The 57,671-nt window shown below is 44.1% G+C and carries 66 protein-coding genes (2 of these 66 cut by a window edge); 4 read left to right on the top strand and 62 right to left on the bottom strand.

What is annotated here, in order from left to right:
• The 52 genes from argR to sigK all read right to left on the bottom strand — a co-directional run.
• Positions 1–304: the 5' portion of an arginine repressor gene (gene argR, locus E4K68_RS00625; RefSeq protein WP_135376822.1), read on the bottom strand. 149 nt of this gene lie to the left of the window's left edge; the window shows 304 of its 453 coding nt (coding positions 1–304); the start codon lies at positions 302–304; its stop codon lies off the left edge, out of view.
• 50 nt (positions 305–354) lie between these two features.
• On the bottom strand, positions 355–1,173 hold the full coding sequence (locus tag E4K68_RS00620) for an NAD(+)/NADH kinase (protein ID WP_135376821.1): 819 nt from the start codon (positions 1,171–1,173) through the stop codon (positions 355–357).
• Positions 1,174–1,176: 3 nt separating this feature from the next.
• A complete protein-coding gene (locus tag E4K68_RS00615; RefSeq protein WP_135376820.1) occupies positions 1,177–1,986 on the bottom strand; it encodes a TlyA family RNA methyltransferase in 810 nt (269 codons plus the stop codon).
• 34 nt (positions 1,987–2,020) lie between these two features.
• A complete protein-coding gene (gene dxs / locus E4K68_RS00610; RefSeq protein WP_135376819.1) occupies positions 2,021–3,907 on the bottom strand; it encodes a 1-deoxy-D-xylulose-5-phosphate synthase in 1,887 nt (628 codons plus the stop codon).
• Positions 3,882–4,505, bottom strand: coding sequence for a hypothetical protein (locus tag E4K68_RS00605; protein WP_135376818.1), 624 nt, complete (start codon positions 4,503–4,505; stop codon positions 3,882–3,884). Before E4K68_RS00605 ends, dxs begins: the two co-directional genes overlap by 26 nt.
• 21 nt (positions 4,506–4,526) lie before the next feature.
• Positions 4,527–4,967 carry a divergent PAP2 family protein gene (locus E4K68_RS00600; protein WP_135377220.1) on the bottom strand — a complete coding sequence of 147 codons (441 nt, stop codon included), beginning with the start codon at positions 4,965–4,967 and terminating at the stop codon, positions 4,527–4,529.
• 14 nt (positions 4,968–4,981) lie between these two features.
• Complete coding sequence (locus tag E4K68_RS00595) at positions 4,982–5,848, bottom strand: polyprenyl synthetase family protein (protein ID WP_199241656.1); 867 nt, start codon at positions 5,846–5,848, stop codon at positions 4,982–4,984.
• A gap of 9 nt (positions 5,849–5,857) precedes the next feature.
• Positions 5,858–6,136, bottom strand: coding sequence for an exodeoxyribonuclease VII small subunit (xseB, locus tag E4K68_RS00590; protein ID WP_135376817.1), 279 nt, complete (start codon positions 6,134–6,136; stop codon positions 5,858–5,860).
• Between the two features lie 3 nt (positions 6,137–6,139).
• The gene (gene xseA / locus E4K68_RS00585) at positions 6,140–7,342 is read right to left on the bottom strand and encodes an exodeoxyribonuclease VII large subunit (RefSeq protein ID WP_135376816.1); all 1,203 of its coding nucleotides are present in this window, start codon (positions 7,340–7,342) and stop codon (positions 6,140–6,142) included.
• 296 nt (positions 7,343–7,638) lie between these two features.
• Positions 7,639–8,274: a cyclodeaminase/cyclohydrolase family protein gene (locus tag E4K68_RS00580; protein ID WP_135376815.1), complete on the bottom strand. Its 636-nt coding sequence runs from the start codon at positions 8,272–8,274 to the stop codon at positions 7,639–7,641.
• Entirely contained in the window at positions 8,274–9,125 is an 852-nt protein-coding gene (locus tag E4K68_RS00575; protein WP_135376814.1) for a bifunctional 5,10-methylenetetrahydrofolate dehydrogenase/5,10-methenyltetrahydrofolate cyclohydrolase, read from the bottom strand. Before E4K68_RS00575 ends, E4K68_RS00580 begins: the two co-directional genes overlap by 1 nt.
• A 173-nt stretch (positions 9,126–9,298) precedes the next feature.
• Entirely contained in the window at positions 9,299–10,711 is a 1,413-nt protein-coding gene (gene gltA / locus E4K68_RS00570; protein WP_135376813.1) for an NADPH-dependent glutamate synthase, read from the bottom strand.
• Complete coding sequence (locus tag E4K68_RS00565; RefSeq protein ID WP_135376812.1) at positions 10,711–11,553, bottom strand: sulfide/dihydroorotate dehydrogenase-like FAD/NAD-binding protein; 843 nt, start codon at positions 11,551–11,553, stop codon at positions 10,711–10,713. Before E4K68_RS00565 ends, gltA begins: the two co-directional genes overlap by 1 nt.
• A gap of 106 nt (positions 11,554–11,659) precedes the next feature.
• On the bottom strand, positions 11,660–12,091 hold the full coding sequence (gene nusB / locus E4K68_RS00560; protein WP_135376811.1) for a transcription antitermination factor NusB: 432 nt from the start codon (positions 12,089–12,091) through the stop codon (positions 11,660–11,662).
• An 11-nt stretch (positions 12,092–12,102) separates the two neighbouring features.
• Positions 12,103–12,348: a DUF2273 domain-containing protein gene (locus tag E4K68_RS00555; protein WP_135376810.1), complete on the bottom strand. Its 246-nt coding sequence runs from the start codon at positions 12,346–12,348 to the stop codon at positions 12,103–12,105.
• On the bottom strand, positions 12,345–12,863 hold the full coding sequence (gene amaP / locus E4K68_RS00550; protein ID WP_135376809.1) for an alkaline shock response membrane anchor protein AmaP: 519 nt from the start codon (positions 12,861–12,863) through the stop codon (positions 12,345–12,347). The genes E4K68_RS00555 and amaP overlap by 4 nt, the downstream gene beginning before the upstream one ends.
• 53 nt (positions 12,864–12,916) lie before the next feature.
• Positions 12,917–13,312 (bottom strand): Asp23/Gls24 family envelope stress response protein, encoded by a 396-nt coding sequence (locus E4K68_RS00545; protein ID WP_135376808.1) that lies wholly within the window; start codon positions 13,310–13,312, stop codon positions 12,917–12,919.
• A 126-nt stretch (positions 13,313–13,438) separates the two neighbouring features.
• A complete protein-coding gene (gene accC / locus E4K68_RS00540; RefSeq protein ID WP_135376807.1) occupies positions 13,439–14,785 on the bottom strand; it encodes an acetyl-CoA carboxylase biotin carboxylase subunit in 1,347 nt (448 codons plus the stop codon).
• An 11-nt stretch (positions 14,786–14,796) separates the two neighbouring features.
• Positions 14,797–16,725, bottom strand: coding sequence for an acetyl-CoA carboxylase biotin carboxyl carrier protein (gene accB, locus E4K68_RS00535; RefSeq protein WP_135376806.1), 1,929 nt, complete (start codon positions 16,723–16,725; stop codon positions 14,797–14,799).
• Between the two features lie 245 nt (positions 16,726–16,970).
• Entirely contained in the window at positions 16,971–17,333 is a 363-nt protein-coding gene (locus tag E4K68_RS00530) for a response regulator (protein WP_135376805.1), read from the bottom strand.
• Between the two features lie 113 nt (positions 17,334–17,446).
• Positions 17,447–18,016, bottom strand: a complete 570-nt coding sequence (locus E4K68_RS00525; protein WP_135376804.1) for a SpoIIIAH-like family protein — start codon at positions 18,014–18,016, stop codon at positions 17,447–17,449.
• Positions 18,017–18,019: 3 nt separating this feature from the next.
• Positions 18,020–18,583, bottom strand: coding sequence for a stage III sporulation protein AH (locus E4K68_RS00520; protein WP_135376803.1), 564 nt, complete (start codon positions 18,581–18,583; stop codon positions 18,020–18,022).
• 32 nt (positions 18,584–18,615) lie between these two features.
• Positions 18,616–19,194 carry a stage III sporulation protein AF gene (locus tag E4K68_RS00515; RefSeq protein ID WP_135376802.1) on the bottom strand — a complete coding sequence of 193 codons (579 nt, stop codon included), beginning with the start codon at positions 19,192–19,194 and terminating at the stop codon, positions 18,616–18,618.
• 13 nt (positions 19,195–19,207) lie between these two features.
• Positions 19,208–20,380 carry a stage III sporulation protein AE gene (gene spoIIIAE / locus E4K68_RS00510; RefSeq protein ID WP_135376801.1) on the bottom strand — a complete coding sequence of 391 codons (1,173 nt, stop codon included), beginning with the start codon at positions 20,378–20,380 and terminating at the stop codon, positions 19,208–19,210.
• Between the two features lie 11 nt (positions 20,381–20,391).
• Complete coding sequence (spoIIIAD, locus tag E4K68_RS00505; protein ID WP_135376800.1) at positions 20,392–20,778, bottom strand: stage III sporulation protein AD; 387 nt, start codon at positions 20,776–20,778, stop codon at positions 20,392–20,394.
• A gap of 11 nt (positions 20,779–20,789) precedes the next feature.
• A complete protein-coding gene (spoIIIAC, locus tag E4K68_RS00500) occupies positions 20,790–20,987 on the bottom strand; it encodes a stage III sporulation protein AC (protein ID WP_135376799.1) in 198 nt (65 codons plus the stop codon).
• Between the two features lie 19 nt (positions 20,988–21,006).
• On the bottom strand, positions 21,007–21,516 hold the full coding sequence (locus tag E4K68_RS00495) for a stage III sporulation protein AB (RefSeq protein ID WP_135376798.1): 510 nt from the start codon (positions 21,514–21,516) through the stop codon (positions 21,007–21,009).
• The gene (gene spoIIIAA / locus E4K68_RS00490) at positions 21,516–22,451 is read right to left on the bottom strand and encodes a stage III sporulation protein AA (protein WP_135377218.1); all 936 of its coding nucleotides are present in this window, start codon (positions 22,449–22,451) and stop codon (positions 21,516–21,518) included. The genes E4K68_RS00495 and spoIIIAA overlap by 1 nt, the downstream gene beginning before the upstream one ends.
• A gap of 281 nt (positions 22,452–22,732) precedes the next feature.
• A complete protein-coding gene (locus E4K68_RS00485) occupies positions 22,733–25,057 on the bottom strand; it encodes an EAL domain-containing protein (protein ID WP_135376797.1) in 2,325 nt (774 codons plus the stop codon).
• Positions 25,058–25,245: 188 nt separating this feature from the next.
• On the bottom strand, positions 25,246–26,922 hold the full coding sequence (locus tag E4K68_RS00480) for a ribonuclease J (RefSeq protein WP_135376796.1): 1,677 nt from the start codon (positions 26,920–26,922) through the stop codon (positions 25,246–25,248).
• A gap of 75 nt (positions 26,923–26,997) precedes the next feature.
• Positions 26,998–27,555, bottom strand: coding sequence for an elongation factor P (gene efp, locus E4K68_RS00475; RefSeq protein WP_135376795.1), 558 nt, complete (start codon positions 27,553–27,555; stop codon positions 26,998–27,000).
• A gap of 77 nt (positions 27,556–27,632) precedes the next feature.
• On the bottom strand, positions 27,633–28,694 hold the full coding sequence (locus E4K68_RS00470) for a Xaa-Pro peptidase family protein (RefSeq protein ID WP_135376794.1): 1,062 nt from the start codon (positions 28,692–28,694) through the stop codon (positions 27,633–27,635).
• Between the two features lie 15 nt (positions 28,695–28,709).
• Positions 28,710–29,162 carry a type II 3-dehydroquinate dehydratase gene (gene aroQ, locus E4K68_RS00465; RefSeq protein ID WP_135376793.1) on the bottom strand — a complete coding sequence of 151 codons (453 nt, stop codon included), beginning with the start codon at positions 29,160–29,162 and terminating at the stop codon, positions 28,710–28,712.
• A gap of 169 nt (positions 29,163–29,331) precedes the next feature.
• A complete protein-coding gene (locus E4K68_RS00460) occupies positions 29,332–30,012 on the bottom strand; it encodes a LysM domain-containing protein (RefSeq protein ID WP_199241655.1) in 681 nt (226 codons plus the stop codon).
• Between the two features lie 116 nt (positions 30,013–30,128).
• A complete protein-coding gene (locus E4K68_RS00455; protein WP_135376792.1) occupies positions 30,129–30,695 on the bottom strand; it encodes a hypothetical protein in 567 nt (188 codons plus the stop codon).
• A 3-nt stretch (positions 30,696–30,698) separates the two neighbouring features.
• Complete coding sequence (gene pilM / locus E4K68_RS00450) at positions 30,699–32,135, bottom strand: pilus assembly protein PilM (protein ID WP_135376791.1); 1,437 nt, start codon at positions 32,133–32,135, stop codon at positions 30,699–30,701.
• 22 nt (positions 32,136–32,157) lie between these two features.
• The gene (locus E4K68_RS00445) at positions 32,158–32,937 is read right to left on the bottom strand and encodes an A24 family peptidase (RefSeq protein ID WP_135376790.1); all 780 of its coding nucleotides are present in this window, start codon (positions 32,935–32,937) and stop codon (positions 32,158–32,160) included.
• A 41-nt stretch (positions 32,938–32,978) separates the two neighbouring features.
• On the bottom strand, positions 32,979–33,479 hold the full coding sequence (locus E4K68_RS00440; RefSeq protein ID WP_135376789.1) for a prepilin-type N-terminal cleavage/methylation domain-containing protein: 501 nt from the start codon (positions 33,477–33,479) through the stop codon (positions 32,979–32,981).
• Positions 33,480–33,600: 121 nt separating this feature from the next.
• The gene (locus tag E4K68_RS00435) at positions 33,601–34,803 is read right to left on the bottom strand and encodes a type II secretion system F family protein (protein ID WP_135376788.1); all 1,203 of its coding nucleotides are present in this window, start codon (positions 34,801–34,803) and stop codon (positions 33,601–33,603) included.
• Entirely contained in the window at positions 34,800–35,846 is a 1,047-nt protein-coding gene (locus E4K68_RS00430) for a type IV pilus twitching motility protein PilT (protein ID WP_135376787.1), read from the bottom strand. The genes E4K68_RS00435 and E4K68_RS00430 overlap by 4 nt, the downstream gene beginning before the upstream one ends.
• A gap of 18 nt (positions 35,847–35,864) precedes the next feature.
• Entirely contained in the window at positions 35,865–37,556 is a 1,692-nt protein-coding gene (locus tag E4K68_RS00425; protein WP_135376786.1) for a GspE/PulE family protein, read from the bottom strand.
• A 1-nt stretch (position 37,557) separates the two neighbouring features.
• Entirely contained in the window at positions 37,558–37,983 is a 426-nt protein-coding gene (locus E4K68_RS00420) for a hypothetical protein (RefSeq protein ID WP_243450196.1), read from the bottom strand.
• Positions 37,984–37,991: 8 nt separating this feature from the next.
• A complete protein-coding gene (locus E4K68_RS00415) occupies positions 37,992–38,510 on the bottom strand; it encodes a type II secretion system protein (RefSeq protein ID WP_135376785.1) in 519 nt (172 codons plus the stop codon).
• Positions 38,497–38,892 carry a hypothetical protein gene (locus E4K68_RS00410; RefSeq protein ID WP_135376784.1) on the bottom strand — a complete coding sequence of 132 codons (396 nt, stop codon included), beginning with the start codon at positions 38,890–38,892 and terminating at the stop codon, positions 38,497–38,499. The genes E4K68_RS00415 and E4K68_RS00410 overlap by 14 nt, the downstream gene beginning before the upstream one ends.
• Positions 38,889–39,242 carry a type II secretion system protein GspG gene (locus tag E4K68_RS00405; RefSeq protein ID WP_243450195.1) on the bottom strand — a complete coding sequence of 118 codons (354 nt, stop codon included), beginning with the start codon at positions 39,240–39,242 and terminating at the stop codon, positions 38,889–38,891. The genes E4K68_RS00410 and E4K68_RS00405 overlap by 4 nt, the downstream gene beginning before the upstream one ends.
• Before the next feature lie 268 nt (positions 39,243–39,510).
• Entirely contained in the window at positions 39,511–40,602 is a 1,092-nt protein-coding gene (gene aroB / locus E4K68_RS00400; RefSeq protein ID WP_135376783.1) for a 3-dehydroquinate synthase, read from the bottom strand.
• Complete coding sequence (locus E4K68_RS00395) at positions 40,574–41,107, bottom strand: shikimate kinase (RefSeq protein ID WP_135376782.1); 534 nt, start codon at positions 41,105–41,107, stop codon at positions 40,574–40,576. Before E4K68_RS00395 ends, aroB begins: the two co-directional genes overlap by 29 nt.
• A 15-nt stretch (positions 41,108–41,122) precedes the next feature.
• Entirely contained in the window at positions 41,123–42,274 is a 1,152-nt protein-coding gene (aroC, locus tag E4K68_RS00390; protein ID WP_135376781.1) for a chorismate synthase, read from the bottom strand.
• Positions 42,275–42,298: 24 nt separating this feature from the next.
• The gene (locus tag E4K68_RS00385; RefSeq protein WP_135376780.1) at positions 42,299–42,736 is read right to left on the bottom strand and encodes a prepilin-type N-terminal cleavage/methylation domain-containing protein; all 438 of its coding nucleotides are present in this window, start codon (positions 42,734–42,736) and stop codon (positions 42,299–42,301) included.
• Between the two features lie 48 nt (positions 42,737–42,784).
• Positions 42,785–43,624, bottom strand: coding sequence for a shikimate dehydrogenase (gene aroE, locus E4K68_RS00380; RefSeq protein ID WP_135376779.1), 840 nt, complete (start codon positions 43,622–43,624; stop codon positions 42,785–42,787).
• A 123-nt stretch (positions 43,625–43,747) separates the two neighbouring features.
• Positions 43,748–44,278 (bottom strand): YqeG family HAD IIIA-type phosphatase, encoded by a 531-nt coding sequence (locus tag E4K68_RS00375; protein WP_135376778.1) that lies wholly within the window; start codon positions 44,276–44,278, stop codon positions 43,748–43,750.
• Positions 44,279–44,348: 70 nt separating this feature from the next.
• Positions 44,349–45,092 (bottom strand): RNA polymerase sporulation sigma factor SigK, encoded by a 744-nt coding sequence (gene sigK, locus E4K68_RS00370; RefSeq protein WP_135377216.1) that lies wholly within the window; start codon positions 45,090–45,092, stop codon positions 44,349–44,351.
• A 177-nt stretch (positions 45,093–45,269) separates the two neighbouring features.
• Here sigK and E4K68_RS20880 point away from each other — a divergent pair, with 177 nt between their 5' ends.
• From E4K68_RS20880 to E4K68_RS00355, 3 genes are read left to right on the top strand one after another with little or no spacing between them, the layout of a single operon-like run.
• A complete protein-coding gene (locus E4K68_RS20880) occupies positions 45,270–45,587 on the top strand; it encodes an imidazolonepropionase (protein WP_243450194.1) in 318 nt (105 codons plus the stop codon).
• The gene (locus E4K68_RS00360) at positions 45,584–46,207 is read left to right on the top strand and encodes an IS3 family transposase (protein WP_135376777.1); all 624 of its coding nucleotides are present in this window, start codon (positions 45,584–45,586) and stop codon (positions 46,205–46,207) included. Before E4K68_RS20880 ends, E4K68_RS00360 begins: the two co-directional genes overlap by 4 nt.
• Positions 46,123–46,440 carry an IS3 family transposase gene (locus E4K68_RS00355; RefSeq protein WP_135377214.1) on the top strand — a complete coding sequence of 106 codons (318 nt, stop codon included), beginning with the start codon at positions 46,123–46,125 and terminating at the stop codon, positions 46,438–46,440. The genes E4K68_RS00360 and E4K68_RS00355 overlap by 85 nt, the downstream gene beginning before the upstream one ends.
• 366 nt (positions 46,441–46,806) lie before the next feature.
• Here the strand turns inward: E4K68_RS00355 and E4K68_RS00350 are convergent, their stop codons facing one another.
• From E4K68_RS00350 to E4K68_RS21300, 10 genes are all read right to left on the bottom strand, one after another.
• Complete coding sequence (locus tag E4K68_RS00350) at positions 46,807–47,709, bottom strand: hypothetical protein (RefSeq protein ID WP_135376776.1); 903 nt, start codon at positions 47,707–47,709, stop codon at positions 46,807–46,809.
• A 57-nt stretch (positions 47,710–47,766) separates the two neighbouring features.
• Positions 47,767–48,999, bottom strand: a complete 1,233-nt coding sequence (locus E4K68_RS00345) for a hypothetical protein (protein WP_135376775.1) — start codon at positions 48,997–48,999, stop codon at positions 47,767–47,769.
• Positions 49,000–50,121, bottom strand: coding sequence for a pilus assembly protein PilM (pilM, locus tag E4K68_RS00340; protein ID WP_135376774.1), 1,122 nt, complete (start codon positions 50,119–50,121; stop codon positions 49,000–49,002).
• 12 nt (positions 50,122–50,133) lie between these two features.
• Entirely contained in the window at positions 50,134–51,057 is a 924-nt protein-coding gene (locus tag E4K68_RS00335; RefSeq protein WP_135376773.1) for a hypothetical protein, read from the bottom strand.
• Positions 51,047–51,661, bottom strand: a complete 615-nt coding sequence (locus E4K68_RS00330; protein ID WP_135376772.1) for a prepilin-type N-terminal cleavage/methylation domain-containing protein — start codon at positions 51,659–51,661, stop codon at positions 51,047–51,049. Before E4K68_RS00330 ends, E4K68_RS00335 begins: the two co-directional genes overlap by 11 nt.
• Positions 51,662–51,666: 5 nt before the next feature.
• A complete protein-coding gene (locus E4K68_RS00325) occupies positions 51,667–52,068 on the bottom strand; it encodes a hypothetical protein (protein ID WP_135376771.1) in 402 nt (133 codons plus the stop codon).
• Between the two features lie 69 nt (positions 52,069–52,137).
• Entirely contained in the window at positions 52,138–52,695 is a 558-nt protein-coding gene (locus tag E4K68_RS00320) for a prepilin-type N-terminal cleavage/methylation domain-containing protein (RefSeq protein ID WP_135376770.1), read from the bottom strand.
• 17 nt (positions 52,696–52,712) lie between these two features.
• Positions 52,713–53,921 carry a type II secretion system F family protein gene (locus E4K68_RS00315; protein ID WP_135376769.1) on the bottom strand — a complete coding sequence of 403 codons (1,209 nt, stop codon included), beginning with the start codon at positions 53,919–53,921 and terminating at the stop codon, positions 52,713–52,715.
• A gap of 57 nt (positions 53,922–53,978) precedes the next feature.
• Complete coding sequence (locus E4K68_RS00310; protein ID WP_135376768.1) at positions 53,979–55,685, bottom strand: ATPase, T2SS/T4P/T4SS family; 1,707 nt, start codon at positions 55,683–55,685, stop codon at positions 53,979–53,981.
• A 98-nt stretch (positions 55,686–55,783) separates the two neighbouring features.
• Positions 55,784–56,335, bottom strand: a complete 552-nt coding sequence (locus tag E4K68_RS21300; RefSeq protein WP_135377213.1) for a type II secretion system protein — start codon at positions 56,333–56,335, stop codon at positions 55,784–55,786.
• Positions 56,336–56,767: 432 nt separating this feature from the next.
• Between E4K68_RS21300 and E4K68_RS00300 the strand changes: the two genes are divergently transcribed.
• Positions 56,768–57,671, top strand: the start of a protein-coding gene (locus E4K68_RS00300; RefSeq protein ID WP_135376767.1) for a cell wall-binding repeat-containing protein. 965 nt of this gene lie beyond the right edge of the window; 904 of the gene's 1,869 nt are visible here — the first part of the coding sequence; the start codon lies at positions 56,768–56,770; its stop codon lies beyond the right edge, outside the window.

Raw genomic sequence — 57,671 nt, 5'->3', positions numbered from 1 at the left:
TTCCTGGGATCGTTCGAATAACGACAAGACTTTCTGTGTCATTAATCGAAACCACAGTTTCGCGTAGTAATCGTTTAAGACGATCCTGCAAGTTTGTCGGATGGACCTCGCTCGGTACAGCATACCGATATTCGTCATCAGAACTCGGGACTTTAATGAGTCCCATTTCCTTAATATCTCGTGAGACCGTTGCCTGAGTGACATCAAAGCCCGCTATATGCAATCGATCGGCAAGTTCTTCCTGAGTACGGATGGTCTGCTTCGTGATAATTTCTTGTATCTTCATCTGGCGACGGGCTTTCATACACAAGCCTCCAATGTTCTTTCAATCACATTCTATCAAGGAATGCTCTTTTATTCATGCCAACGATCCCTCAACTTTTCTCGAACCACTTGTGGAAAACTTCGGCTGCCAACCCGAATTAGCTGAGCCTTTATGGAAGCCGTCTTAATAACGACAGTATCTCCCGCGCAGATTTTGACACTATGTCGCCCATCAAAGGTCACTAGGCATTGCTCCCCATTAGCTAGAAGGATTTGAATTTCTTCATGATCTGAGACAACCATAGGGCGCGCAGACAGGGAGTGCGCGGCCAACGGCGTTAGTAAAATTGCTTGAACATTCGGGCTAATAATCGGCCCAAATGCCGAAAGCGAATACGCGGTTGAACCAGTCGGGGTCGAGATAATCAAGCCATCGGCTGGATAACTTACCGAGGGTTCCCCAGACAGATTCACTTGAAGTGTTATAACCCCGTCGTTACTCTCTCTGGAAAACACGATATCATTTAAGACCATCTGAGAAAGATCGTCCTTACCGACCCGCTTAATGATCGCATTCAACATCAGACGTTCTTGAATCTTAAATTCTTGCCGCAAAATCTTTTCTAAGGTGCTAAAAATTTCTTCCCGTTCAATTTCGCATAAAAATCCTAAGCGACCAAAGTTAACACCTAAAACAGGAATTCCAAACGATGCACCTTCTCGAGCTGCTTGAAGCAATGTTCCATCGCCACCTAAGGAAATAAGAAACTGTGCTCTGCGCTCAACAATATCTTCCCACTCGGTTAAAACGTCCCACCCACGAGCTTTGAACCAAGGTTCAATTTGGAGAGCTAACGTCTGGGCTTCTGGTTTACTTTTATTGAGCCATAAACCAACGACTCTTTCCATTTGTCACTCCGTCTCTTTCTGAGCACTTTGAACCACACGTTCCAGCTCTAAATTCCAATTCATTTCAGAAACGGTTTGCAATCCCATCCAGGCAAGGTACTCAATATTACCCTCTGGGCCGCGAATCGGTGAATAGTCTAAACCTAGGATGCTGAAGCCGACACTTTCCGCCTGACTTAGGACCGTCTCCAGAACCTGTTTATGAATATTTGCATCTTTGACAACGCCTTTTTTTCCAACATACTCTCGTCCGGCTTCAAATTGGGGCTTGATTAAAGACATTACTTGCCCGTCGTCTTTGAGAATCGTTAGCATTGCTGAAAATATCTTTGTTATGGAGATAAATGCCACATCTGAAACGACCCAATCCACCTTCTCAGGAAGGGAATCTTGATTAAGGTAGCGAGCATTTACCCGCTCCATCGAAACGACCCGAGGGTCTGTCCGAAGTTTCCAATCTAGCTGTCCATACCCTACATCCACAGCATAGACTCGTTTGGCGCCGTTTTGCAAGGCACAATCCGTAAAACCACCTGTCGAAGCTCCAATGTCAGCTACGACCATATCCTTAAATGGGATTTGGAAGACTTTCACTGCTTTGGCTAGTTTCAGTCCTCCGCGCGAAACAAACGGCAGGGTTTCACCTTTAAGTTCGATTAAAGAATCTATCGGCAATTCCGTACCTGGTTTGTCCACGCGCTGTGAACTTACAAAAACGATTCCCGCCATAACCAATGCTTTCGCCTTCTCACGACTAGCTGCCAACCCATTTTTAACCATTAATACATCAATGCGTTCTTTCCCCTTAGCCACAGTATTCCTTCCTTCTGTCCATAAGCTGCTCTTCTTAGGATTGTGCAACGTGACGAATTAATTGTAAGCGTTCCGCTGCTCGCACTATCCCTTTCACCGATAATCCATGGACCTTATGAAGTTGAGGAATCGATCCTTGATCCACAAATCCAGAATACCCCAGACGTTCGAAGGCCACCCCTTCTACTTCCTCTTCATCCAGAAGTTCCAAGATGGCGCTTCCCATCCCCCCCTGTAGAACATGGTCTTCTACCGTAATAAAATGTTTGGTTAAGCGCGCATAATGTAAGAGGAGTTCACGGTCAAGTGGATTAATATAACGCAAATTAATGACCGCAGCCTCCACTCCAAGGTGGCGTAACTCCTGAGCTGCAATAAGACATATATTCGCCATCGGCCCGACCCCAATTATGGTCACATCTTTGCCATCACGTAGGACTTCAGCTTTACCAATTGGAATTTCCTTAAGAGTTTCATCCTGCTTCACGCCCGTCCCGACCGATCTCGGATAACGCAACGCCACAGGCCCGCTATATTGTAACGCTGTGTAGAGCATATGGCGTAATTCATTTTCATCCTTTGGGGCCATGAAGACCAGGTTAGGAATGATCCGAAAGATTGAAACATCAAATACACCATGATGTGTTGGTCCGTCATCTCCGACGACTCCAGCACGGTCAATTGCAATTACCACATTAGCATTTTGCAAACAAACATCGTGTAGCACTTGGTCATAGGCCCGCTGATAAAAGGTAGAATAAATTGCGATTACGGGTTTAAGCCCTCCAAACGCCAACCCAGCTGCAAAGGTTACAGCATGTTGCTCCGCAATTCCGACATCAAAAAAGCGTTCTGGAAATTGACGTGCAAACAGATTAAGGCCTGTCCCACCAGGCATTGCTGCAGTGATCGCAACGATTTTAGAATTTTCCTCGGCGAGAGCACAGAGGGTTTCACCAAAGACAGCCGTGTAAGTGGGTGGGGCCGATTTCTTTATGATCTTGCCAGTTTCCGTATCAAACGGGCCAACCCCATGGAAAATATCCGGATTTTCTTCAGCAGGTTTATACCCTTTTCCTTTGCGTGTCACAACATGTACAAGCACTGGTCCTTTTTTATTTTTAGCTTGGTCTAGAACCTGCTCCATTAAGGCTTGATCGTGTCCATCAATCGGTCCTAAATACGTGAATCCCAATTCCTCAAAGATCAGTCCTGGAACCAGCAGATATTTCAAACTATCCTTGGCTTTTGCCACCACCTTAGCAACTCTTGATCCAATGCCCGGAATGCGTTTTAACAGGTCTTCAATATCTTCTTTTCGCTTATCATAGAGTGGGTCTGTCCTTAATCGATTTAGATACGAAGACATTGCCCCAACATTAGGAGAAATAGACATTTCATTATCATTCAGAACCACAATCATATTAGTTTCAGTATGTCCAGCATGATTTAAAGCTTCAAAAGCCATGCCACCCGTCATTGCTCCATCCCCGATCACCGCCACAACATGGTGGCTCTCTCGAAGCACATCCCGTGCTTTGGCAAAGCCAACGGCAGCGGATATGGAGGTACTAGAATGACCTGTTTCGAAGCAATCGTGCTCGCTCTCCGCCCGTTTAGGAAAGCCAGACAGTCCATGATATTGACGAATAGTGTTAAAGCTCTCCACTCGACCGGTTAAAAGCTTATGTACATAAGTCTGATGACCAACATCCCAGATAATTTTATCTTGAGGACTGTCAAATGTCCGGTGTAACGCCAAGGTAAGCTCGACAACTCCAAGGTTCGGCGCTAAATGCCCCCCATTTTTGGAGACCACGTCAATCATTTCTTGCCGTATCTCTTGCGCCAATATCTTTAGTTTGGGCAAGTCTAACGAGCGCAAGTCCTTTGGTTCATGAATTTTTTCGAGTAGTCCCATTCTTCTTGCCCCCTCGCTTTTTTGGTCCAGTAAGATTCCAACCCGCAATCTGCTCGACAGTAGCAAGGACAATTCCGACCCAGGCAATAACTTCATTGGCCTCCTGTATTGCCAGAGATTTTCCCACAGCTTTGCCTGTTACGGTTATGGACGCCACCAAGGCCAAGATTAGAGTCGTTAGCCAAATTTCTTTCGCACCCAACGTCGGGTATAAACGGATAATATCTATAACAATGGCAGCGGCCAACATTCCACTTAATGTGCCCGTAATATCTCCTACGACATCGTTCGCCATATTCGCCACCAAGTCTGCATGTCGCACAAGATATACAGCTTGACGTGCACCCTTAATTCGGTTCGCTGCCTTTGCATGATGAGGTGCCTCATTCGCTGCGGTAGCCGCAATCCCAATAACGTCAAAAATAACATGAACTCCTATCACCGCTAAGAGAAACAATGCTGCCAACCATAATGATGACGTATGGCGCATTAAGAGTTCAGAACCTATCCCAACTATGGCTGCAATGACAAAACTCCCGATAAAGACGATTACTAGGTGCTTCCAGCTTTTACGTTTGCGCACTGCCAATAGAATCATTACCCTCCCCAACTAGATCCTTTAGATCAGCAAACCCACAATAATTCCCACGATCACACCCCCAAAGACTTCAAACGGAGTGTGACCAATCAGTTCCTTTAGCCGCTCTTGGGCGAGGTCAGGTCCCTGATATAAACGTTCAACTAACTGATTTAGGACCTCTGCCTGTTTTCCCGCAGCACGTCGCACGCCAGCCGCATCATACATCACAACCATACCATAAACGGCAGATACAGCGAATATGGGAGAATCCCAGCCATAGTATTTCCCGATACCTAAAGCCAAAGCACTTACTGTTGAAGAGTGAGAACTTGGAAACCCACCTGCACTGAAAAGAAGCTGAAAATCTAGTTTTCTTAACAAGACTAGATTAACGACGACCTTTAACAGTTGGGCTATCAACCAAGCGGTCACAGCTGACACAAGAATTGCATTATAAAAGATTCCCGGGATAATCGGCATCATAACGACCTCTTTCAATGCTGGCGTTGTTCAATGTAGTATGCTAGCTCATTTAGAAAGATTGCGCCTTTATCAAACGACTTCAAAGAAGATAGTGCTTTTGAAATTTGGGCTTGCAACTGACGTTTTGCGCCTTCCAGCCCGAGTAAAGAAACGTAGGTCGCCTTACCTTGACGGAGGTCGCTCCCAGCAGGTTTCCCGAGGGTTTCACTGTCTCCAACAACATCCAAAATGTCATCCTTTATTTGAAAAGCTAATCCTAACGCTTGGGCATAATCTGTCAATGCTCCGACTTGCTGCTTAGTACCGCCCGCTAGGATACCACCAAGCCGAGCAGAAACCGTTAGTAATGCCCCCGTTTTAGCCTTATGAATTTCTTCAATTTCACTTAGCTTTAGAATCTTTCCTTCTCCTGCCAGATCGGCAACTTGACCTCCAACCATGCCCGCTTTTCCGGCGGCCACTGCAACCTCACGAATAATAAGAAGCTGCCGGTCAGGCTGACCGAGTTCAGAATCAGCCAATAGTTCAAAGGCATAAGTTAATAACGCATCTCCCGCTAAAATTGCATGGGCTTCCCCAAAAACTTTATGATTAGATAATCTTCCCCTTCGATAGTCGTCGTTATCCATAGCCGGTAAATCATCATGGATTAATGAGTAGGTATGAATGAGTTCAATTGCCACAGCCGCCGGCAAAATTGCTTTTGGATTTCCGCCTACTGCTTCTGCCGAGGCCAGTGCCAAAACAGGTCGAATACGCTTTCCTCCCCCAATCAGGGAATAAGACATGCTCTGATTTAAGATGTCCTGGTCCCACGGCAATTGTGCAAGGGTCTCTTCGATCATGGTTAGATAGCGTTGAAAGGTCTCCTTAAACACGTTATACGTTCACCCTTCCACTTCAAAACTTGCAAGTTCGATCTGCAACTGTCCGTCTGGGCCTTCAAGAAGAATCTCCATCTGTTTTTCAGCTTGATCTAACACGTTAGAACAGTATTGTACAAGACCTACCCCCTCCTTGAATAAGCTTAATGCTTTTTCCAACGGAAGGTCCTTTTGTTCAAGAGTCTTGACGATCGTTTCCAAATTCTGAAGCCCTGTTTCCAGAGATTTTGGTTCTTGGTCCTCATTCCTATCTATCGTAGTCGGTGATTCTTCAAGTATCATAGATCAAATCCCCTTTTCTAACACTTGGCAGCGTAAACTTCCTTCTCCTAAACGAATCCGGATTTTTTCCTGGAGCTCCACCTTTTGAGCGGACAGAAGAAGATTTCCCCCCTCATCGTAGGCTAACGAGTATCCTCGCCCCAAAATAGCCAAAGGGCTCAGCAAATGCAGCCTAGCAGCCAATAATTCAAGTATACCATTTTTATCGATTACAAATCTAGTCATACCCTCTTGCAGGCGCATTTGTAGAGTATCTATGCGTTGACGATTTTGATCGATTCGCCAATAAGGATCTCTGAGTGGGCCCTTGTTGGCGAGCCGCTCAAGGTTCTGACGGTTACGCTCGATGAGCATTCCCATAGCACCCTGGAGCCGAATGCTTAGTTGGGTCACTTGATACTGTAAATCCTGTAGGATTGGTACAGCCAATTCAGCCGCCGCTGAAGGTGTTGGCGCACGCAGATCCGCAACATAGTCTGAAATAGTGACATCTGTTTCATGCCCCACGGCTGATATAATCGGAATAGCGGATGCTGCAATAGCACGGGCGACTACTTCAGTATTAAAAGCCCATAACTCTTCCAAAGATCCCCCTCCACGCCCTACAATGATCACGTCGACAGCTCCATAACGGTTAAGGCGAGCGATCGCCTGTGCAACTTCTCTTGGTGCCGCTTCTCCCTGGACTGCCGCTGGCGCCAAGAGCCAGGACATTCTTGGATGCCGACGCCCCATAATGTTAAGAATATCCCGAATCGCAGCTCCAGTCGGACTAGTTACAATCCCGATTCGCAGTGGAAAGCGTGGAATCTCTTTCTTGCGTATCGGATCAAATAACCCTTCTCCAGCAAGTTTCTTTTTAAGTTGCTCATATGCCAAATAAAGTTGGCCCAATCCACTCGGTTCCATTTCTTCAGCATAGAATTGAATCGTTCCCTCTCGCTCGTACATACGGATATTTCCCCGAATTACAACCTTTAATCCATCTGTAGGGACAAAACGAACGCGTTCCGACCGACTCTTAAACATTACCCCTTTAAGACTGGACGACTCGTCTTTCAGAGTAAAATACCAGTGTCCGGAAGCACGATGGTTCTTAAAGTTCGAAAGTTCACCACTGATCCAGCAATTTTGTAAGTCTATCCGCTCCTGCAGGACTTGACCAATTTGCCCTACAAGCTCGGATACCATCCAAATCTTCGGCACAAGCTTCACCTCAGAGCCTATTATAACATAATAGAAAACTTCTAGTACCAAGCCTTAGAAAGCTAGAGTGGGTTCAAAAGCCCACGCCATTCAGACAAATTCAACATTTGATACTTGATACTCAATACCTTTTCGTTCGTAGCTTTCATTTGATTTATACGCCCAAAAAGATTGACCTTCCGGCAAAAAAAGCAAGAGGTAAGGAATTATTCCCTAACCTCTTGCTTTTTATCTCTTAAGTTACAGTTTCTAAGGCAAGCTTCGAACCTCACGCATCCACTCCGAACCTCGCATTCTTACATTCGACTTTGGACAACCGCAACCGTCTCAGCACAAATAACAGCCGCTTGTTCAAATAGTCTTACTCGTTCTGCCTTGACCCGCTCCTGATACCCTTCATCTTTGATCTGAGGTAGGTTAATGTCCACGCTGAGCATCGCAGATTTCAGCGCGCTCTCCGCTAAATAAGCAGCAACGCCAACATCACTAATCGCCCCTTTGTTACCGATCGGAGCTAACTTCTGCGCCAATTGCAAAACCTTAAAACAGTTTTGGGAAATTCCCAGTGGAGTATCCGTAGCTGAAACTAACACCTCTTGCATTTTTCCAGCACGCACGGTTTTTTCCTCATCAGTGTTTTTTGGTAGTTTTAAAACATCCATAAAATTGGAGAATTCGGCAATATCTTGACTTAATCCAGTTTTCAACATACCTAAAACCGTTTCTGCCTCAGACAAGATCTCCTTCACTTGAGGTTCGACCTCTTTATACTTTTCCTTTCCGACTGTGAGGTTAGCAACCATGCAAGTCATTGACGCAGCTAATGCTCCAACATAAGCAGAAACACTTCCCCCTCCCGGTGTCGGGGAGGAACTTGCAGATACCGTCAGAAATTCTTCCGTCGTCCATTGCCAAATCTTATTCATATCCATTAACGCGCCCCTCCTTGCAGAACGATTCCCTTAAGAACGTTGCGCATAATCAAAGCAGTGGTCAGAGAACCGACTCCTCCCGGTACTGGAGAAATCAACTCGGCCACTTCTTGGACGGCTTGGAAATCCACATCCCCGCAAATTCCCTCTGGGGTCTCGTTGATTCCCGCATCGACAACAATCGCTCCCGTCTTGACCATTTCCTTTTTGATTAACTTAGCGCGACCCACCGCTGCAATCAAAATATCCGCCTGACGGGTAAATGCCCCTAAGTCGGGTGTTTTAGAGTGACAAATAGTTACGGTCGCATTATGCTTTAGAATAAGGAAAACAAGGGGCTTGCCAACGGTTTCTCCACGTCCAACAATGACGACATGTTTTCCTGCAATGGCAACACCGGAACGCAGAAGCAGCTCAATACAGCTTTGCGGAGTGGCTGGAAAGAGCCCTTCCTCGCCGCTTAAAATATACCCTCGATTAATGGGATGAACTCCGTCGACATCTTTATCAGGTCGTACTGCCGCCATGACCTTTTCTTTCTGAATTCCCTTAGGAAGTGGGAGTTCGATCATAATACCATGGACTTCCTGATCATTGTTTAGGCTTTCAATCCGTGCAAGAATGTCGGCTTCTGGTGTAGCTGCGGGCATCGTAAAAAGTTCAAAGGCCATGCCTATACCCTCGCAGACTTTCTGCTTTGACCGTGCATAAACCACCGAGGCCGGATCATCCCCTGCTAGAATTACCGCAAGTTTAGGCTGCACGCCTTTTTCTTTCCACTGTGCAATTTCCTCACGAATTTCTTCCTTAAGAATTTTCGATACCGCTTTACCATCCAATAATTGAGCCAATCTACACACTCCTTTCAGAAATTACCATAATTCTTTGTTTTTCTTGCTAATCTGCACCAAAATTCAGACTTATTTGATTCTTAAGAACTCCCACGTCTATGAGTGGGAGTTCTTAAAAATTACATATGAGATGAGCCGTTCTGAGGATTCGGTTCAGCTTCTACTGTGCTAGTTTACTTTGCTTTAAGATATTGATCGATACCTGCAGCAGCCTTTTTACCAGCACCCATGGCCAAGATAACAGTTGCGGCACCCGTAACAATGTCTCCACCTGCAAAAACACCCGGTTTAGAAGTCATTAACGTTTCTGCATCTGCAACAATGTTACCTCGTTTGTTTAACTCCAAGCCAGGAGTGGATGTCGTTACCAAGGGGTTCGGGCCCTGTCCAATCGCCACGACTACTGTATCCATCGGAATATCAAATTCTGATCCTGGAATCGCAACAGGTGCACGTCGACCAGAAGCATCCGGTTCTCCGAGTTCATAACGCAAGCAAGTTAGACTTTTTACCCATCCACGCTCATCACCTTCGATGGAAACGGGATTGGTTAACAGACGGAATTGAATTCCTTCTTCTTCCGCATGCTCAAGTTCTTCTTTCCGTGCAGGCATCTCATCGCGTGAACGACGATAGATAACGTAAACATTTTCTGCACCCAAACGAAAAGCCGTACGCGCCGAGTCCATCGCAACGTTACCAGCACCGAGTACAGCAACGTTTTTCCCTACTTTTACTGGAGTCGCATAGTCCGGGAATTTATAACCCTTCATTAAATTGGTACGGGTCAAAAACTCATTCGCAGAATAGACCCCATTCAGATTCTCGCCCGGGATATCCATAAAGTAAGGAAGCCCTGCGCCTGTACCAATGAACACTGCGTCATATCCGTTTTCCATGAGTTCATCGACTGACGTAATTTTACCAACAACTTGATTGGTAAGGATCTCAACGCCCATTTCTTTGAGGTTTGCAATTTCAGTCTGAACAATCTCCTTCGGCAGACGGAACTGAGGTATACCATACATCAGAACGCCCCCTGCAACGTGGAGCGCTTCAAAAACGGTAACAGCGTGCCCGGCCTTCGCTAAATCTCCTGCGCACGCCAACCCTGATGGCCCCGCTCCAATGATTGCAACACGTTTTCCGCTAGACTCTGGTTTTTCAAACTTTGATTTTTCCGCTTTCATGCCAAAGTCGGCAGCAAAGCGTTCAAGACGACCAATAGCCACAGGTTCTCCCTTAATCCCCACAATACATTTGCTTTCACATTGAGATTCTTGGGGGCAAACTCGACCACAAACAGCTGGCAGAGAATTCTTAATTTTCAGAACTTTGGCGGCTTCCTGAAAATCCCCTTCTGCAATCTGTTTGATGAAATCTGGAATGAGAACTGACACAGGGCATCCCGTAATGCATTTAGGGTTTTTACATTGTAAACAACGCTTTGCTTCTTCAATGGCCGTTTCTTTTGAATAGCCTAGTGCGACTTCTTCGAAGTTATGCGCTCTAACCTGAGCGTCCTGGCAAGGCATTTCATGACGAGGGATTTTTACTTTTTTTGTGCTTTCAACCTTCTCAGTCATTAATGATGCCCTCCTTCATGGTTACACTCTAGCCGTGCCTTAGCCCGGTTTTCTTCATCTTTATAAAAAGCAAGACGCTTCATAGCTAAATCAAAATCAACTAAATGCCCATCAAACTCTGGTCCATCTACACAAGCAAACTTAGTTTCATTGCCCACACTGATTCGGCAAGCGCCACACATTCCTGTCCCGTCAACCATAATTGGATTCATGCTGACGATCGTTTTGAGACCCAAAGGACGGGTATAATCCACTACTGCCTTCATCATAACCATAGGGCCAATCGCCCAAATTGCCTCAACCTTATGACCTTGTTCCAAGACTTTTGCTAACCCGTCTGTCACAAACCCTTTTACGCCTGCACTGCCATCGTTTGTGGCAATAACAATTTCATCACTCACAGCGCGCATCTCTTCTTCCAAAATCAGAAGGTCTGCACTTCTTGAACCCAAGACGGAAATCACATGATTCCCCGCTTCTTTTAAAGCCCGTGCGATCGGATGAATAGGAGCAATACCTAACCCCCCTCCGATGAGAACAACAGTACCGTGATTTTCAATTTCAGACGCAACACCCAACGGTCCCACAAAGTCTTGGAATTCATCCCCTTCATTCATGCCCGTGATGATGGCCGAAGAATATCCTACATCTTGCACAACAATCGTGACGGTGCCCTTTTTCCGATCGAAGTCCATGACAGTAAGCGGAATACGTTCACCAAGCTCGTCCACTCGAACAATAACAAATTGGCCTGCTTCTACTTTCGCAGCCACTGCCGGTGCTTCGACTTCAAGCAAGGCAATAGCCGATGCTAACAGTCTCTTCTTAACGACGCGGTACATTTGACTCCTCCTCAATGTCTAGAAAATTTTTCTCACATTTTATGCTTATTCTAGATCTTTACTCGATTTTCCTTCAAGGCTACATGTTGAAATCAAATAAAAGTAATTACTCAGCCCCTTTGCGCTCTGTTTTCGTGATACCTTCCACGACTCTATCAAGAATTCCATTAACGAACTTTGCCGATTCCTCTCCGCCAAAACGTTTCGCCAGCTCAATTGCTTCATTAAGACTTACTCGACCTGGAATATCAGGACAAAATAGTATCTCGTACGTAGCTAAACGCATCACATTCCGATCCACATTCGCCATACGGCCAATGCTCCATTCCTGGGCAAGGGAAGCAATCTTCTGATCTATTTCCCGTTGGTGAGTAATAGTTCCTTCGACCAATTCCTGGGCAAAGGGAATACTTGCCTCGGGGACGTCAAATTCTACGGCCCAACGTTGAACTGCCTCCGCAATAATCAACGGTTCTTTCGTTAGGTCCTTTTGAAAAAGCACTTGTAATGCTGTTTCACGGGCTAATCTTCGACTCAAGGAAATTCCTCCTAGTACTTGTTAAAGTTTCTTTCCAACCAAGTTAAAATATCTTTATGGTCATCTTGGCGCTTTCCTAAGACAAATCCCAGAATAGCAAACAAGGCTAATACTAGCGTACGCCAAAAGCCCAAAGTCACCATCAATAAACCCAATAAAACCCCTATAAATGTTCCAATGAGTTTGCCTGTATGATTATCCATGGCCCAAACCAAAAATTTCGAAATCTTTTCTCCAATTTGTGTGAGCCCATTCATCGAACGCGCCCTGTACTACGGGCCTTATCCAGCCGACGCACCAGCACTCTCACCTCTGTCACCGTAATTCCCGTGTAAAGTTCGACATCCTGTTTAACCTTCTTTTGGAGATCCGCGGAGGTTTGGGGAATGAGAACACCCTGCTCTAATTGGCAAGAGACCGTAATCTGAAGGCCAGATTCGCACTCTCTAAGACTCGATTGAATCTGTAGAACACCCTTCAACTCTGTTGCACTTCGGGCAATGATCTCCTGCAAAGCATCCATTGAAATGAGAACATCTCCCCCATTCGAGGACGTTCGAATGGCACGGTCTGTACCTTCGCGCGGTCTCACAAACAAAAGTAAACCCAACGCGAGCAAAAGTGCTGCCACCATAGTACTTTCCCAAGGGTTTGCTTTTAGCCACTCAAGCCCTTGAGCGAGCAGAACATACGGAAGTCCCCACCCTGTGGCCATGGCTAATATCCAAAGGGCTCCCGCAATCAGAAGGAGTCCTAAAGCATAGGCTAACATTTATCGTCCCCTCTTTCAGAAGCCCCCCCTGGTATTTCCAGGGGGGGCCCACTCTACTTCAGACGGAAGTCTTCTTCTTTGGTTTCAGGAATTGGTTTGAAATTTACTCCCTGTACATGAACATTTGCTTCCACTACCCTAAGCCCTGTCATGCTTTCAATAGCATCCTTCACCGACCCCTGCACGTTTAAGGCGACCTCGGGAATCGCCACGCCATACTCCACGACAATAAAGAGGTCAACGGCAACCTCATGTTCGCCGACTTCTACTTTTACCCCTTTGGATAGGTTTTTATTTCTACCTAATATGTGTGCAAGATCTCCTACAAGACCTCCACTCATGCCAACTACACCCTCTACTTCAGAAGCAGCTAACCCCGCAATGATTTCCACAACTTCATCAGCAATTCGGATCGAACCGAGGGAATTATCCATTTCCAAGCTTTCCATGCGTCACCTCCCACTGAGTCGATGTTTGAGATCGTGGTTCGATTACCACACCTCAAAACCATCTACTATAACGTTGCTATTATAACAAATCAAGGGAGTTCTGGCAAAGACATTATACTAACGGGTCTATTCTTCATAAATTCTCCGTTGAATAAAATTCGTATACACTTCCCCACGACGGTAGAAGGCATTGTCCAGCACCTTCAACTGAAATGGGATTGTAGTATGGATCCCTTCAATGACAAATTCCTCAAGTGCTCGCTTCATCCGTTGAATAGCTTCTTGTCTTGTGGCACCCCAGACAATCAACTTTCCAACCATTGAGTCATAATAAGGTGAAACTGTATACCCCTGGTACGCTGCACTGTCAACTCGTACTCCTGGACCGCCTGGAACATGATAGATTTTGATCAGTCCTGGTGAGGGCATAAAATTTTTATCTGGGTTTTCCGCGTTGATTCTACATTCAATTGCCCAGCCTCTAATTTGAATATCCTCTTGGGTATATCCCAGTGGTTCCCCTGCAGCGATACGAATTTGCTCCTTAATTAAGTCCAGCCCCGTCACCAACTCAGTGACCGGATGCTCAACCTGTATCCGTGTATTCATTTCTATAAAATAAAAATTACCGTGCCGATCTAATAAAAATTCGATCGTCCCAGCATTCGAATAGTTCACTGACTTAGCCGCCTTGACTGCCACTGCACCCATTTTTGCTCGTAACTCCGGGGTTATAGCACTCGAGGGAGATTCCTCTAAAAGTTTTTGGTGACGACGTTGCAGTGAACAATCTCGTTCACCTAGATGTACCACCTGACCATATTTATCACCTAGAATCTGAAACTCTATGTGTCTAGGTTCTTCGACGTATTTCTCTAAGTAGACCTCTGCATTGCCAAAGGAAGCCTGAGCTTCGCTTTGTGCTGCTTGAATCGATTTACTCAATTCTTTGGAATTTTGGGCAACTCGCATTCCTTTGCCCCCGCCACCTGCTGATGCTTTAATTAATACGGGATAACCAATATCGTCCGCAACCTTGGCGGCCGTTTCTTCATCTTTGATAACATCCTTCGAACCAGGGACTACAGGAACACCACTCTCAATCATGGTTTTACGTGCTTTGGCTTTGTCCCCCATGTTCTCAATAGCTTCAGGAGACGGACCGATAAAAGTGATGCCGCACGATTCACAGATTTCTGCGAATCGTGCATTTTCAGCTAAAAAACCGTAACCGGGATGAATCGCGTCGACACCCGTTAATTCCGCCGCACTAATGATATTAGGGATATTAAGATAGCTTTTGGCACTTGACACTGGACCAATACATACCGCTTCGTCCGCAGCCTTAACGTGCAAAGCTTCTCTATCTCCCTCTGAAAAAACAGCGACTGTCTCTATATCAAGTTCACGACATGCTCGAATGATGCGTAAGGCTATTTCTCCTCGATTTGCGACCAGAATTTTTTTAAACATGCCATTTCTCCTTATTTTTCAATAATAAACAGCGGTTGACCATATTCTACCGGTTGCCCGTTCTCAACAAGAACTTGTACAACATTGCCTTCGATTTCCGACTCAATCTCATTCATTAATTTCATAGCCTCAATAATACAAACCGGCTGTCCCACTTTGACCCGCTGTCCCGCCTCAACATAAGCAGCCGCATCAGGAGACTGTGAGCTATAAAACGTTCCTACCATAGGAGCGGTAATAGTCTCCGTGTTCGCTTGGGCAACTGGTTCCGGAGCTTTTGCCATCACCGCTTCAATAACGGGCGCAGGCTGAACAGAAGTGGACACAGCTTGCGTCAAAACCTCCTGGCGCGCGACTGCTGTGACTGGAACGCCGGTAACCATGCTTGGTCCTTTGCGAATTGCAATCTTTACTCCATCACTTTCAAGATTCAATTCACTAATTTCGGTTTCATCTATAATTTTAATTAACTCTTTGATTTCTTTTAAATTCATTTTGGAATCCTCCTTAGAAAATGCCGCTGCCCATGATTTGGACGGTTCTTTAATATCCTTTGAATTTTTTGTGTCTTTAAGCTTACTTTCCTTGGGTTCTTCTCTTGAGATGCAACCGCTTTGTCGTTCCTCAAAAAACTTCTTGGCTATCTGAGGGAAAATCGCATAGCTGATAACATCTTCCGGAGAACGAGCCAATCCCATACTTTCTCGTTCTGCTTTAGCTAACCCCGGTTCCAACCGATCGGCTGGCCGGACAGTTAGCGGTTCTTCATCTCCAATAATTTTCGTTTGAATTTCAGGATTCATAGGCGCCGGGGGCCTACCATATAAACCACGCACATAGGCCTTGACTTCACCAGGTACTAATTTATATCTTGCCCCGCTCAAAACGTTTAATACCGCTTGCGTTCCAACAATTTGACTGGTGGGCGTAACCAAGGGGGGATACCCCAAATCCGCCCTGACTTTCGGTATCTCTTCCAGAACATCATGAATGCGCTCCAGGGCTCGTTGCTCTTCCAGTTGAGAAACAAGGTTGGATATCATTCCCCCCGGCACCTGATGTTCAAACACTCTCATATCCGAAATTCGAGTGATACCGCGTTCAAAGCCACGACTTTTACGCAGTGCTTCAAAATACTTCGCAATATGGAACAAATGACGAAGGTCAAGACCGGTACCAAACTCTGTATCTTGAAACGCCCGAACGACTGTTTCGACAGGAGGCTGACTTGCACCAAATGCCAAGGGAACACTGGCAGTGTCAATGACATCCACTCCGGCTTCAGCTGCCTTCAAGTACGTTCCAACGGCCATTCCGCCAATATAATGACTATGCAAATGAACCATAATTCCTAATTCCTTTTTCAGCAACGAAACCAATTCGTAAGCCTTGAAAGGTGTGAGCAAACCAGCCATATCTTTGATACAGATAGAATCTGCACCAAGTTCGACGAGAGCTATAGCTGTTTCTAAATAATGTTTTATCGTATGCACTGGACTAATAGTGTAAACAACAGACGCCTGAACGTGTGCTCCCGCCTGTTTAGCTGCTTCCATGGGAACAATCATATTTCTGACATCGTTTAACGCATCGAAAATCCGAATGATATCAATCCCATTTTTCACACTCAGAGATACAAACTCCCGTACCACATCATCTGGATAGTGTTGATAACCAACCAGAGATTGCGCTCTTAGTAACATCTGCAGTGGTGTCTTTTTAACACGGCTCCTAATCTGCCTCAACCGCTCCCAAGGATCTTCCCCCAGGAAGCGCAGACAAACATCAAATGTAGCTCCTCCCCAGACTTCCAACGAGTAAAAACCTGCCTCATCCAAATCCGACAGGATCGGCAACATATCTTCAGTACGCATCCGGGTTGCCCAAAGGCTCTGGTGAGCATCCCTCAATGTCGTATCCGTAATCTTGACTGGTTTCATTGCCGTTACCCCTCTCTGTATTCTCCATCTAAAGTAACTCTTCAAAAGATTGATTTTTTAGAGCTTCCCACATTAGGTGAAGTCAATAGGTTCCCAAGTATAAACATATACCTTATTATATGGGGCAAAGGTACCTTTTTCAACGAAACAAGCCCAAGTATACAATATATTAGGGCAATTTAAAAAAGCTGCCGCTAACAAATGCAACAGCTTCTATAATCGTGAAAATGCAAACAAACCGATTTCTAGTTTTTTAGATGCTGCAAAACCGTCCGCAGAAGTTCATCAGGTCGAAATGGTTTGACCACAAAATCAACCGCTCCGCGTTTTAATGCATCCAAAACCATACTTTCATGGGCTACTGCACTGCAGATAATTACCTTGGCCAAAGAATCAATCTCTAAGATTTCCGCTAGTGCGGCCAATCCATCGAGCTCCGGCATAGTAATATCCATAAGCGTAAGGTCAGGCTTATTGGTTTTAAAACGTTCCACGGCCTGCCGACCGTTTTCAGCCTCTACGATGTTCGTTAGACCCTTGCGTGCAAGAATCTGGCAAATCATCAGACGCATAAAACTTGCATCATCGGCAATAAGAATTCTGCTCATTCACGGTGTCCTCACCCTCTTAACCAAGACTTTCGTCCTATCCATCTCTATAAATTCGCGCTAGCAACCCCATTATCCTGCCTAATTCAAAGAACTTTAAGCATAAATCCTATCTATTTTTTAATAGAAATCGTAATTTTATCCATTCGCACTTTTGTTACTCGGCTAACGATGTCTTGAATAATACTCACCTCATTCGGGGTCAAGCTAGTCGAATAAACAATTACTGTAACGTTTTCTAAAAACACATCTGACACAGCATCTTGAAAGCCCTTTATTTTAAGGAGGTTTTCGATTTCCCCTTCTTTTTGTATTTTTGTACTGAGTTCAAGCCATTTTTCTTGTGCTTGCTCTTTACTTTTCTCTACAGTTGAGTTCAGTAACTCTGAGAGCATGGCTTTCGTCTCCTGGCGAAACTGTTCTCTTTTCAAACGATAATTCACGAAATAGTTCTCTCCCGATACGTCCGGCTTAACAGGTTCAACTTGAAATTGAATTGAAGTGTTATCAATATTGGCATTGACAGGTAAGCTGGATTGACCTGGAGAATAAACCTGCGGTTCGTCAATTAACCTTACCCCCAGAATCCCAAGAATTACTACAAATGTCAGGAACCCTATCCACAATACCCGAGATTTGTGCCCAATAAACATCACAATGGGTCTCTTCGCACTATTGAACATTCATTATGCGCCTCCCATTGGCACGACGGTAATTTTAGTCCCTGAAATATTCAAGAGTGTTTGTACCGCCGTATGAATTCCTTCTCTAACTTTTGCATCCCGAGCCCCCTCCGCAATCACCAAAACCCCAGCCACTTCTGGACGATCCTCCATTACCATAACAGGCTGGGATGAACCACTAGGCATAACTACTTGGTTATTTTCCGTCACTTCCGTCGTTTCTCTGGTCCCTCCAGTCTTGTCGGTTTCCTTCGAAGTTCGTTTCGTAACATTAGCATTTCGGGCATACTCATTTTTTAATCCCGTCGAAAAGCTTACCGAAACGTGCACCCTGCCTACCCCTTCCATCTGCAAGATATTTGCTTGTAGCTTAGCCTCTAATTCTTTTTCCAAAACACCAATCTTGGTTTCTGGAGTCGAGATGGTAGTTGATGTAGACTTTGCCTGCAAATTTTGAGCAGGGGCAATGGTACCTTTTCCTAAATAAATTAAAGACATCCCAACTGCAATAAGCGCGACTAAACTAACTAACAATTTATCCGATGAAATCAGTTTCATAAACTTCACGGATTATAGCCTCCCTTCAAATAGTTTTATCACTAGATTTCTTGAACTAGAATCTTATCCTTCGACAAACTCATGAGTGCAGCAACCCTTTCACGTACTTCTTCCGCTTTAGTTGACTGCGTATTAGTGAGACGTTGCTGCCCGATGGCAATGGGTTGAACAGGCCGTATTTCTCCCTTTACAGAAGTCAGCGTAACACTAACCATTGTAATCTTTGGCTGATCTATTACCCCCCCTAATCCCTCCTCGAACTTGATCTCTACCTCCGCAGACTCGACTCCATTAGTACTCAGCGCAAGCGCTTTGATCTGGTTTACAAGGATCTGCCGATATTGATCTTGGACGGCATCCCGTCCCACTTTAATCCCTTGACCTTCAGAGGCAATGGCGGGCAAATCCTGGGGTGTCGTTGCTGACCAAGCGGGAACCTCCATTGACAACGGAGTATGTAAGAAGGTAGTGATCGGTGTGAGAACTGCCGAAATCACAAACAACCCCATCACTAGTTGAACAAACCCCCGCATAGATTTATTGGGTAACAACATCTCAAGAAAGGTAGCAAGTAGTAGAATCATAGCCAAATTGCGCACAAGAGTTTGTAACGTTTGCACAGTCCTCACCTCCTTAGTGCAACATCACCGAAAAGGTTCCCGTTCCTACAACTACGGCAACAGTCATAAAAAACATAATCGCCACTGAAGTGACCGTTACTAAAATGAAAATTAGACTTTTGGACATGTCCTGAAGACTATCCGCCAAGCCCTTTTCACCGAGTGGCTCGATAAGGGCCGCAGAAATGCGGAAAACGAGAAGCATCGCAAGAATTTTAACCAAAGGACCTAGGCAAATAACAATAATCGCAATTAAAGCGACGATTCCAACAGCATTTTTAAGTAAAAGCCCGGACGTAATGACCAGTTCGACGGCATCTTTGAAAAATTTACCCATGACCGGGATAAGATCCGCTGAATACTTGGCCGTACGAAAAACAACACTATCAGCAACCCCTCCTGTCACCCCCTGCACCGTCATTACTCCAATGAACACAGTCATAATAACCCCTAAGGAAAGTTTTCCTGCGAATTCAAAAAGTCCTGCGAGCTTACTTAGCTTGAACTGATCAGAGATATGATTGAAAAGTTTTAGGATAGCAGCTAAGAAAAAGAGTGGTAAAACAACCGTTTTGATAATGGTTGCTAAAACGGTTAGACTGCCCATGATAAGAGGCTTAAATAAAGCTGCACTGGTTAAATTCCCCATCGAGATTAATAAAGTCAACAAAACGGGAAACAACGTTTGCATGAGTCCGACCATCTGATCAATTGCATTCGTGGCGACACGTAAGGCCTCTCGAAAGGACGTTAGTGCTAAGCTTAACAAAACCAGGTAAGTCATAACCTGAGCCGTTTTCCCGACACTTCCTCCAAATGCAACCTGAAGCTGTCCTAATACAGCGCCGAGTACGGCTAAAACCAGCAACTTGCCGATTAAAGGAGCACTGCTTAAGATTTCACGTCCCAGAATAGTCAGTAAGGTCTGTCCTAACTTTTCTGGTTGGAGATTCAGTTTTCCGTTTTTTAATTCTTCAAACATGCGAGATAAAGAAAAACCAGGCATTCCATCTTGAACATCGCTATCCAGTTGGTCCAGAAAGCCTCGCATTTGACTTAGATCAATTTGTTGCGTAAGTTCTACCTTCTCCTGTGGTTGTGAGGCAACTCCCTCGGCAAGTACGGGAGAAGTTGTCCCATTCAATAAGATAACGAATAGAACTAAACTAATGATGAATCGCCGCAAATAACATCACCTCACGGAACGAGTCGTACCAGTGACTCTGTAATGGCTACAATAATAGGAATCGCTAGGACAATAACCCCAACTTTCGCGGCAAGCTCAATCTTAGTCGCTATCGCACTTTCCCCCGCATCACGACATATTTGAGCGCCAAACTCAGCAAGATAAGCCACACCCACGATCTTCAGAACGATAAGTAAATAATAAGAACTGATATTGGCTTGATCTGCTAGAGTCTGGAGCAGATCGACAATGACTTTGATCTTGCTCAAAATAAGAATAAAGATTGATGCACTCGCTAATATCGTCAGTTGCAACGCAATTTCTGGGCGAATTTGTTTCAATACAACACCGATCACCGTAACAATCAGGGCTAGCCCTACGATTTGCCAAATCTCCACGTCTTAGCCCCCTAATAAAGGTTAAAAACACTCTTAACCAAGGTAAATAATTGTGCAATAGACTGTACCACAATATAAAGGACCACGATCACGCCCATGATTGTAACGCCTTGAGCCATTTCACTGCGGCCAGATTGATTCAGCACAGATGCTAGTACTCCGACCAAAATACCAATTCCAGCAACAGTAATAATAAGATTGAAGCTCATTCCATCGACTCCTCTCCCGTTAAATCAAAATGAGCACACCTGCGATCCCACCGAGGAAACCCAAATAAGACCACATTTTTGCTTGTTTATCAGACCATATTCCCGCTTGATCTTTTATTAATGTGAGTTGACGCTGAACGAGTTCTAGTTGTTTGTGTTGTTCCATACGATCTGATCGGCCTAATCCTTTACCCACATCATGGATCACTTGCCAGTCTCCTTGCTGCAAACAAAAATGAGGTTTATGAGTTATAATGGAGTCTTTCCATGCCTTGTTAGCTGACTCTCCTCGCTGCAAACGTTCCTGGAGTTCTGCAAAAAACCCTTGCCAGGGGGTATCTGTACGTTCCTTCACGATGCCGAATGCCTCTGGCAAAGGGGTTGCACCCCATACAATTTCCGTGTCCAAAAGTGCCAAGGCCATTAAACATTCTCGCAATTCCAACGGTCGACGCCGAATTCGCTGAGCCAACCACAATCCCAAACACCCGCAGCCCGCAATAAGAGCAATACATCCCAATATACGCATCACAGGATCCTCCCAGTTCTAAGATCGTAAACACCTGCTATCGTCCCCGGACCATGTTTCCTACTCAACACAACCAAACGTTCAAATACTCCCTGATCCAACAGATGAGCTAAAGTCGGTCTATTTCGAGCTTCTTCTAGAGAACTAGCGTGGGCTGTACTAAGTATTTGTACCCCCGTACGCAAGGCGTCCATTAAGGCTGTAACATCGTCGGTATGACCAAGCTCATCCATCGCCATGACTTGAGGTGCCATGGAACGAACCATCATGCTCATCCCATAAGCTTTAGGACAGCCATCTAAAACGTCCGTACGGTATCCCAAATTGAAAGTCGGTATCCCTTGCCAAGTTCCAGCAAGTTCGCCACGTTCATCCACAACCCCAACAGTCTGACCCATCAACCCTAATTGTGGAACCCCATTGCTAATCAGACGAATCAGATCCCTTAAGAGGGTTGTTTTACCAGCACGAGGTGGGGATATCACGAGCGTGTGACAAAACCCTCCATCAGTCCCTATAAGCAAAGGCAAGATCTTAAGGCCTCGTCCCTGTATATCCCTGGCAATACGAAGGTTCAAGGAAGAAATATGCTTTATCGTTTGAACAAGACCATGATGCAAAACTACCTCCCCTGTTACCCCAACCCGATTCCCACCAGGAAGAGTTAGAAAGCCCTGCTTGAGATCCTCTTCAACCGCATAAACCGAGCTTTGGGTCATTCGTTCCAGAGCACACGCTAGATCTTCTCGATTAATAATATAAGCCTTGTCAGGACTCGTCTCTCGACCCTCCCGGTTCAAGAAAATATCCTTGTCTGATGTCCGGACTAAGAACGGCTGACCTATTCGCAATCGTATTTCTTCAACCTCTTGAAAGGCGACCGCCCTAGTATTGCTTATAATCGAACGAATGTCTTCACTAAACCATCTAGCCATATCTGCCCATAATACTGAACTTTGATTTGATCTGAAAACGCTCTCCTTCGTTGAAGACCCTCCATTAGGTTTAGGTTTTACTGTATGCACCTCTTTAGATTCCTTGATGACCGATAACTTGTAATGTAGCGACAACGTCATTGCCCCCTTGATTGAAGGTATGTCCGTCTTTCAAGTTTTAGACATGGATCCTTTACAAAAAAATAAGGCACTTTCTCACCACGTGAAAGCCGGGCACATATCAAACATATGTACCCGGCTTTCACGGACTCGCCCATATTTTATTTTAAGGAACGACCAAACATCTCTTCCAGCTCTTGAGATGTTACCGCTTGACTAAAGAGGTAACCCTGCATTTCATCACACCGCTTGCCCTTTAAAAAGGAGCATTGGGTAGCCGTCTCAACTCCTTCGGCAATGACTTTCAAGCGAAGGTTTTTAGCTAGCTGGATGATAGCCGTAACAACTTCTTCTCCATTTTCTCCCGTGCTGATATCTTGAACAAAGGATTGATCTATTTTCAGGGTATCAATCGGCATGCGTCGCAAATAATTAAGTGACGAAAATCCAGTTCCGAAATCATCAATGGAAATTCGGATCCCTAACTCCTTAAAACGATTCAACATGTCTACCGAAGTTTCACCATTTTCCATGGCAATGCTTTCCGTTATCTCGAGCTCCAACCATTGTGGATCCATGCCAGTTTCCTGTAAAATTCCCGAAACAAGTTTGATGAAATTCGGTTCTCGAAATTGCCGAGCTGAGATATTAACTGCCATTCGCAAGAAGGGGTATCCTTGCCTTCTCCAGGCCATATTTTGAGCGCAGGCAGTCCGCAAAACCCATTCTCCGATCGGCACAATTAAGCCAGTTTCCTCCGCAATGGGAATAAATGAGAGAGGGGAAATGATTCCCCGTTCTGTCGAGTTCCATCGAATTAGAGCCTCAAGACCCACAATTAATCCGCTTTCTAAATCGACCTGAGGCTGATAATGAAGGACAAACTCTCCACGGGCTAAAGCCTTACGCAGGCTGTTCTCTGTCGAAAGCCGATCATTAGCCTTAATATTGAGTCCTGTAGTAAAGAATTGGTAATTATTTCGGCCCTTCTCCTTTGCATAATACATCGCCGTATCCGCTTGCTTCAACAAAGTTTCTCTGTCATCGCCATCGTTCGGATAAAGACTAATCCCGATACTCGTACTCATATAGACTTCATTATCCTCGAGCATTATAGGATTGGTGAAAACCCTCAAAATTCGATCTGATACTGCAACTACCTCTTGTTCATTCTGAATTTCCGGGAGCAAGATTAAAAATTCATCCCCGCCCTGTCTCGCAAGCGTCTCTCCTTCACGTAACGTTTGGCGAACACGCTCCGCAACATTTTTAAGTAATAGGTCCCCAAGGTTATGCCCCATCGAATCATTAATCAATTTAAAACGGTCTAAATCTAAATACATCACCGCTAGTTTACCCTTCTTACGCCTTGCCCGGGCTAAAGCCTGGTTCAAGTGCTCAGTAAAGAGGAGCCGATTGGGAAGACCAGTTAGGGCATCGTGATGCGCTTGATATGCCAGTTCTTTCATAAGAGCTCGTTTATAACTCACATCATGAAACACCAGAACTGCTCCAATGACCGCGTTAGATCGGTCTCGAATGGGAGCCGCCGTGTCCTCAATCGCGATGTTAGCCCCAACTCTGTTGATTAAAACAGTATGGTTCGCTAAACAAACAACACTCCCTTCACGAAGACAGCATTCAATCGGACTTTTAACCGATTCGCCAGTTTCTTCATTGACAATTCGAAAGACTCTTTCCAACGGCTGACCAACTGCTTCTGCATTTTTCCATCCAGTTAAAGCTTCAGCAATTGGGTTAAGATACTCTACATTCGCCCGAACATCAGTGGTGATGACTGCATCCCCTATAGAGTCCAGAGTGACTTGGGCCCGTTCTTTCTCTAGCCAAACTGTCGCCTCTGCATTTTTACGGTCAGTAATATCGCGAATGATACTTACAATAATAGGATTTCCATTTGAGGTTGCTCCCTTAGCGCTAACATCAACCGGGAAAACACTTCCGTCTTTGCATACATGCTGGAGCTCAAACTGAATTCCCTCCGGTGCCTTTTGAAGGAAAAAGGGTAATGTAGCCTGATCCTCTGTCAAAAGCAATTTGGAAAGGGGCATATGAGTTAATTCTTGGCGAGTATAACCATAGCGGTTCACTGCAGCCTCATTGGCATCAATGATTTGTCCATCCTGACGGATAAATAAAATGATATCCATGGAATCATCTGCCAAAAGGCGATAGCGTTCTAAGTGTCGTTGATCTTCTTGAAGAACTTTTTCAGATTGCTGAAGTGAATTAAATCCTATGTAAAAAAGGTAATAGAGTAGTACCGCCGTCACAGTAATAAAAAACCACCCTTTAGCCATTTCTAACTGGATAAGCAACTGATGATTCGTCACAATAATCCCTAATAATTTATCTGAGAAGAGAATCCATCCTCCTCCGGTTAGCGCATAAAGTATGGCCATCCGTAAGGGAGTTATTCGGTGATAATTCTTCTGACTTGAACCCTTACAGATTGTATAGTTCATATCCTGATGACTCCTTCCTTTCCAGACTATAGTTCTCCAATTTTGTCGAAATTCCTGCAACGCAGGGTCTGTTCTATAAATAATCGATCAATCTCTATTAGCGCATAAATCACCCCCAAATAAATAAAGAACGCTGTGGTCGTATCATAACGTACCGCAACGTTCTCTTAAAAGCTCATTAATTTGACTTAAGTATTCAATAATACGGGCAAGATCATCGGTCGCCGACGGGTCTTTTCCCATAAATATTTGCTTAGGCTATCACGAATGTTAGATTTTAGTACACTCCATTCAATTTGATCTTTCTGTAATTGGATTTCTAAGGTATTTCCCACGACTTTTTTAGCTCCATCCACCAGGGTTCCTGCTTCTTTCATAAACGTAAAACCTCGAGAGATAATGTCTGGCCCAGACATTATCCTATAAGGTTTTGTTTTGGAAAGCGCGGCGATAACCACGACCACACCATCTTGCGCCAATTGTTGGCGATCCCGTAAGACAATCTGCCCTACATCCCCGACACCCAGTCCGTCGATGTAAACGCTTCCTGCTTCCACACGCTCCCCAAACTCCATACTGTTCGAGGAAAGCTCAACACGAGAGCCAAGTTGGGTTAAGGCGATGTCCTGATCCGAATATCCAAGTGAATTCCCGATCCGGCGTAAAGCAGCCTGATGTCGAATTTCGCCGTGATGCGGAATGAGAAAACGCGGGCGGGCGAGACGAATCACTAGCTTAATTTCCTCTTGGTTGGCATGTCCAGATACATGAACTTGTCCCATTTCTTTAGTGACAACCTCTGCACCAATTTGATATAGATGATTAATTGTCTTTCCAATGAGTTTCTCGTTTCCAGGTATAGGGGTTGCCGCAATAATAACCATATCCCCAACAAGGACATTAATTTGTCGATGACTCCGAGTGGCCATCCTCGTCAAGGCGGCCAGAGGCTCTCCTTGACTCCCTGTGGTCAGAACCAGTAGTTGTTCTGGGGGAGTATTTCCCACCTCTGAGCTGTCGACAAGGATCTCCTCATCAGGCAGTTTCAGATATCCCAACTCTGTTGCTGTACGAACTACATTTTCCATACTTCTTCCCACAACACAAACCTTTCGCCCAATCTCTGCAGCTGCATCAATTGCTTGTTGGATCCGATGCACATTTGAGGCGAAGGATGCCATAATAATTTTGCCTTCGGCCCGTTCGAACCACTCCCTCAAGGTTTTTCCAACAACCATCTCCGACAACGTAACACCTGACCGCTCCGCATTTGTGGAGTCGCAAAGTAAGGCCAGAATTCCTTCCTCTCCCCAGGCAGCAAGCTTTCCAAGGTCCATGTTTTGACCATCTATGGGCGTATAGTCGACCTTAAAGTCTCCTGTGTAGACCACTCGACCTACTGGAGTGAGCAAGGAATACCCGACAGCATCTGGAATACTGTGAGTTACTCTGAATGCTTCCATTTCAAAGGCCCCAGCTTGGATACGTTCACCCGGTTGTATGATATTCACCAAGGATTCTGGGTAAGGAGTCCGTTCCTGAAACTTTGCCTGAACTAATCCAATCGTTAGTTTTGTCCCATAAATTGGGATCATTAATTTTGGTAGGATAAAAGGAAGTCCTCCAATATGATCCTCATGTCCATGTGTAATAAAGAGCCCTTTGATCCGATCTCTGTTTTTTTCCAAATACGTAATATCCGGAATGACCAAATCGATACCTAAAAGCTCTTCATCTGGGAATTTGACGCCACCGTCAATAATTATTATTGAATCTTCATATTCAAAGGCAATTAGATTCTTTCCAATTTCTCCAGTTCCTCCGAGAGGAATCACACTAAGTTTTGACGTTTTTCCTGAAAGCATAAAAAAATCCCTCCTATGGTAGCAACTATTCTTAGCTTGCCCCAGAGGAGGAAATATCATGTCGTTAAAATAATGTTAGGCGCGTTGAACATAACTTCCAGTCCGAGTATCGATGATGAGCACATCCCCTTCATTGACAAAGAAAGGCACTTGCACCACGGCACCAGTTTCCAACGTTGCGGGTTTTGTCCCTCCAGTTGCCGTATCTCCTTTAACACCTGGCTCAGTAGCTGAAACAGCAAGTTGAACAGAATTAGGAACATCGACTCCGATAACCTCTATATCATAAAAAAGTACCCCTAAAGTCATGTTCTCTTTCAGCCACTTGACACCGTCCCCGATTTGATCCCCTGTAAGAGAAATTTGTTCATAAGTTTCCTTATCCATAACCACAAAATGTTCTCCATCTTTATAGAGGTATTCCATTTCACGACGTTCGACATGGGCCTTCGGGACCTTTTCCCCTGCATTAAACCTTCGCTCTACAACCCCACCCGTCTTAACGTTCTTCAATTTGGTTCGGACAAAGGCCGCCCCTTTACCTGGTTTAACATGTTGGAACTCAACAACTGAAAATACATCGCCATCTAATTGAATTGTCAAGCCCGTCTTAAAATCATTCGAAGAAATCATAAATACTCTTTCCCCCTAAATATTCTTTTGTCTTAAGTTTGTCCCTTTCTAAAGTCAAATATAAAGGTCAACAAACTTTATTCAAAGATAATGAATTCTTTGGGTGCCTGTGTCAAGACTTCGCAGCCATTTTCAGTCACCAAAACAATATCTTCAATCCGAACGCCACCCCAATCCGGGATATATATACCCGGTTCGACGGTAATGACCATGCCTGGTTCAAGCACACGATCTTCCCGCATATTTAGATTTGGTCCTTCATGGATGGCCAACCCTACCGAGTGCCCTAAGCCATGTCCAAAGTACTCGCCATACCCAGCTTCTTCAATGATTTTGCGGGCTACAGCATCCACTTCTTTTCCGGTTCGCCCCGAGCCGATAGCCTCAATACCCGCCCGCTGGGCCGCCAAGACAATCTCATAAACTTCCCGATGCTTGTCCTCTGGTTCTCCCAAAAACACAGTTCGCGTGATATCTGAACAGTATCCCTGATAGATTGCACCAAAATCCATTGTCAGAAATTCACCTAACTGAACGCGCTTTGAACTAGCCGTTCCGTGAGGCATCGCCGAACGAATGCCAGAAGCCACGATAAATTCGAAAGAAGCCCCACTTGCACCGGCATGGCGCATAGAAAATTCTAAGTTCAGTGCGATTTCTTCTTCCGTTTGTCCAATTTCAACGCTGGTTAATACATCTGCAAAAGCGTCGTCTGCAATTTTTACAGCTTGACGGATTAGCTTAATTTCCGCTTTATCCTTCACAGATCGCAAATGACTAACAAGGTTGGGTAGAGATTGGAGCTCAGCCTGCGGAAACGCATTTTTAAGTTTTCCAAAGTCCACATAGCTGATATAGTCCCCTTCAAAACCAACCCGCCTAGCCTGTTGCCCTAGTTCTGCTAAAGCCGTAAAGTGGTCCTGTCCTGCCTTAATGATTTCAAAATCAGGAGCTTGGAGCTTCGCCTGTTCAATGTAACGGAAATCCGTCAGTAAAAAGGCCTCTTTTGCAGTAATATATAGGGTTGCTTCCCCGCCAGAAAAACCGCTAAGATACCGTCCGTTCTCCGGGCGAATAACCACATAAGCATCAATTTCTTCTTCGAGCATCTGTTGGCGCATCCGTTCTAACCGGGTCATATACCTTCCCCCTTGTTATGGTGATTCTTTTTCCTGTCGACCTTGATAGTCGATGGCATAACGCATCGCCAAGATATACCCTTCTGCTCCTAAGCCCGATATTTGTCCAATACAGACTGGAGCAATCACGGAATTGGCCCGAAAAGCTTCACGCGCATGAATATTTGAAAGATGGACTTCAACCGTAGGTACTCTTACCGCGCGAATGGCATCCCGAATCGCATAACTTGTATGCGTCCAGGCTCCAGGATTCAGAATTAAGAAATCAGCAGGCGTTAAGGTTTGAATCCAATCGATAAGGTCTCCCTCGTGATTCGTTTGCCGACATTCAGCGTTCAATCCCGCCTGATCCGCTATTGTTAACACTGCCTGATTAATCTCTGCCAAGGTACGCGATCCATAATGTTCTGGCTCTCGTAGTCCTAATAAATTCAAATTAGGGCCATGAAACACCCATATGCTCGCCAATTAATCACTCCCTCGTCACATACCCGAAATTTTATCACAAGTTCAGAGTATTTTCCACTGCGAGATATCTTTAAATAAATCAGCATCACGTTTCCGCACAAAGCGATAATAATAGTGCTTTTTCTTTCTATACAAAAACCTCCGTTATACGGAGGTGATGTACTAAAGATTATTTAAATGGGAACGACATACGCCGTTTTGGTTGTTCCTGTACTGGCGTGAACCCTTGGGACTGTTCCATTGTCGGTATTGCAGCCTGGCCGTATTGCGGAGCTGCCTCGGATTGTGTTTGTTGTGTTTGTTGTGTTTGTTGTGTTTGTTGCATTTGAGTTTGAGAAGTTTGTGGTAATTGAATTTGCTGAGTTTGTTGCCCTTGCCCCGACGGTTGGGCAGCTGGTTTAGCCTGCTCCGCTTTATCCCCTTGGCCACTCACTAGACGAGGAGAGAGCACAACGTCAAAATTGCTGAGCATAATTTGAACTTCTGTCGGTCCGCCTTCCCCTACCGGCTGAACTTTACGGATCTCTGTACGTGGAAGAATAAAGTGAATTTCGTGGGGAGTTTTGGGTTCGCCGATACGTCGAAGTCGAAACCGAACTCCCTCGACTTCCATTTCTACCTCATCCAGATAATCTCCTACAAACTCTTGCCCTTTATTTCCATGGATATCTGCATATTGTTCTTGCCCTTTAGTTGCTTTAAATTCTGGGAGAACAATGATTTGTCCTATTTGAAGTTTGAGTGGATCAACACTTGGGTTAAGCTGAATAAAGTCATCGCAGCACCCTCCCCAACGTTGTGCCAAGCTGTGAAAATTATCTCCCGGTTGAATGCTATATTCTTTAGCCATATACATTCCCTCCTCTCCTTAGACTATGGATATAAGGGAATGTCTCGTTACATAAAACTACCAAATTCTATAGATAATTGGTAAATAGTATTGGACATAATAGACGAAAATTGTGGTCACTCCCCGGTACAAAAATCAATTCGAAGAAGCGCTTCCCCACCTTCAGTGCCTTGCGAATCTAAAACTACTTCCTGGACATAAATACTGACCCCCTGCATTTCCTCAAGTATTTTGAGCGACCTTAAAATGCCCTCCCAGGGGCCGCGTAATCTGAATCGAACTAAACCGTAATCTAAGCTTACGCCTTTACCGATCTCTAGCCGTTCTCCAAACCGTTCAACATTCAAGGCAAATACATTCACACTCTCCTTTATAAACACATTGCGACACTGATCGATCATGTCGGGTAACTGATCCATCGTAGGAACAATGGATGGTCTGTCATCTCCTTCAGTATTTACCGACTCCGCTTGCAATACGTTTTGCCAATAGATTTTTTCTTTTTGTAAAGCGCGCAGATGAAGATAAGCCGGTTGCCAGAGAATCAAAAATGATGCGATAGTGCAAGCCAATGACATCAAGATAATTCTCTTAATATTACGTAACGAAAGCTGCTTTATTAGACAAATTAGGGACGGGCAGACGATAGGTTTAACCTTAATCTCGCTTGGGGAATAAGCCATTGGTTAACCTCCTTCAGCTTTTCCACGTTTTGCACTTAATGTAAACTCGACGTTGTCTAGCTCGGTCAATTTATAACTCGTCAAGGCCGGTTGCTCCCAGCCTATGCCCCGCATTGTACTGATCAAGTTTTGAACTCCTTTATATTCATCAGCCCTCGCGCTTAAAGACAGGCTACCTTGCTTATACATCACTTGTTCAATCTTTAACCCCTGTCCCGACAGCGCCTGAACTTGTGCCAATCCCTCTCCAATTCTCTCAGGGTGAATCTTGACCTTTTTCCAGGCATCTTCGAGCTTTTCCCGATGTCTGGCCTGTTCCTCAATTCTAACACCCTGTCGTGAAAGCAATGGAACTTCTTGTCGCAGTGGTAATGTCATTTGATTGAGTACGAAGTATCCAATAGTAACAATCAGCAACAGGGCCGCACTAAAAAAAGCCAGCCCGCCGAATGTTCGCCTATGCCTCTGTTCCTTATTTGGTTGCCGCCACAGATTAAGTTCAGGATGCTGTGTAGAAATTCGCAGTCCATACCCAACGACCACCTCGCTCCAACCCTTATTCTCTTCAAGGACCCTTTGCCAGGACTCTGGGACACCCTTGAGTAGAGCTTGCTCCACTATGGAAACATGACCTGACGCCAGTACTCTCTGTGCCAGTTGATCTGTGATTGAGTCTCCACTCCAAACCAAGCGTTTCAAGTTAAGATCCGTTTGTTGTGTTCTGTAATATAACAAAAAACGATGAATCTCATTTTCCAAGGCTTCTAACCGCTCTTTTAAACTCTCTCCACCTCCTATTAATGGCGCGAAAGGGGGTATGGTATGAACACTTTCCGGAACCATTCCTTCAAACAAAGCTATTTGAAAACAATCAGATTCTCCATGGAGATAAAGCACATCCTCCTTCGGTTGAAAGCCTAAAGCTTGCCCTAAGACAAAAAATGCAAAATCTATACCTTCAACCTTAAACCCTGCTTTTCTAAAGATAAAGACATACTGTTCAAGGATGCTTTTTCGTGTAGCCCCTAATAAAACCTGTAAACTTTTGTTTTTTTCCTCTAAAATTACAAGGAAATCATAAAGTAAATCTGCCCTTACAATAGGAATCTCCTCATCGACTAACAGAGACACTGCCGATTTTCTATCACGTTTTGGAAGCCATGGCAAGGAAAATGCCCGTATAAAGCCCTGTTGAAGAGGAATTGCCAGATATACCTTCTGACCTTTGCAGGGTTGATGGGAGGTATACGTCAATAAGATATTGATTAAAGCATTTTCATCTCGTACGTTACCCTGCTCGATGAGCCCAGCCGATATTGGGATGCGGTCAAACTTGACCATATTAGAACTATGACCCTTATGTATGAAGGGAGGGACCGAAAACCAAAACGCCCGAATTTCTCCATCGGTCAACTCAAAGACCACTGAATCGTTTCGCATGAGGTCACCTCCCACATTTCTATTATCTAGCCCACGCCCAATACCATTCCAAAAGTTGAGTTCCCCATAATAACGTCAGTATCGCGCCAAGTGCAAGGTAAGGTCCGAAGGGGATCTGTTGGCGAAAAGCCTTTCTACCCGCCAAAAGAAGGATAATTCCCAGGAACGCTCCCGCAAAACTTCCAGCAAATACAGCTAGGAAAATAGAGGGAAACCCTAAAAAGGCACCCATTGCAGCTACCAGCTTTACATCTCCAAGTCCCATTCCTTGCGGATAAACTAAAGCAATAATCCAAAATAACCCCCCGGCCCCCAAGGCACTGAACACGCTTTCCCATCCAGTCGGGTTTCCCGGTATTAGAAACGCTCCTAGAATACCAAGTCCCAACAGCGGAAGGGTAAGAACATCTGGCAAGCGGAATGTATCTAAATCAATCAAAGATAAGGCAACGAGCACCGCTACAAAAACTAAGTTTAAAAGTAATCGCGTTGTATTGATCCCCGTATCCAAACCGAGCATTGCCGTAAGAAAGAAGAGACCCCCTGTAAGAAGTTCAACCATGGGATAACGCCAAGAAATATGTGTTTGACAGTTACGACACTGCCCTTTCTGAATCAAAAAACTAATCACGGGAATAAGTTCCCATGCTCGAAGAGCATGTCCACAGTCAGGACAGTGAGAACCAGGGGTTACGATGGATTCGCCACGAGGGACGCGATATATGACCACGTTCAGAAAACTACCAATCAGGAGACCGAAGAGCCCGAATGTAATACTTATAAAATATAACGAATAATACAACGAAATATCCCCTTCCTGGTTAGATTCCTGGACTACCTACGCTAATTTGCCGACGTCCATAGAACACTATCTAATTTATCATTGTATACACGGACCTCAGCTGCCAAGCCCTCTGCATCCAAATAAATCATGATCGTGTTCTTAGTGACATCAGCTCCAGGTTCAGTAATGCTAAATTGTGTCTTATCCGAGTTAGGTGTAAGCGTGAGGATCCCAAATCCCTTGTTGGCGTCATTGACAATCTGTTGTGTTGTTGTTTTATCCAATTTATTAATATATTTCGGAATAAGATTCGAATTGACCACCTCTCCAGCTGCATTCACTACTACGTCAGCTTTTTTAGGGTAATTTCCGTTTTCAACCTGATAGCGATCCAAGGCCGCTTTGACTTGGTGTGCCGTCGCTATATCAGCTTTTTGGCGTGCATTTAATGTACTCGAACCCAACTTTGGAATTACTATAGTCGCTAAAACGCCTATAATAATCACTACGGCTAACACTTCAATTAGAGTGAATCCGTTGTCTCGTTTGTTATTGTTCATCCCAGCTACCCGGTTAAGAAAACTTGGATAAAACCTAACCTATTCCTTTCCTCAAAGTTATGAGTGACCTCTCCAAGTTTTAGCCATTAGCGTAGAGTCATAGACCTTGAGTTTATCTAGATTATTCCAGATGTGAACTAAGATCAAAGATAGGGAGCATTACCCCGCTGGCGACAAGCCCGATCAGCCCGGCTAAAGCAAGAATAAGTGCTGGTTCAAGCATACGTGTTAATCGGTTGAGCTGATCCTCTAGTTCACGCCGAAACATTTGCGTGACATAATGCAACATACGATCCAATTGGCCAGATTCTTCAGCGACAGAGATCATTTCAGCTCCCTCTCTAGGGAAAATCCTGCTCGCACGCAGTGAAGGGGCCATATGTTTTCCCTGCCGAACCTCGAAGACAAGCTGGCTCGTCAATTCCAACATTTCTCGGCTATGCAATGCACCAGCCGTTAAACGCAAAGCCTCGAGTAAAGGGATTCCGGCATCGATCAATCGACCCAAAATCTGGCTAAATTGGACTAAATCGCGAAAGCGATAGACCTTTCCGAGAAGGGGAATCCATCCTAATAAGTGGTCTAAGCGCATTTTCCAACGATCTGAATTCGTGTGTTTCATAACAAGTAAACCACCCGTAACCAAACCAAATGTACCCCACAGAAAAAAGGGAATTTTTCGTCCACCCGCAAAAATGACTCTAGTCAAAAACGGCAATTCTGCGCCCATACTTATAAAAAGTTTCTCATACATAGGGAGTACCCAGACAGAAAGGACATAGAGCACTACGATCACTGCGAGGAATAAAAGAAGAGGGTAGGCCAGGGCTGCCTTTAGCTTTTTCTGATAAACGTGTTCCTGATCTAACTCGTCTGCGACTTCCTTGAGGACTTTTGCCAGTGTACCAGTATATTCCCCAGCTTTGACCATAGAGAGGACGAACGAATTAGGACATGGATTTAAAAGAGTTAAAGCTTCCGACAAATCTCTACCTTCTTCTATTTGTTCCTTGACACTCTTCCATTGTTCCTGCTCAAAGGTTAATTTTGTTTCATGAAAGGTCATCATCTCTAAGGCCTGAAGCATCGGAATCCCTGCTTCTAATAAAGTAGCTAACCTGCGGGCGAAATGGCTCCACTGAATCTTCTTACGGGTCGGTACAAAAACGCTTTGCCAATTTCGCGTTGAACGAACCCCCACAGGGAAATACCCTTCCTTCCTTAGTCGTGCTTGAATCTCTGGAATTTCATCACCATCCCAGCAACCCCTTTGAATTATCCCCTTCTCGTCAACCGCTTTCCATACGAATCGTCGCTTCTTCATCTCCTTAAACTATCGGGACTCTGTAGCTTTTCTTGGGCAACCTCATAAGAAACAAGACCTTTTTGAACTAAGTCCATAATAGCTTTATCCATCGTTTGCATCCCTAGCTTAGCATTTGTTTGAATGACGGTTGGTAACTGATGGGTTTTCCCCTCACGAATCAAACTGCGGACTGCTGGCGTCGCCAACATGACTTCAATGGCCGCTACACGCCCTTTGTGATCAGCTCTGGGAAATAATTGTTGAGACATTATCCCCTGCAAGACGGCAGCAAGCTGCACACGAATTTGCTGTTGTTGATGCGGTGGAAAAACATCGATCATCCGATCCACTGATTGAGTTGCATCATTCGTATGAAGCGTACTGAAGACTAAGTGCCCCGTTTCTGCAGCTGTGACAGCGGTTGCGATAGTTTCTAAATCTCGCATTTCGCCTACTAAAATCACATCTGGATCTTGACGTAAGACAGCGCGCAGCGCATTTGTAAACGACTGAGTATCATTACCAACTTCTCTTTGATTAACTAAGCTCAATTTATGCCGGTGCAAATATTCAATAGGGTCTTCAATGGTTACAATGTGACAAGCGCGTGTGCTATTAATATAATCCACTAACGAAGCTAGTGTCGTTGATTTGCCGCTTCCAGTAGGACCCGTCACTAACACTAAGCCCTTATGTAAACGAGCCAATTCAATACTTACAGGCGGAAGACCCAGATTTTCTGGACTGGGTATAACAAAGGGAATCAAACGAATGACCACACTAATGGACCCTCGCTGGCGAAAAGCATTAACTCGATATCGTCCAACCCCTGGCAGGCTATAAGAAAGATCCAATTCTCCGTTTTCTGCAAATCGTTGGGCCTGTTGCTCGTTCATTAGGGAACGGCCAAACGCTTCAAGATCAGCTTGTGAAATCTTCTCACTTCCAATTTGAACCAGTGAGCCGTCAATCCGCAGAACCGGCGGACTCTCCACCGTCAGATGGATGTCTGATGCCTTTTTTTCTCCTGCCAGATGTAAAAGTTCTTCTAGTGAAAGCATCTTTCTTTTTCTCTCCTCTTACCCTTCAATTCCAGATGTAGCATGTAGAACTTCTTCTACAGTTGTTATTCCTTGGGTCACTTTCGATAGCCCATCTTCCAAAACGGTGAGCATGCCTGAAACCATGGCCTGTTGCTCAATGTCCCTCGAATTATGACTAGAAAGTACCAGTTCCTTGATCTCATGGCTATATTGCAAAAACTCATGAATCCCAATCCTGCCTCGAAACCCAGTTTCCATACATTCAGAGCAACCAGAGGATCCATAAAGTAACGTAATGGAAGCCGGTAAGCGAAGGGTCCTTTTCTCTGCCTCATTTATTCGATAAGCTGTCTTGCAGTGTTCGCACAAACGACGGACCAAGCGTTGGGATAAAACTCCGCTGACAGCTGCCGCCAGGAGGTATGGTTCTATCCCCATATCAACGAGTCTTGCCAACGCCTCTGCGGCTGTATTGGTATGTAGTGTCGATAAAACCAAGTGACCTGTTAAAGAAGCCGTGATGGCGATTCTAGCCGTTTCTTCATCTCGGATTTCCCCAATCATGATCACATCTGGGTCTTGCCGCAAGATATGTCGTAATCCGACAGCAAAACTAAGTCCCGCTGGAAGATTTACTTGAACCTGATTTATCCCTGAAAGTTGATACTCGACAGGTTCTTCAATTGAAATGATGTTTTGCTCCTCAGCATTCAGTTCCCTAAGAAGCGCGTAAAGGGTTGTGGTTTTACCACTTCCCGTCGGTCCGACCACCAATATTAAACCATTCGGACGTCTTAACAAGCCTTGTAACCCTGATTCAATCTCCGAGCGCATTCCTAAAGCATTAAGCGGACGCTGGGCCATCTCGGGGTCTAAAATGCGCACAACGATTTTCTCTCCATACACAGTTGGCATCGAAGCCATTCGCAAGTCAACACGTCGAGTCCCAGCGTTAAACGTCATTCGTCCATCCTGTGGAATTCTGCGCTCTGCAACATCCATTTGAGCCATGACTTTTAAGCAAGAAACGATACTCCGAGCGACACTCGAAGAGAGGGTATGTTTCCGGATAAGTTTACCATCGATACGATAGCGCACGACAAAATCACTTTTACGTGGTTCCCAATGAATGTCACTTACCCCTTGCATGACCGCCTCGTACAACACGGACCGAACTAATTTGAGAGTGGGGGCGTCATCCTCTTCCAGAAAATCGGTTTCTGTGACCTCGGCCGACCATACACCTCGATGTTCTAAGATTCTGTCCGCGGAGTTGGCCAGACGAGCGACTGATTGCTCTACGGTCAAGTACTTACGAATTGCGGCTTGGATTTCCTCCGCCTTAGCAAAGACGGTTTCAACCTCCAACCCCGTCAAAATCCGGACATCACGGCGAGCCCTCTCATGAGTGGGGTCTAACATGGCGACTCTTAAAATACCCGATCGCTTTTCAAATGGGATAAGTGTATAGCGACGAGCCAACTCTTCAGGAATTAAACCCGCGATCCTTGGGTCAATAATGACTTTGGTCAGCGAAACTTCAGGAATACCCAGGTATCCACGAACTGCTTCTGCTAAACTCTCTTTGGACAAGGCTCCCATACGCATAAGTGCTTCACCAATCGGTTCTCCATTTTTCAGCGCAATTTCTAATCCCACTTCGAATTTCTGAACGTCAATATAGCCCTTAGCGAGTAAAAATTGCCCCAACCCACTACTTTCTCTCATATTAAGTATGCAGCTCTTGGTATTTTTTCATGATCCACTTTCCGGTGTTTAACTGAAGTATGACTTCAATTTTACGAACTGCTAATCCTGAATGTCCCTGAGAAGTCACTTTATACTCTCCTCCACTCGTCGTCTCTATTGCTACATCAACACGCCCAAAATTTAACAAAAAACCTCCTCCTCGCAGTCCGGAATTAACAAGCAAATGGGCTTTAGCCCACTCAATTCCACCTTCAGCTGCGTAAAGAGCCTGTCTGCTTTGAATTTCCCGTCTCACCATTCTGTGCTCTATATTAGCCTTTAGATAGCCTTCCATTCCTAGTCCTGAAAAGATCGTCAATAGCAGAAGAACAAGAAGACTAACATATCCAGTCGACCTTGACTTTTCAAAATCATTCAACTTCTCAGGATCATTGGAATTACACAAGTTATCGTTCATCCTCGAGATGTTGGAGAGAATGACCTCTGACGGATAGAGCTTCGCCACGACGCTCGTTGTCCTTCCACACTCGCTTCCAAGAACACGTCCCACAGCCCTGGTTCCACCTCCACACATTCCCATCCTGTAATATAACTAGCCAAGGGTTCTTTAGCTACTAAGTGCTTCCAATAAAGATCCTTTGTACCATCATAATCCAAATCATCGATAAAATAAGCATCGACCGTAGGCACTGGGTTTGAATCTGCAGGCATTGGTAAGATCTTCAACACACAGGTATCAGTAACCCATTCCACGGTTTGCGCAGAACGAATCTCAGTAGAGACGGTTTTTCCAGCGGTCATAATGGCATAGTGCGCTTCTAAATGATTTTTTAAGGCTCGTGCTCCACGCCATTGATCTGTTAATAGGCTAAGCCCAGTTACCAGAATAATCCCGGAAATCAGTAATGCAAATAAGACTTCCATAAGTGTTAAACCACGTTCAGAATCATAGCCTCCTCTAATCAACCGCATATAGGCTCTCCAATATGTACCAAGATGAGGGATTCCCCTGCTCTGACCAGCGGACTTCCACACTAACTCGCAAGAGTTGTGGTATATCATCCCAATCGGTACGAATTAGCCAGTGGAACTTCCCCTCGCTTCCTTCGACAATTCCACCAGGTATGCAAGCTCCTTGATTAATATTATCACTCCAAGTATGAACCGCTAACTGGTCTAGTTTCTTCTGAGCAAGGTTTGCTCCCTCCATGAAAGTTGACGCTTGGCGGGATTCGTAAACCGCCCCCTCAGTCAATCCATAAAGAACAGCAAATCCTAATGAAAAGAGAAAAAGGGCAAGTAACACATCAAACATGACATACCCTTGCGTGGGATTTACTTCTTTCGTAGTCATCTCCCCCCTGAATAGCTTACTTGCCCGAAAGTATCGATCTGATAACTTTGAGCAGAATTGAAGGGATTTATGGGAACTTCAATTAGATAAGGACCACGCCATCCACTCACCCCTTTTGGTATGTGTACTAAATCCAGAACACTTGACGGATAAACTCCGACATCAATCCGGTAAAGTTGTGCTGCACCTTCAATCTTCTCCATATTGGCCAAATTGACACGGACGCGAACCTGTTGCGCGGCTGAACCGAAATGGGGTGTAACTGTGGTCAGAAGGACTCCCATCAGAAAAAGTACAAGAAGGAGTTCCCACAACGTGAATCCAGATTGTACGTTACTCTCTCTTGCCAAGCCTCACTTCTACTCCTTAGCAATCCTTAATGTGTCTTGCTCACAATATTCCAAGAACAATTTTCATTACCTCTTATTCCCTTTTATTTCTCTATTCTTTATGAAATACCTTCTGCTCGACAGATTTTTTTGAAAAATACAAACAATTTACATTCCCCTTGATTTTGTCGTAGATTATTCTCTTAAGCGCCATGATCCTACCCCCAAAAACAAAGAAATCCGACAAAGGTCATTCGACCCTTATCAGATTTTCATCACTCAATTATTTTCAGGAAATCACCTGTATCCATGCAGCTAGTATCTCTGAATCTGTACAGTCCTTCGAGATCACCGTTCGCCCGATCCCTTGAGGAAGAATCAGGATTTTTCGTCCCCCCTGGTTTTTCTTATCTGTTTTCATCCGTTGCAACAAGGCCTGAGGGTCTTGCCCTTTAATTGTGGTAGGTAAACCATAAATGCTTAGCAAATGCTTGATTCTATCAACCTCTGCCAAAGTCATGAGCCCCTTAGCGCTGGCGAGAAATGCGGCTGCCACAATCCCAATGCTAACCCCTTGGCCGTGGGTCACTCCATGATAGTTCATCTCCGTCTCCAAGGCATGCCCAAAACTATGCCCAAGATTCAGCAAAGCACGTACCCCGTGTTCTTGTTCATCCTGCGAAACAGTCCTCACTTTGACTGCTGAAGATCGTGTCACCATTTCCTGCCAAATCGAGGGGTTCCGTTGCTTAATGTTTTCTTCCTGGTTTTCAAAAAACTCAAAGAGATCCAGATCGGCAATTAAGGCGTGCTTAATGCTTTCAGCTAAACCGTTTTCCACTTCGCTCCAAGGTAAACTTTCGAGAGTTGTAAAATCTGTCCAAACTGCCAGCGGAGGATAAAATGAGCCTAAAATATTCTTGCCCGCGGGATGATTCACAGCAACTTTCCCACCGATGCTACTGTCCACTTGCGCCAACAACGTGGTTGGGACTTGAATCAAACGAATTCCCCGCATGAAAACACTAGCAAAAAAACCAGCCAAATCCCCAATAACGCCTCCTCCGAGGGCAATTACGAGGGTTTTGCGGTCTACACCACAACGCAGTGCCGCTGTCGTTAGCTGACTTAAGCGTTCCAGGGACTTTTCCATTTCTCCTGCAGGGACTGTTAATAAATTCACGCGATAGTCAAGAAGGCCTTGCTTAAGACGTTCTGAATAAAGCTCTGCGACAGCCTGATTTGTAATGATCAGAATGTGCTCCACCTCTTCAATTTGAGAAGAAAGGTACTCTCCTAACTCTTCGAGAGGCACTCCCAAAAATACTGGGTACGGGCTATTCGCCTCTACATTAATCTTTTGCCACGTCGCTAAACCCATTCTTCTTCATCCTCTCTAACCTTGCAAGAATTTCACCGACCACTTCATCAATATTTTTATCTGACGTGTCAACCGTAAAGTCAGCCTGGGCGTAGCATACTTGCCGTTCAGACCACAACTTTTCAATCGCCTCTCTTGTGCCTTTGAGAAGAGGTCGATCATTTTTATGGCCGATTCGACTGAGAATCGCTTCCATCGAGGCATGAAGAGCTATGATAATCCCATTCTGGGCCAACGCTTCCCAGTTACGTGAGTTCAACACAGTCCCACCGCCCGTCGCAATGACTAACTGCTCCTGTTGACTGAGACGCTGAACTACGAGCCGTTCTTCAGAACGAAAACGAGTCTCACCGTACCGTCGGAAAATCTCAGACACACTCAAACTTGTGATTTCTCCGACTTCCAAATCTGTGTCGACAAAATCCCAAGCAAGCGACAGAGCTAAGCGCTTTCCCACCGTGCTTTTGCCAGTTCCCATAAATCCAATGAGAACGATGTTTCGCATGGAGCTTCATTCCTCTCAATGATTATGTGTCAAATATGTCTTATAGGCTTCCCATGCCGTTTGCAATTCTATAAAGCTATCCGCAGGGAATTTCTCAAGTACCGCTTCGGCGATCACCCAAGCCACCACATGTTCTAAAACTACCAGAGCTGCGGGCACAGCACAGACATCTGAACGCTCAACGCTGGCCTTAACTACTTCTTTAGTTTCCAAATGTACCGTGTCTAACGGCTGATATAGGGTAGGAATCGGTTTCATCACCGCCTGAAGGATAATGGCCTCTCCGTTGCTCATTCCCCCTTCGATTCCCCCGGCATGGTTAGATCCTCTTCTAAAGCCCTCTCCCTGGTGATAATAGATCGGATCATGAACCATCGAACCCATTCGTTCCCCCGCTTCAAATCCTAACCCAAAGGAGACTCCTTTTATTGCTTGCACAGAGAGAACTGCCTGAGCCAATTTTCCATCTAGCTTCCGGTCCCACTGTACATGGGATCCCAATCCTGCGGGGATGTTATGAATTTGCACTTCTAGTAATCCGCCTAAAGATTCACCACGTTCTCGTGCAACAGCGAGTCGTTCCCCCATCTTTTGTTCAGCAGTGAGGTCGCCAACAGACCACTCCGACCTTTTGACACGTTCCCAATATTCTTCCTCATTTGACCGCTCTGCGTGAACACCACCCACCGCAAGGACATGTCCTCTGACCTCCACCCCTAATGCGGATAACCCTTGTCTAACAATACTCCCGATTGCCACCCGCATGGCAGTTTCTCGAGCACTCGCCCGTTCGAGGATATTCCGAACTTCGGTCCGGTATTTAAGAGCTCCTGATAAATCAGCATGACCTGGTCGAGGGGTCAGCACTTTGCGACTCTCTAAATCAGCCTCTTTCCCCCAGGCCATAATTTTTTCCCAGTTTTCCCAATCTCGATTTAGAATTTCCAAAGCGACGGGGGCCCCCGTACTTAACCCGCCTCGTATTCCGGAAACAAGATGAACTTCATCTTGTTCAATAGCCATTCTCCCACCACGCCCAGGGCCTCGTTGACGTTGTCTGAGGGCCTCATCAACTTGATCCTTGGAAATCTTCATTCCCGATGGTAGCCCTTCGATAATCCCTACTAATTTTTGACCATGTGATTCCCCTGCCGTTAAAAAACGCATTTTTTAGTCCCTTCTCTCTATTCCCTACTTTTCTCTAATGCGCATACCTACTGGGGCAACGACGATGCTCCTTCGCACACCCGAAGGAGTTGTTAAAATGATCGTTGTTCCTACACTTCGCCCTAATGCATTAAATGATAAATTTTTCGGACTTCCAAAAAACTCAATCCCATCTTCAAAGTATACATTTTTTATCATTTTGCCTTGCCTAAAGATTTGATAATGGTGATCCCCTGTCTGATAATAAAAATTGACCGCATACCAATTATTCTCGGCCAATGCGGCCTGCCGTGCATCCCGAATGTCCTCTAATAATTGTGTTGACTCAAAGGCAAGGCGTTGCTTTTCAAAGTTTACAGGAAGCTTAATGAGCAGATAAAAACCTGAACCCGCCAATAGAATTAAAACAAGCAGAATTTCCAGTAACGTAAATCCTTGATCATCGGTCCTCACTCTGCTCATTTACCTCTTCCTTTACTTCTGCTTTTCCTTTGCCTATTACTTTTCACGTTACCCTTTGTAAAACATTCGCTGCATGAGCTGCCCTTTCAAAGCCTGTCGCATCGCCTCAACGGGAGCTTGTCCCCCAAGCCAGAACTCCCAAGCCAAAACCCCTTGAAACAGCAGCATACCTGATCCATCCAACGTACGACACCCCTGCTTTCTTGCTTCTTGCAAAAAAACCGTTTCCCTGGGATTAACGATGATATCAACGACGAGCGTTTGATCTGAAATTCCCTTAAGAGAAAACGGAAAGGATTCACCATGTAAGCCCACGGACGTAGTTTGTACTAAGAGGTCTACACCTTCAAGCCATTTTCCCGGGGCAAATAAACCCGAAGTCGCGATTCCTCCCTCACGTTGAATCGCCTGAACCAACTCACTCGCCTTTTCTGGCGTTCGATTAAGAATATGCAGTTCCATCTCTTGTTCGGCAAGAGCCAAGGCAATCCCTTTAGCTGCACCACCCGCACCTAGGAGAACTGCTTTTTTCCCTTTAAATCCCTTGAGATCATCTTGCACTGAACGAACAAACCCAACGCCGTCCGTATTGTGACCAATTCTTTGCCCATCAAGAATCTTCACTGTATTAACAGCTCCCGCGCGCCTGGCTTCGGGAGTAAGAGCATCTAACAGGGAAATAATGGGTTCTTTATGGGGTAGAGTTACGTTCCAACCAGAAAAGCCCAGGGAACAGAGACCTTCTACCGCTTCCGCCAAATGGCTAGGCTCAACATTAAAACGTTGATACTCCGCGTCGATACCTAAAGCTTTATACCCTGCGTTGTGCATCCACGGGGAAAGAGAATGGTCTATCGGAGTTCCGATCACTGCATAATGTTTCTCCACTTTATGACAGTCCTTTACGTGTTAATTTCAGCGACACTCGTCAACCATGGCCGGCCTACTGAGGCTCAATCTTTCTGACTGATCTTATAGTAAAAAAGGAATGGCATGCCATTCCCTTAATGCTTAATGAATTTTAGGACTGAAGGGTTTCGCTGAAGCAAAATGCTTCATTATCCAGACGAGCGCCTTCTCAATCCGTCGCATAACGCGTGTCCCGATAAACTCATGGTCATTTATCGGAGTGACTAAAATCGTATAGAGTCCAAGCCGATTTCCACCTAAAATATCCGTAAACAACTGATCCCCAATGGCAGCTGTATCCTCATGCCCAGTTCCTAAAATGTCCATTCCCGCTCGAAACGCTCTTCTTCGTGGCTTTGTCGCACGAAAAACAAACGGTATTCCTAATCGTTCAGCAACAACAGCAACACGCTGGCGCTTCTTATTGTTTGACACAACACAGGCACCAATTCCAGCATCTTTAACTTTAATAAACCACTCTGCCACTTTTGGACCCACTTCGACATCATTCCATGGGGTCATGGTATTATCTAAGTCGATAATGAGCCCTTTGATCCCATCACGAACGAGTTGTTCAACCGAAATAAGATCGAGTGAAGGAGCTTGAAGTGTCGGTCGAAAATATTCAAACATTGAACCCTCCAAAGTGCAGAACTTTTTCATAATTATACCTTAGAGGATGCCACAAGGGCAAGTAATGGACTCATTTATTTGGATCAATCTTCCCCATCTCTTCCATTAATTTTTGGATAGCTTTCTTCTCGATGCGAGAAACATACGATCGTGAAATATCCAAGGCCTTGGCAATCTCCCGTTGTGTCCTTTTCGGACTGTTCATTAATCCATAACGCATTTGAAGCACCATTTTTTCCCTTCCAGTGAGCTTCTTCACAAGCTCAAGTAAAGCCTTTTGCTCAGATTCATTTTCAACCCTCAAGGAAATATCCTCCTCATTTGAACCCAAGACATCAATAAGCGAGATCTCATTACCTTCTTTGTCCATTCCAATCGGATCATAAATAGAAACTTCGCCGCGCGACTTCTTCAGTGACCGCAAATGCATTAGAATTTCATTTTCTATACAACGAGCCGCGTAAGTGGCAAGCTTCGTCCCTTTCCCCGGATCAAACGTATTAATTCCCTTAATTAAACCAATTGTACCAATCGAAATTAAGTCGTCCCCATCTTCCCCTGTTCCGTCAAATTTCTTCACTAGATGAGCCACCAACCGCAGATTGTGCTCCACTAACGTATTGCGCGCTTGCTCAACCTCACGGGTTAAGGTAAAGGGCTCTGTTTTGCTTTCACTCAGGATTCGTAAATAACGCGCTTCCTCCTTCTCATTTAAGGGCTGGGGGAAGGCATTATTATTGATATACGAAACTAATAAAGAAACTCCCTTAAGAACGGAGAGTGCCATACTGACAAAGAACAGTTCCGCGAACATTTCTCCACCCCTTTCACACGTTATTTTAATACCTATGCTTAAGAGGGGGAGATTTTGCTTATCCACATTATTTAAAAAACCGCCTGCCCCAGAGTGATGATCTAAATCCTAAATCCGGACATTGAAAGAAAAAGACCTCCTATTGTAGAATTAGAAATCTGCAATAGGAGGTTTGTTATGTCAGGAAAACGAGGAATGAAACATTTCGGGGAAAGCATTATTAAAGAAGTTCTTCAAATGAAGGAAAATGGAATGACCAATCGTGAAATTGCTGAATACTTCAACTTGAGAAATACTAAGGCCGTTAAAAGTCTAGTGAATAGACACAATCGAAAGCAACGGTCCCTAGAGGCGGGAATCGTAATACGACCAAAAGGAAGACCAAGGAAAGGAACAAGTTTAACAACCGATCAGGAAAAAGACAACGAGATTAAGCGGTTAAAAATGGAGAATGAACTTCTGCGTTCTTTTCTTCAAATCGCTGGAAGGAGGTGAGTCCATCAGTAAACTATTTAGCAATATACCGTCACAGAGATTATTATTCAATAACGGCCATGTGTAAGTTTTTTGCGGTATCCCGTAGCGGATATTACGATTTCTGCAAGAGAATTGATAAACCTGACAAAGATGAACCCTTGGCACAAATGATACAGGAGTGCCAGGACCGTACAGGTAAAACATACGGCTATCGACGAGTGAAGATATGGTTGCATCGAAAGAAGCAGCTATTGGTTAACCACAAAGCCATATTGCGAATCATGAATAAATATGGATTATTGGCTGAAATACGACGACGCAAAAAATATAAACGAATGGGTGAGCAACTACATAAGTACGAGAACCTTCTAAATCGAGAGTTTAAGGCTGCTAAACCTAATCAAAAATGGGTTACCGATATCTCCTATATTCATACTGGTCAAGGGACTCTTTATCTGTCCATGATCCGTGATCTATTTGACGAAAGCATAATTGCACATAAGGTAGGCACAGAGCAAACTGTTAATCTCGTACTTAATACTGTTAAGCGGCTATACAAAAAGAAGGGGTCACCGAAGAGCTGCAACTCCACAGTGACCAAGGGTTTCAATACACTTCAACCGGGTATTTCAACCTAACCAAAGAGTACGGTATAATACCTTCAATGTCAAGAAAAGGGAATTGTTATGATAACGCAATAGCGGAAAATTTCTTCGGTATTCTCAAATCAGAGTGTATCTATAAACACAAGCCAAAAACCTTTGATGAGGCCCGACAACTAATTAATGATTATATTTATTTCTACAACCATGAACGTATTCAGCTCAAAACGAAACTGACACCGCTCGAAAAGCGGTGCCAGATTGCGTAAATCAATGAAATTCTACGATAGGCCTTTTTAATACTGTCCGTTGGACAGGGTTCAGTTCAGAGTTTGGGGGAGGCGGTTTTTAGGTGCATTATTAACAGTAGTATTCAATGGGCAAATTTTTAAGGATGAGGTGCATCTTTTCACTTATCCTGCAATAGTGAATTGTATTGTTGCACTTGTTTAAGCTGGTTTATCGAAAAAGTCATATAAGAACCCATCCCTGATCCGATGCCAGCGCTTGACAGCAAAATAATAAATATTATCAAGAATAGGATTAAACGGTAGATCATAAAAAACACAACTCCTAATGCGCCTGCATTTCACTCTGGTAAAACCTATGCAAAGAAGTATGATTGTTTGCTTATCCTATTTAAACATCTCAGCAGCCGAATTGACTCCGAACTGAGCCGACATAAAGGGTGGATTAGGACTATTAATATTAGCTGTTCCAAGCGAACTGGCATAGGCTGTCAACTTGATTTGGGCAGTAATAACTACCTGAGCGGAAGATGAATCAGAAGACAATAACTCGGTGTTGCCCTCTTGTGTTGACTGGCTACCTGAATCCGCAGTTGAGACATTCTCACTCGGAGCCTGATCACCGGAATTGGGAGAACTAGAACTGCCTGAATATCCATTATCCAGTATCTTGGTTGCATCCACGACTGTTACTTTAGGCGATTGAGCAATAAGTGGAGAAACTGGTACATACGCTGTAGGGGTAATATTTGGAATGATTGATCCGGCGGTTCCAGTGGGTTGACTAGAGGAGTTAGTAGTATTTGGAGCCTTTTCTGCAGTTATTGTAACACTCTGAACCGACAGTTTTTGTAACGGTGTATATCCAAAAGCACTTATCATTGTAAGTACATCATCGACCTTACCCTTGCAGGTAAACGTCATTCCCACAGACTGATAACTACCTTTGTTTTGAAGAGGCTCAAATTGCAGGGTATTAGGGTCTACGCCGTATAGTTTAGCGCTATTGTAAATATCTACCATAATCTGCGGATTTTCAAGGCGGGGAGGAATTTGAGCACTTAGATTTATAGTTTCTGTGTTCATCACTTCGATGTTCTTCTCTAGATCAGACTTATTTTGTTGGTACGAGGCTAACTTATCATAATATTGCTGACGTTCAATTAATTGTCCTTTAATTTTTTGCGAAACTTCCCATTCGGGCAAAAACATATAATAGAAATAGGCATATACTAGTCCCATAACAACTAAGATTATTAAGGCTGTCTTTTCTATCTTTTCTTTGTTCATATCTATTCCACCTATACTTATAACTAAAGAGCATTAAAGAAAGTATTGTACAGACGTTTACTTTCCATTAACCAAGGCAACACTGTCCAAAGCACTACATGGCCCCTCTAGATTCTCCGATAAAGAACTTACTTTGTAATAATAGATACCAACTGGCAAACCGCTATCTAACAATTTAGTTTCAGTGACAATTCCCACTATAACAAAGGGTCCATTTTCCGCTCCCCCTCGATATACCTTGTAGGCGGTTGCGGAACTTACACTGTTCCATGTCACCCTTATCTGACCTGGGGCAACGGGTATAGTCGAAACCCCAGAAGGTGCTTCTGGTATATTTCCAGTGACTCCCACTGGATTGTCAAAAGAGCTTTCTATCCCGTTTTTACTAACGGATTTTATTTTATAATAATATGTTAAAGGATTTGCAAGCCCGTTGTCTTCAAAATGAGGGACAGTCACATTGGCTACTTTTATATAATCTCCCTCTGGGCTTGTCGCCCGGTAGACATTATATGTGATGGCATTAATGGCTCTATCCCAATCGACGACAACCTTGTCGGGTCCCTGCACAATTGCGTTAACATGTTGGGGAATCCCCGGGTAATCCGAAGCAGGTTTACTTACGGGTGGTGCCTTGGGCTTTTCTGTTGTACTCTTAGAATCCGAAGTGTTGCCTTGAGGCGCTATCTTAGTTGGATCGCCAGCATCTGTATTTTGATTATTATTCAATCTAACTGTCCCATTATAGGTCAAAGAAAGAGATAGATTTTGTACTTTTTCTTCAAGAGAAACTGACTGAATATTTACGCCTTCAAATACGCCTGAATTTTGTAACGAAACCCATAGGCGCGCCAGATCCAGCGGACCGGTTACAGTCAGGCTAATATTCACTTTCTTATCACTGCCGAAAGCAAATGAATGTACTTCAGTTCCTGCTGGCAATAAAGTTTTAAGCTGATTGAGTACGATGATTGGATCGTAATTGTCATTTATTACAGTCTCGAGAAATTGCTTTTCCGCCTGAACCTTCGTCTTTAGATCATTAAGCTTCTTGACTTGCAGCTCCACAGGAAGCATGGCGGAGATTTTCTGATTAACAGCCTGCAAGTCGTAATTTAACTTATAATGATATCCCCACGGTAAACATGCTAAGACAAGCAACACTATTCCCCCACTAGCTCCGAGTACAATAATTCGGCTCGGTCGCCGAAAAGAACCCGCTGGAGCGAAAACCGTCGCCATTTCTGCTTCCCATCGCGCAGCAAAGTTAAATTGTACCTTCTCTCGCATTTAGTCCTCCCGCATAGCTAAACCGTAAAGGCTGCCGTATTTCATCCAATTATTAGAATCTCCCGTTTGTTCACTAAATGAAGGCTTCCATCCGTCAGGAAAACCCACCATCGTATCTATGTCAATATTCTCCTTAAAAATCTCTGGTAAAAATGGCCGATCAGCATACTCACCTGTCAGATACACAAGGTCAATCCGCTTGCCATAATGGCGTGCTGCAAAAAAACTAAAAAGCTGGTCCAACGTCTGCAATACTGGTAGGATAGTGTCTTCGGTCTTCTGTTTTCGTATCCGGCCAGTATCCCCAAAATCCGCATTGTCATCACTAGGCTCAGTCTCTTCAATCAAACTTTTTTTAGCATCCCCTGTAACACACGACAAGCCTGCGTATGATTTCAAAGCCGCCAACGATATCTGCATATCAGAGTATAAGAAAAACGTTCCCTGATCGAGAAGCAAAAACTCCACCCGGTCATTGCCCAAATCAATGATTGCTACATCCGATCCTAACTCTCCCAACCCAACAGTGGCAGTTTCTTGGCCCAAATTACCAAGCCTACCGTACAAACGCGTTAGGCAATCGGCGGCCAGATCAACGACACGAGGGGAAAATCCAAGTTCCTCCCACAATGTCCAAAGAGACACCCACTGTTGCTTGGGTAAAGCGGCCACCAGCACAAGCTGCCTTTTTTGACCGTCTTCCTCAAAGTACTTTAATACACGGTAGTCTAAAACATAGTCGGTAATATTCACTGTGAAATACTGAGCCACTTCTTCCGTTAGGAGTTTATCGAGATACTTCTTAGAAATAATAGGTAGGGTTATGATTCTAGTAATAACCCCAGGAATTGATACACTGATCTTTAGCTTCTTAACCGATACCTTTTCTTGCTTTAGCCAGTTTTTTAGCCTTTGTAGGTATTGATTCTCTTCATTTTCAACTATTATATCTGGAGCCTCAATATCACCTTGCTTTTCAAGAAGGTCAATCTCTTGTTCCGGTATTTCTTCCGAAAAGGTAGCTAAGTGAAGCACATGGATTTCATTTTTCCGGCGTTTTACCCTGGCAATAACCCAATACTTACCTTGAATATAGGCTAACCATTGTGTCCTAACGAACATCTAGATTTCTCCTTAGTTACCTTCTTGTTGCCAGACCACATAGATTGGTAGTGTAACGGAAAATGAGGTTACCGTTACGGTCTCACCAGGACTTCCTGCGCTTTGACCAGTCGCGATAATTCCATCTATTTGCCACTTAACATGACTATACTCGTGATTAATTGTAATATTAAAAAGCGGTGGCTGATCAGCATAGAAATCAGGTATTTGATATACATTTGTCCCCAGGTTATTTAAGGATGTTATTAGCGGGATGCACTGATTGTTATGGTCAAGATCAAGAAGCCTGAGGGTAGCGTTCGTAACGTGTACATTTGTTCCGCGGACGTGTCCCCCGTTAGTCCAGACGAATACCGAAAGTGGAAATGCTTGATTAACAGTGGCATACAAGAGTTTTGGCATTGTGCCGTCCGTGGGCAACGAACTTTCAAGATTACTATTGGCTAAGACCAGAGTGCTATTTCCTCCACCCTGATTAGTCACAAGTTGCTGCTGAATTGTACCTTGCAATAAATTAACATTTGGGTTCCAAAAATATGAAGTATTGATGATACGCTTAACTGGATTGACTCCAGAGGGATAATACCCTGTACCTCTAACATTCACGTAATAACAACCGACATTTATAGTGTCAGGAGTAAATTCGTAAGTTACCGTGAACGATCCTCCATAGCCAAAAGGATCATCCTTTCTGATCCCGTTTGTATCTGGTAAAATTGCAGACGTTTTTAATATATACCCACCATAATTTACTGCCGCTTGAGCTAAATAATAGGCTTTCATAGTATTCTCTTCAGAATTCTGGATTCGGGATCGGTAATTTAACAGGAAAAAATATATCCCTGTGATGACCATAAATAACATTATGATAGAAATCACCATCAGCAATGCGGAACCTCTATCTTGGGAAGGTTCACATCCTGGTTTACTGACCATAGTACAACCCCACCCATGTCACTAGTCTATAGTCACTCTTAGAATTTGAAGCGGTTATATCGATCTTAATTAAGTCGTTACCTGAAGAATTTGTGACGGGGCTAATTGAAAATGATTGAATCCCATCAGCTAACAATACTGATTGTTCATTGTTTAGTTTATACCGTAGTTCCCATGGGTTCTTGGATTTATCCACGTAGATGATCCCCTTTGGGTAGGAAGTGGAATTTATCAAACTCAGATTAGGATCTGTATCCACTAAGCAACTATTGACTAATGTAATTGGATCCTTTGAGTAAACCCCCGCATCAGAAGGTGTAGTCGTTGGCAAACTAGGTTTTTGCCCTTGTTTATAGGAGTAATAGGTTTTAGGGAAATACCTCACTTGATCTACTATCTTAGCTGTGGCAGCCCTGACCTTTTGCTCAAGACTATTCTTCTGAGTAGCGGTGTTATAAAGACGGAGTTGGCTATTCATCAACTGGGAAACATAAAGCATTAGAAACCCAAAGAGCATCATGGCAATAATGACTTCTAAGAAGGTAAACCCTCCTATTTTTTGCGCTTCATCTACAACATTTCTCCTGATAGCTAATTGCCTCATTTTATTCACGACTCCGGCTTCAAGCGGTAAGTATAAAGCGTTACTTGGTTAATATTTGCCAACGATGATTTAACAGTAATTCGAATCTTTTGAAGATAAGGATTAACATCCTCGACACTATACCCCAACGGTTGATCCGAGGGCAGTATTGAGAATGAATTATATGGCGCTGACATATCACTTATGGAATTACTAACAAATGTATAATCCGGATTGATTAGAGCTGCCTCGATCGCTCCCTGTGCGTAATAAGTCAATTGTTGCTGAACATCTATTTGGACAGTATATTTGTACGCAGCAAAGTTTGATCGCAGTATATATGTCACACAAATCATTAACAAAGTAATAGCTAGTACCACCTCTAGTATCGTCATGCCATTATCTCTATTATACTTGCTGATATACATTAATAACACCTGCCCATTCCAGTCGTTCCTATTTTAGAAGTTTTTTAATGAACAGCTAAAACAATTTCATTATGGCCAAATCAGCGATGCATTGCCTAACGTTTTAGAGAAGTTAACCCCTATCGTTTCACCGCCTCCTACGATTGCCAATCCTAATCGACTGTCTAACGAAGAATCAGGTAAGTGCACAAAGCCCCGGTAGTCAAAGTAGATATAGTTTGTTGTAATTCCGTTTAAAGGACTATTGTAAACATTAGTAGTGGTACCCCCCGATTGAATTCCTATGTCAAGAGGGATACTGCAAAATTCAGTTAAAGGTGATATTATTTGGAGTACCACTACCCTTTTGTCAGATGTAATCCCTACGCCATAGTTTTCCCGATGGTCAATAGCTAATTGTTTAGCGTAATCCGCATACCCTAATACCTTAAGGGCGGAGCTTTCTAAACGATAGTGTTTCATTAAAACTGAATATTTTGGTGCTGTAACTACCACTAAAATTGCAATAACCGCTAAAACCAAAGCTACTTCGATTAAGGTAAATCCAGCATTTTTATGATTCCGTTTCCTTAACTCGTTTTGACTAGTATTAGTTGGATAGAGCAAACCTATATTTTCAAGTTCCATACTTCATCCAGTCCTAGTTATTTTATTGTGGTAGACATATTAAAGATCGGCACCGCAATGGAAACAATAATCAATGCAGCAAAACCTCCGATAATAAGTGTGAACACTGGTTCGACTAAACTTACCAGCCTTGAAATACCTAAATCGACCCTTTTATCATAACTATTCGCTACTTCAATCATCAATTCCTCCAATCTTCCCGTTTCTTCGCCAATTAACATCATTTGGATAAGCAGGGCGTCGAAGAAAGGTTCTTGACCGAAAGCACCCGCTATCGATTCCCCTTTAATGACTTTATCTCTAATACGTCCCATAGCTTGTTTAGTTACTTCATTGTCTACGATTTTCTCGAGCGAGAATAAAATTTGAACAATTGGTACAGCAGAATGAAGAAAAAGAGCCAAAGAACGAGAGATGCGAGCAATAACAACATCCTTCATATTTCTACCTAAGATTGGAATGCCAAGTAAAAACTGATGCCAAAACAACCTGTAGCGCGGAATTTTAATTAACCGATAGAAAGCTACGCCCATTCCCCCAAAAGACAAAACAAGTAGCCAACCTCTAGTTCTTATAAAATCGGATAGATTAATTACCACTTGAGTTATTACTGGCAATTGTTGTCCATTACTGGTGATGAGGTCAGTTAATTGAGGTAAAATAAAGCCCAAGAAAAAAATAACTAAGGCTATTAAAACGCCTACTAGAATAATCGGGTAGATAGCAGCACTCACTATTTTCTTACGAATAAAGTTCTCCCGTTCATAATATTCAGCCATGCTAGTCAGTACTAAATCTAGATTGCCACTTTCCTCTCCTACAGAGATAAGGTTCACCAGCAGTTCCGGTAAGGCCCCCTCCGTTTCCTTCATAGCTTCAGATAAGGAGCTTCCTTCGCTCACACTATTGAAAACCGTCTCAATCACGGGTCTCAGACGCTTGTCCTCTATTGAAGATTGCAAGATAATGTTTAGACCCTTTGCTATATTGGTCCCCGAGCGAATCATCATCGCAAGTTGACTGCATAATGAAGCAATGGCTGCATACTTAATCTTATTCTGAACCACCGAATTAAGCCGCTGAGTCCAGTTAGACACTTTAGACAGGCTAATGAGTTGCCAATGATTATCAAATACCACTCGGCGAGCAGCTTCATAGTTATGCGCTTCAAGCGTTCCTTCAATTAATTTAAATTGTTCATCGATAACTTTATATCGAAAACGCATTGATGTTCCCCTCTACTGATTATGCTAAATTCAAGTCCTTCGATTTAGTTTATCACATTATTCATTTGCATAGGTAACCCTTAGTAGTTCCTCTATTGTTGTAGTGCCTTGCAATACCAGTTCTATGGCCGCTTGCTTTAGCGAAGCCATACCCTGTTCAACCGCAAACTCACGGAACTTGTCTGTGGTTACCTTAGAATCAATCAAACTCCGATGGCCACTTGTAATAGGCATAATTTCAAAAATTGCAATTCGTCCGCGATAGCCTGTATCGTGGCAGGCCGGGCATTTTTTACCCTTTTTTAAAGTCAAAGCTTGGTCATCATCTAATCCCAAAAGATGAATTTCGTTCGTACTAGCCTGATACTCACTCACACATACAGGACATATTCTGCGCATTAGCCGTTGAGCAATAATTCCCACCAGTGAAGCAGAAATAAGAAAGGGTTCAATGCCCATATCCATCAACCGATTAATGGCACTTGCAGCATCATTAGTGTGAATTGTCGAAAGTACTAGTTGTCCAGTAAGCGCTGCCCTCATTGAAATCTCTGCTGTTTCGGCATCTCTCATTTCCCCGACCATGATGATATCTGGATCTTGCCGGAGTAAGGAACGCAGTCCGGTGGCGAAGGTTAGCCCAGCTTTAGGATTCACTTGAGTTTGGTTAATACCCTTAAAATTGAACTCCACTGGATCTTCCAAGGTGACAATATTTTTTTCCGGGGTATTTAAGGCATTTATTGCAGTGTAAAGAGTCGTTGTCTTACCGCTTCCGGTCGGACCTGTGACAAGAACTATTCCATAGGGCTTCTTAATAAGTTCATCGAAGGCGTGGGCATCTCGTTCGTTTAAGCCGAGCGCCTCCTTCTTTAGAACAACCCCTGATTTATCGAGGATACGCATAACCACTTTTTCTCCATACATGGTCGGAGTCGTGGATACCCGTAGATCTATCGGTCTTCCTCCAACTAGGAAGGAGATACGCCCATCCTGAGGAAGACGCTTTTCGGCAATATTCAAGTCCGCCATAATCTTTATTCGACTGACTATAGGTCCAGCCATCGCTATCGGGGTCCGCATAACCTCTCTTAAAACTCCATCGATCCGAAAGCGCACCCTTAATTCCTCTTCGATAGGTTCAATATGAACGTCACTTGCTTTATTATTAACCGACGTCTCAATAATATTGTTAAGGAACTTAACGACCGGATTAGCTTCTTCCTCAGCTGCGTCTGTAAGCATACTGGCCGCCTGAGCGGCAGCAGCCACCGGGGCCAAACCCGTTTGTTGCACATACTGGCGAGCAGCCTTTTCTGCCTCACCCCGTCCGTACCATTGATCTAACACCCGCAGGATGTCCGATTTCTTTGCTAAACACGGCTTGACCATTAACCCCGAGGCCAAACGGACATCCTCCAAAGCAAAATAGTCCGTAGGATCGCTGGTCGCTAAATGGAGTTGGTTATTAGTAATCTCTACCGGTAACACTGAGTATTTGCGCAGAACCGCTTCCGGCACCGAATTCAAGATCTGCTCATGAATCGTCACCCTATCTAAATCAACCGTCGGCAACCCAAGTTGGCTTTGCATAGTACGCAAAATATCATCTTCGGTAACCAGTCCCCGTTTGATGAAAACCTCGCCTAAACGAAGGCCAAGGCTCTTTTGCAACACCAGAGCTTCCTGAAGTTGGTCAGGAGTAATAACACCGCCTGCTATTAAAATTTCACCGAGACGTTTGCGTTCTTGGCGTAGGGCCATTGGTTTTCCTCCTTTTTCCTCTACCTCAGGATATAAGAAAAGGGTGTTTTGGAAAACACCCTTTGTTAAGTGATCATATTCTCTGGCAAATAGATAATTTATGGATTTACCTTCAATGCTGAATCTACCACATTCCCTTTATCATCATAGCCAATTATTTGAATTCCATTGGTAGCGGGAGAAGAAACTACTACAACGACTGTACCAGCCCCTGCTGTATAAGGAGTAGCAGTAGGGGCTGCCGATAAGATTTGAAGAGCATCAGTTTTGGCCACTGTTCCTGTGATCGCGGGAGTTTGAGCAACTCCACTTGAATTAGTTTGTGTAAGCAATGTACTAGCAGCAACGATATCAGTAGAATGTGTAGTTAATCCACTCAAAGGATTTTTCAATGCATTATCCCCGCTAAATTGGGCAGAAATTGCGGTAGTTATTGCAGCATCACTCAAATTCTTATTTATCCACTTATCCATTCCACTAACGACATAAGCCTGAACTGATACTGCATTGGTTTGTACTCCAGTAATCTTAGCTCCAGTCTTAAGTCCTGTCATCTTCGGCATCAACACAACCGCTAAAATTCCAATTACCGCAATAACAATCATAAGTTCAATTAGGGTGAAACCTTCATCTTTTCTCCGCATGATCATTTCCTTCAACTCATTCATCCCCTTATTTTGTGAACTTATTCCCATGAGTCCTAGTACTTTGGGACTATCATCCTATTGACTATTTTCTTTATACACATATTATCGGTTTTATTACTGTTCGTCAATAGGGTGAAAGTTTCAAATCGTTTATTCATAATATAATACGGTTTTAGATATTCCGACTCTGCCGAGGACCACCCCCTAAGGATTTGATAAAAGTTTTTGTCTATTAAAAGTTGATGAATTTACAAAGCTTTCTCATAATAATCTTTTGGCAACATAGCAGCAAAAAAATGGTGTTCAAGTATAACAATCGCAACTTAATTCTATTTATCGACCAAGAGCATTGACTTTCCTTTCGTATTATTTTTCTTATAAAAGCAGGGTTTTAATCAATATTTCGAGAAATAGTTGGCAAAGGAGGACGAGTATTTGATTACAAAGAAACACTTCATTTTAAGCTTTTTTCTTATTAGTATCCTTGTCTTAATATACGCACCTAAGGCTAGTGCATCTACATCTACAGAACGAATTGCAGGTTATGATCGATATCAAACTGCCGTTGCCGCTAGCCAAAGTGGCTGGCCTGAAGGAGCAAGTACGGCCATCATAGCTTATGGTGAGGATTTTCCAGACGCTTTAAGTGCTGGGCCATTAGCTCATAAATATAATGCCCCGATATTATTAACAGGTGCCTCCGATCTAAATAACGACACTGCTGTCGAGTTGAAACGTCTAAAAGTCAGTAAAGTCTACATCATTGGAGGCTATGCTGTTGTTTCAAAAGATGTGGAAAATCGACTTTACTCAATGAATATTACTGTTGAGCGAATAGCTGGTCAGGATCGTTACGAAACTGCACTTAAAGTGGCTCAAAGAATTGGATTAAGTAAGGGGATTTTTGTAGCGATTGGTACGGCTTTTCCTGATGCCTTGTCCATTGGTCCCATTGCCGCAGCAAAAGAGATGCCCCTGCTTCTCGTACCTCCCAATGATCTAACGGATAGTCAAAAAATCCTTGTAGTTAGTAATAAAATTCCTGTTAGTTTTATCGTAACTGGTAACTCAGAACTAAGTGAAAAAGTGATAGCCCAATTTCCAAATTACGAAATAATTGAAGGAGCAGATCCTTACGAACGAAATACCAAATTGATCGCAAGATTTGCCGATAATCTTAATCTAGATACGGTTTATGTTGCAACAGGTGAGATTTTCGCCGATGCCCTTGCCGCTTCCGCATTAGCCCCCAAGAACAATAATCCGATTCTTTTGCTAAAGGGTGATACCCTAACGAACGCTGCACTTTCGTTCATAAGCTCTAATATTATTTCCAAGC

This window comes from Desulfosporosinus sp. Sb-LF, from assembly GCF_004766055.1.
Taxonomy (GTDB): domain Bacteria; phylum Bacillota; class Desulfitobacteriia; order Desulfitobacteriales; family Desulfitobacteriaceae; genus Desulfosporosinus.
The sequence above is the reverse complement of the archived record's forward strand: the minus strand, read 5'-3'. Positions and strand labels throughout refer to the sequence as shown.

Coding starts and splice junctions, on each gene's coding strand:
- E4K68_RS00460 (WP_199241655.1), bottom strand. CDS start 30,012: ATGGCTAAAGAATATAGCATTCAACCGGGAGATAATTTTCACAGCTTG.
- dxs (WP_135376819.1), bottom strand. CDS start 3,907: ATGGGACTACTCGAAAAAATTCATGAACCAAAGGACTTGCGCTCGTTA.
- E4K68_RS00320 (WP_135376770.1), bottom strand. CDS start 52,695: ATGGAACTTGAAAATATAGGTTTGCTCTATCCAACTAATACTAGTCAA.
- efp (WP_135376795.1), bottom strand. CDS start 27,555: ATGATTTCTTCGAATGATTTTAAGACGGGCTTGACAATTCAATTAGAT.
- pilM (WP_135376774.1), bottom strand. CDS start 50,121: ATGTTCGTTAGGACACAATGGTTAGCCTATATTCAAGGTAAGTATTGG.
- E4K68_RS00470 (WP_135376794.1), bottom strand. CDS start 28,694: ATGACCCGGTTAGAACGGATGCGCCAACAGATGCTCGAAGAAGAAATT.
- E4K68_RS00605 (WP_135376818.1), bottom strand. CDS start 4,505: ATGATTCTATTGGCAGTGCGCAAACGTAAAAGCTGGAAGCACCTAGTA.
- E4K68_RS00440 (WP_135376789.1), bottom strand. CDS start 33,479: ATGAACAATAACAAACGAGACAACGGATTCACTCTAATTGAAGTGTTA.
- E4K68_RS00375 (WP_135376778.1), bottom strand. CDS start 44,278: ATGTTTGAATATTTTCGACCGACACTTCAAGCTCCTTCACTCGATCTT.
- E4K68_RS00455 (WP_135376792.1), bottom strand. CDS start 30,695: ATGGCTTATTCCCCAAGCGAGATTAAGGTTAAACCTATCGTCTGCCCG.
- accC (WP_135376807.1), bottom strand. CDS start 14,785: ATGTTTAAAAAAATTCTGGTCGCAAATCGAGGAGAAATAGCCTTACGC.
- E4K68_RS00545 (WP_135376808.1), bottom strand. CDS start 13,312: ATGGAAAGCTTGGAAATGGATAATTCCCTCGGTTCGATCCGAATTGCT.
- E4K68_RS21300 (WP_135377213.1), bottom strand. CDS start 56,335: ATGATCATGCGGAGAAAAGATGAAGGTTTCACCCTAATTGAACTTATG.
- E4K68_RS00485 (WP_135376797.1), bottom strand. CDS start 25,057: ATGAACTATACAATCTGTAAGGGTTCAAGTCAGAAGAATTATCACCGA.
- E4K68_RS00410 (WP_135376784.1), bottom strand. CDS start 38,892: ATGACTACGAAAGAAGTAAATCCCACGCAAGGGTATGTCATGTTTGAT.
- E4K68_RS00530 (WP_135376805.1), bottom strand. CDS start 17,333: ATGAGCAGAATTCTTATTGCCGATGATGCAAGTTTTATGCGTCTGATG.
- E4K68_RS00495 (WP_135376798.1), bottom strand. CDS start 21,516: ATGCGTATATTGGGATGTATTGCTCTTATTGCGGGCTGCGGGTGTTTG.
- E4K68_RS00325 (WP_135376771.1), bottom strand. CDS start 52,068: ATGTATATCAGCAAGTATAATAGAGATAATGGCATGACGATACTAGAG.
- E4K68_RS00350 (WP_135376776.1), bottom strand. CDS start 47,709: ATGAACAAAGAAAAGATAGAAAAGACAGCCTTAATAATCTTAGTTGTT.
- E4K68_RS00555 (WP_135376810.1), bottom strand. CDS start 12,348: ATGAATGGGCTCACACAAATTGGAGAAAAGATTTCGAAATTTTTGGTT.
- E4K68_RS00310 (WP_135376768.1), bottom strand. CDS start 55,685: ATGGCCCTACGCCAAGAACGCAAACGTCTCGGTGAAATTTTAATAGCA.
- E4K68_RS00345 (WP_135376775.1), bottom strand. CDS start 48,999: ATGCGAGAGAAGGTACAATTTAACTTTGCTGCGCGATGGGAAGCAGAA.
- E4K68_RS00430 (WP_135376787.1), bottom strand. CDS start 35,846: ATGCTTTCACTAGAAGAACTTTTACATCTGGCAGGAGAAAAAAAGGCA.
- E4K68_RS00600 (WP_135377220.1), bottom strand. CDS start 4,967: ATGCCGATTATCCCGGGAATCTTTTATAATGCAATTCTTGTGTCAGCT.
- spoIIIAC (WP_135376799.1), bottom strand. CDS start 20,987: ATGAGCTTCAATCTTATTATTACTGTTGCTGGAATTGGTATTTTGGTC.
- E4K68_RS00480 (WP_135376796.1), bottom strand. CDS start 26,922: ATGCTTTCAGGAAAAACGTCAAAACTTAGTGTGATTCCTCTCGGAGGA.
- E4K68_RS00395 (WP_135376782.1), bottom strand. CDS start 41,107: ATGCGAAACATCGTTCTCATTGGATTTATGGGAACTGGCAAAAGCACG.
- E4K68_RS00580 (WP_135376815.1), bottom strand. CDS start 8,274: ATGGATATGAATAAGATTTGGCAATGGACGACGGAAGAATTTCTGACG.
- aroB (WP_135376783.1), bottom strand. CDS start 40,602: ATGGGTTTAGCGACGTGGCAAAAGATTAATGTAGAGGCGAATAGCCCG.
- E4K68_RS00525 (WP_135376804.1), bottom strand. CDS start 18,016: ATGTTCAATAGTGCGAAGAGACCCATTGTGATGTTTATTGGGCACAAA.
- E4K68_RS20880 (WP_243450194.1), top strand. CDS start 45,270: ATGTCAGGAAAACGAGGAATGAAACATTTCGGGGAAAGCATTATTAAA.
- pilM (WP_135376791.1), bottom strand. CDS start 32,135: ATGCGAAACGATTCAGTGGTCTTTGAGTTGACCGATGGAGAAATTCGG.
- E4K68_RS00620 (WP_135376821.1), bottom strand. CDS start 1,173: ATGGAAAGAGTCGTTGGTTTATGGCTCAATAAAAGTAAACCAGAAGCC.
- E4K68_RS00565 (WP_135376812.1), bottom strand. CDS start 11,553: ATGTACCGCGTCGTTAAGAAGAGACTGTTAGCATCGGCTATTGCCTTG.
- gltA (WP_135376813.1), bottom strand. CDS start 10,711: ATGACTGAGAAGGTTGAAAGCACAAAAAAAGTAAAAATCCCTCGTCAT.
- E4K68_RS00415 (WP_135376785.1), bottom strand. CDS start 38,510: ATGCGGTTGATTAGAGGAGGCTATGATTCTGAACGTGGTTTAACACTT.
- accB (WP_135376806.1), bottom strand. CDS start 16,725: ATGAAACCAGTCAAGATTACGGATACGACATTGAGGGATGCTCACCAG.
- E4K68_RS00385 (WP_135376780.1), bottom strand. CDS start 42,736: ATGAGCAGAGTGAGGACCGATGATCAAGGATTTACGTTACTGGAAATT.
- E4K68_RS00330 (WP_135376772.1), bottom strand. CDS start 51,661: ATGAGGCAATTAGCTATCAGGAGAAATGTTGTAGATGAAGCGCAAAAA.
- E4K68_RS00425 (WP_135376786.1), bottom strand. CDS start 37,556: ATGAGAGAAAGTAGTGGGTTGGGGCAATTTTTACTCGCTAAGGGCTAT.
- sigK (WP_135377216.1), bottom strand. CDS start 45,092: ATGTTCGCGGAACTGTTCTTTGTCAGTATGGCACTCTCCGTTCTTAAG.
- spoIIIAA (WP_135377218.1), bottom strand. CDS start 22,451: ATGGCTAGATGGTTTAGTGAAGACATTCGTTCGATTATAAGCAATACT.
- E4K68_RS00435 (WP_135376788.1), bottom strand. CDS start 34,803: ATGAAGAAGCGACGATTCGTATGGAAAGCGGTTGACGAGAAGGGGATA.
- E4K68_RS00315 (WP_135376769.1), bottom strand. CDS start 53,921: ATGCGTTTTCGATATAAAGTTATCGATGAACAATTTAAATTAATTGAA.
- amaP (WP_135376809.1), bottom strand. CDS start 12,863: ATGTTAGCCTATGCTTTAGGACTCCTTCTGATTGCGGGAGCCCTTTGG.
- aroC (WP_135376781.1), bottom strand. CDS start 42,274: ATGCGTTTTTTAACGGCAGGGGAATCACATGGTCAAAAATTAGTAGGG.
- xseB (WP_135376817.1), bottom strand. CDS start 6,136: ATGATACTTGAAGAATCACCGACTACGATAGATAGGAATGAGGACCAA.
- E4K68_RS00335 (WP_135376773.1), bottom strand. CDS start 51,057: ATGGTCAGTAAACCAGGATGTGAACCTTCCCAAGATAGAGGTTCCGCA.